At 69.1% G+C, this 57,671-nt stretch carries 53 protein-coding genes (2 of these 53 only partly in view); 43 read left to right on the top strand and 10 right to left on the bottom strand.

Annotated features, from left to right (window positions below):
- The 16 genes from BDK89_RS19550 to BDK89_RS19475 form a co-directional block, all read left to right on the top strand.
- A protein-coding gene (locus BDK89_RS19550; RefSeq protein WP_133870555.1) for a VOC family protein crosses the window boundary here: on the top strand, window positions 1-376 show its 3' portion. Its footprint begins 440 nt before the window's first position; only the last 376 of its 816 coding nucleotides appear in the window; the start codon falls outside the window, past its left edge; the stop codon is at window positions 374-376.
- 149 nt (window positions 377-525) lie between these two features.
- Complete coding sequence (locus BDK89_RS19545) at window positions 526-2,172, top strand: ABC transporter substrate-binding protein (protein ID WP_133870554.1); 1,647 nt, start codon at window positions 526-528, stop codon at window positions 2,170-2,172.
- Window positions 2,173-2,221: 49 nt separating this feature from the next.
- Window positions 2,222-3,238: an ABC transporter permease gene (locus BDK89_RS19540; RefSeq protein ID WP_133870553.1), complete on the top strand. Its 1,017-nt coding sequence runs from the start codon at window positions 2,222-2,224 to the stop codon at window positions 3,236-3,238.
- A 53-nt stretch (window positions 3,239-3,291) separates the two neighbouring features.
- On the top strand, window positions 3,292-4,131 hold the full coding sequence (locus BDK89_RS19535) for an ABC transporter permease (protein ID WP_166657706.1): 840 nt from the start codon (window positions 3,292-3,294) through the stop codon (window positions 4,129-4,131).
- Window positions 4,128-5,099, top strand: coding sequence for an ABC transporter ATP-binding protein (locus BDK89_RS21900; RefSeq protein WP_166657705.1), 972 nt, complete (start codon window positions 4,128-4,130; stop codon window positions 5,097-5,099). Before BDK89_RS19535 ends, BDK89_RS21900 begins: the two co-directional genes overlap by 4 nt.
- Window positions 5,092-6,111: an ABC transporter ATP-binding protein gene (locus BDK89_RS19525; protein WP_166657704.1), complete on the top strand. Its 1,020-nt coding sequence runs from the start codon at window positions 5,092-5,094 to the stop codon at window positions 6,109-6,111. The genes BDK89_RS21900 and BDK89_RS19525 overlap by 8 nt, the downstream gene beginning before the upstream one ends.
- Window positions 6,108-7,184, top strand: a complete 1,077-nt coding sequence (locus tag BDK89_RS19520; RefSeq protein ID WP_133870550.1) for a class I SAM-dependent methyltransferase — start codon at window positions 6,108-6,110, stop codon at window positions 7,182-7,184. The genes BDK89_RS19525 and BDK89_RS19520 overlap by 4 nt, the downstream gene beginning before the upstream one ends.
- Window position 7,185: 1 nt before the next feature.
- On the top strand, window positions 7,186-7,503 hold the full coding sequence (locus BDK89_RS19515) for a hypothetical protein (protein WP_133870549.1): 318 nt from the start codon (window positions 7,186-7,188) through the stop codon (window positions 7,501-7,503).
- Window positions 7,500-8,330 carry a cupin domain-containing protein gene (locus BDK89_RS22245; protein WP_133870548.1) on the top strand — a complete coding sequence of 277 codons (831 nt, stop codon included), beginning with the start codon at window positions 7,500-7,502 and terminating at the stop codon, window positions 8,328-8,330. Before BDK89_RS19515 ends, BDK89_RS22245 begins: the two co-directional genes overlap by 4 nt.
- Before the next feature lie 5 nt (window positions 8,331-8,335).
- Complete coding sequence (locus BDK89_RS19505) at window positions 8,336-9,562, top strand: CaiB/BaiF CoA transferase family protein (RefSeq protein ID WP_208294135.1); 1,227 nt, start codon at window positions 8,336-8,338, stop codon at window positions 9,560-9,562.
- Window positions 9,555-10,448, top strand: coding sequence for an HpcH/HpaI aldolase/citrate lyase family protein (locus BDK89_RS19500; RefSeq protein WP_166657703.1), 894 nt, complete (start codon window positions 9,555-9,557; stop codon window positions 10,446-10,448). Before BDK89_RS19505 ends, BDK89_RS19500 begins: the two co-directional genes overlap by 8 nt.
- Window positions 10,445-11,287: a cyclase family protein gene (locus BDK89_RS19495; RefSeq protein WP_133870545.1), complete on the top strand. Its 843-nt coding sequence runs from the start codon at window positions 10,445-10,447 to the stop codon at window positions 11,285-11,287. The genes BDK89_RS19500 and BDK89_RS19495 overlap by 4 nt, the downstream gene beginning before the upstream one ends.
- Window positions 11,284-12,702 carry an MmgE/PrpD family protein gene (locus tag BDK89_RS19490; protein WP_133870544.1) on the top strand — a complete coding sequence of 473 codons (1,419 nt, stop codon included), beginning with the start codon at window positions 11,284-11,286 and terminating at the stop codon, window positions 12,700-12,702. Before BDK89_RS19495 ends, BDK89_RS19490 begins: the two co-directional genes overlap by 4 nt.
- A gap of 156 nt (window positions 12,703-12,858) precedes the next feature.
- Window positions 12,859-13,524, top strand: coding sequence for an isochorismatase family protein (locus tag BDK89_RS19485; protein WP_133870543.1), 666 nt, complete (start codon window positions 12,859-12,861; stop codon window positions 13,522-13,524).
- An 18-nt stretch (window positions 13,525-13,542) separates the two neighbouring features.
- The gene (locus BDK89_RS19480) at window positions 13,543-14,487 is read left to right on the top strand and encodes a polysaccharide deacetylase family protein (protein ID WP_133870542.1); all 945 of its coding nucleotides are present in this window, start codon (window positions 13,543-13,545) and stop codon (window positions 14,485-14,487) included.
- A complete protein-coding gene (locus BDK89_RS19475) occupies window positions 14,484-15,410 on the top strand; it encodes a polysaccharide deacetylase family protein (protein WP_133870541.1) in 927 nt (308 codons plus the stop codon). The genes BDK89_RS19480 and BDK89_RS19475 overlap by 4 nt, the downstream gene beginning before the upstream one ends.
- A 26-nt stretch (window positions 15,411-15,436) precedes the next feature.
- On the opposite strand, the gene BDK89_RS19470 is transcribed toward BDK89_RS19475, so the two are convergent.
- Complete coding sequence (locus tag BDK89_RS19470) at window positions 15,437-16,819, bottom strand: MFS transporter (RefSeq protein WP_133870540.1); 1,383 nt, start codon at window positions 16,817-16,819, stop codon at window positions 15,437-15,439.
- 128 nt (window positions 16,820-16,947) lie between these two features.
- Between BDK89_RS19470 and BDK89_RS19465 the strand changes: the two genes are divergently transcribed.
- The 3 genes from BDK89_RS19465 (at window position 16,948) to BDK89_RS19455 (ending at window position 21,110) form a co-directional block, all read left to right on the top strand.
- On the top strand, window positions 16,948-17,397 hold the full coding sequence (locus BDK89_RS19465; protein WP_133870539.1) for a hypothetical protein: 450 nt from the start codon (window positions 16,948-16,950) through the stop codon (window positions 17,395-17,397).
- A 220-nt stretch (window positions 17,398-17,617) separates the two neighbouring features.
- Entirely contained in the window at window positions 17,618-19,891 is a 2,274-nt protein-coding gene (locus BDK89_RS19460; RefSeq protein WP_133870538.1) for a DUF6351 family protein, read from the top strand.
- A gap of 157 nt (window positions 19,892-20,048) precedes the next feature.
- On the top strand, window positions 20,049-21,110 hold the full coding sequence (locus tag BDK89_RS19455; RefSeq protein WP_133870537.1) for a hypothetical protein: 1,062 nt from the start codon (window positions 20,049-20,051) through the stop codon (window positions 21,108-21,110).
- 70 nt (window positions 21,111-21,180) lie between these two features.
- On the opposite strand, the gene BDK89_RS19450 is transcribed toward BDK89_RS19455, so the two are convergent.
- Window positions 21,181-21,501 (bottom strand): DUF6204 family protein, encoded by a 321-nt coding sequence (locus BDK89_RS19450; protein ID WP_133870536.1) that lies wholly within the window; start codon window positions 21,499-21,501, stop codon window positions 21,181-21,183.
- Window positions 21,498-22,142 (bottom strand): trimeric intracellular cation channel family protein, encoded by a 645-nt coding sequence (locus BDK89_RS19445; RefSeq protein WP_133870535.1) that lies wholly within the window; start codon window positions 22,140-22,142, stop codon window positions 21,498-21,500. The genes BDK89_RS19450 and BDK89_RS19445 overlap by 4 nt, the downstream gene beginning before the upstream one ends.
- 146 nt (window positions 22,143-22,288) lie before the next feature.
- Between BDK89_RS19445 and BDK89_RS19440 the strand changes: the two genes are divergently transcribed.
- From BDK89_RS19440 to BDK89_RS19410, 7 genes are all read left to right on the top strand, one after another.
- Entirely contained in the window at window positions 22,289-26,128 is a 3,840-nt protein-coding gene (locus BDK89_RS19440; RefSeq protein WP_133870534.1) for an IPT/TIG domain-containing protein, read from the top strand.
- A gap of 53 nt (window positions 26,129-26,181) precedes the next feature.
- Entirely contained in the window at window positions 26,182-26,577 is a 396-nt protein-coding gene (locus BDK89_RS19435) for a DUF2256 and DUF3253 domain-containing protein (protein ID WP_133870533.1), read from the top strand.
- A gap of 60 nt (window positions 26,578-26,637) precedes the next feature.
- Window positions 26,638-27,684, top strand: coding sequence for a DUF7064 domain-containing protein (locus BDK89_RS19430; RefSeq protein WP_133870532.1), 1,047 nt, complete (start codon window positions 26,638-26,640; stop codon window positions 27,682-27,684).
- A 151-nt stretch (window positions 27,685-27,835) separates the two neighbouring features.
- On the top strand, window positions 27,836-28,114 hold the full coding sequence (locus BDK89_RS19425) for a hypothetical protein (RefSeq protein ID WP_133870531.1): 279 nt from the start codon (window positions 27,836-27,838) through the stop codon (window positions 28,112-28,114).
- A 113-nt stretch (window positions 28,115-28,227) separates the two neighbouring features.
- Window positions 28,228-28,812 carry a hypothetical protein gene (locus BDK89_RS19420; RefSeq protein ID WP_133870530.1) on the top strand — a complete coding sequence of 195 codons (585 nt, stop codon included), beginning with the start codon at window positions 28,228-28,230 and terminating at the stop codon, window positions 28,810-28,812.
- A 13-nt stretch (window positions 28,813-28,825) separates the two neighbouring features.
- Window positions 28,826-29,491 (top strand): hypothetical protein, encoded by a 666-nt coding sequence (locus tag BDK89_RS19415; RefSeq protein WP_133870529.1) that lies wholly within the window; start codon window positions 28,826-28,828, stop codon window positions 29,489-29,491.
- 52 nt (window positions 29,492-29,543) lie between these two features.
- Window positions 29,544-33,863: an FtsK/SpoIIIE domain-containing protein gene (locus tag BDK89_RS19410; RefSeq protein WP_133870528.1), complete on the top strand. Its 4,320-nt coding sequence runs from the start codon at window positions 29,544-29,546 to the stop codon at window positions 33,861-33,863.
- Here the strand turns inward: BDK89_RS19410 and thpR are convergent.
- Window positions 33,821-34,321: an RNA 2',3'-cyclic phosphodiesterase gene (gene thpR / locus BDK89_RS19405; protein ID WP_166657702.1), complete on the bottom strand. Its 501-nt coding sequence runs from the start codon at window positions 34,319-34,321 to the stop codon at window positions 33,821-33,823. The two genes, BDK89_RS19410 and thpR, sit on opposite strands and share 43 nt — an antisense overlap.
- A 54-nt stretch (window positions 34,322-34,375) precedes the next feature.
- Between thpR and BDK89_RS19400 the strand changes: the two genes are divergently transcribed.
- A complete protein-coding gene (locus tag BDK89_RS19400; protein ID WP_166657701.1) occupies window positions 34,376-35,284 on the top strand; it encodes a TIGR03564 family F420-dependent LLM class oxidoreductase in 909 nt (302 codons plus the stop codon).
- 31 nt (window positions 35,285-35,315) lie between these two features.
- Here the strand turns inward: BDK89_RS19400 and BDK89_RS19395 are convergent, their stop codons facing one another.
- Entirely contained in the window at window positions 35,316-36,080 is a 765-nt protein-coding gene (locus tag BDK89_RS19395) for an SDR family NAD(P)-dependent oxidoreductase (RefSeq protein WP_133870526.1), read from the bottom strand.
- Window positions 36,077-37,003 carry a VOC family protein gene (locus BDK89_RS19390; RefSeq protein ID WP_133870525.1) on the bottom strand — a complete coding sequence of 309 codons (927 nt, stop codon included), beginning with the start codon at window positions 37,001-37,003 and terminating at the stop codon, window positions 36,077-36,079. Before BDK89_RS19390 ends, BDK89_RS19395 begins: the two co-directional genes overlap by 4 nt.
- Before the next feature lie 165 nt (window positions 37,004-37,168).
- Here BDK89_RS19390 and BDK89_RS19385 point away from each other — a divergent pair, with 165 nt between their 5' ends.
- Window positions 37,169-37,930, top strand: coding sequence for an SDR family NAD(P)-dependent oxidoreductase (locus tag BDK89_RS19385; protein WP_133870524.1), 762 nt, complete (start codon window positions 37,169-37,171; stop codon window positions 37,928-37,930).
- Between the two features lie 31 nt (window positions 37,931-37,961).
- Here the strand turns inward: BDK89_RS19385 and BDK89_RS19380 are convergent, their stop codons facing one another.
- Together BDK89_RS19380 and BDK89_RS19375 are read right to left on the bottom strand one after the other, a co-directional pair.
- Entirely contained in the window at window positions 37,962-38,402 is a 441-nt protein-coding gene (locus BDK89_RS19380) for an ester cyclase (protein ID WP_133870523.1), read from the bottom strand.
- A gap of 120 nt (window positions 38,403-38,522) precedes the next feature.
- Window positions 38,523-42,077, bottom strand: coding sequence for a beta strand repeat-containing protein (locus BDK89_RS19375; protein ID WP_133870522.1), 3,555 nt, complete (start codon window positions 42,075-42,077; stop codon window positions 38,523-38,525).
- A 215-nt stretch (window positions 42,078-42,292) separates the two neighbouring features.
- Here BDK89_RS19375 and BDK89_RS19370 point away from each other — a divergent pair, with 215 nt between their 5' ends.
- A complete protein-coding gene (locus tag BDK89_RS19370; RefSeq protein WP_133870521.1) occupies window positions 42,293-42,775 on the top strand; it encodes a cation:proton antiporter regulatory subunit in 483 nt (160 codons plus the stop codon).
- The gene (locus tag BDK89_RS19365) at window positions 42,772-43,971 is read left to right on the top strand and encodes a cation:proton antiporter (RefSeq protein WP_133870520.1); all 1,200 of its coding nucleotides are present in this window, start codon (window positions 42,772-42,774) and stop codon (window positions 43,969-43,971) included. Before BDK89_RS19370 ends, BDK89_RS19365 begins: the two co-directional genes overlap by 4 nt.
- Before the next feature lie 42 nt (window positions 43,972-44,013).
- Here the strand turns inward: BDK89_RS19365 and BDK89_RS19360 are convergent, their stop codons facing one another.
- Window positions 44,014-44,475: a riboflavin kinase gene (locus BDK89_RS19360; protein ID WP_133870519.1), complete on the bottom strand. Its 462-nt coding sequence runs from the start codon at window positions 44,473-44,475 to the stop codon at window positions 44,014-44,016.
- A gap of 162 nt (window positions 44,476-44,637) precedes the next feature.
- On the opposite strand from BDK89_RS19360, the gene BDK89_RS19355 reads away from it, so the two are divergent.
- Window positions 44,638-45,960, top strand: coding sequence for an ABC transporter substrate-binding protein (locus BDK89_RS19355; RefSeq protein ID WP_166657700.1), 1,323 nt, complete (start codon window positions 44,638-44,640; stop codon window positions 45,958-45,960).
- 263 nt (window positions 45,961-46,223) lie between these two features.
- Here the strand turns inward: BDK89_RS19355 and BDK89_RS19350 are convergent, their stop codons facing one another.
- A complete protein-coding gene (locus BDK89_RS19350; protein WP_166657699.1) occupies window positions 46,224-46,664 on the bottom strand; it encodes a nuclear transport factor 2 family protein in 441 nt (146 codons plus the stop codon).
- 136 nt (window positions 46,665-46,800) lie between these two features.
- On the opposite strand from BDK89_RS19350, the gene BDK89_RS19345 reads away from it, so the two are divergent.
- The 12 genes in view from BDK89_RS19345 to BDK89_RS19290 are tightly spaced (at most 28 nt apart) and all read left to right on the top strand, a layout consistent with a single transcriptional unit that may run on beyond the window.
- On the top strand, window positions 46,801-47,688 hold the full coding sequence (locus BDK89_RS19345) for a branched-chain amino acid ABC transporter permease (RefSeq protein WP_133870516.1): 888 nt from the start codon (window positions 46,801-46,803) through the stop codon (window positions 47,686-47,688).
- A 2-nt stretch (window positions 47,689-47,690) separates the two neighbouring features.
- On the top strand, window positions 47,691-48,620 hold the full coding sequence (locus BDK89_RS19340) for a branched-chain amino acid ABC transporter permease (RefSeq protein ID WP_133870515.1): 930 nt from the start codon (window positions 47,691-47,693) through the stop codon (window positions 48,618-48,620).
- A complete protein-coding gene (locus BDK89_RS19335; protein WP_133870514.1) occupies window positions 48,617-49,498 on the top strand; it encodes an ABC transporter ATP-binding protein in 882 nt (293 codons plus the stop codon). Before BDK89_RS19340 ends, BDK89_RS19335 begins: the two co-directional genes overlap by 4 nt.
- Entirely contained in the window at window positions 49,443-50,144 is a 702-nt protein-coding gene (locus BDK89_RS19330; protein WP_133870513.1) for an ABC transporter ATP-binding protein, read from the top strand. Before BDK89_RS19335 ends, BDK89_RS19330 begins: the two co-directional genes overlap by 56 nt.
- A gap of 7 nt (window positions 50,145-50,151) precedes the next feature.
- Complete coding sequence (locus BDK89_RS19325) at window positions 50,152-51,027, top strand: LLM class F420-dependent oxidoreductase (protein ID WP_243839263.1); 876 nt, start codon at window positions 50,152-50,154, stop codon at window positions 51,025-51,027.
- Between the two features lie 24 nt (window positions 51,028-51,051).
- Window positions 51,052-52,578, top strand: coding sequence for an AMP-binding protein (locus BDK89_RS19320; RefSeq protein ID WP_133870511.1), 1,527 nt, complete (start codon window positions 51,052-51,054; stop codon window positions 52,576-52,578).
- Entirely contained in the window at window positions 52,575-53,042 is a 468-nt protein-coding gene (locus BDK89_RS19315) for a nuclear transport factor 2 family protein (protein WP_133870510.1), read from the top strand. The genes BDK89_RS19320 and BDK89_RS19315 overlap by 4 nt, the downstream gene beginning before the upstream one ends.
- Window positions 53,039-54,583 carry a long-chain-fatty-acid--CoA ligase gene (locus tag BDK89_RS19310; RefSeq protein WP_166657698.1) on the top strand — a complete coding sequence of 515 codons (1,545 nt, stop codon included), beginning with the start codon at window positions 53,039-53,041 and terminating at the stop codon, window positions 54,581-54,583. The genes BDK89_RS19315 and BDK89_RS19310 overlap by 4 nt, the downstream gene beginning before the upstream one ends.
- 28 nt (window positions 54,584-54,611) lie before the next feature.
- Window positions 54,612-55,667: a zinc-dependent alcohol dehydrogenase gene (locus tag BDK89_RS19305; protein ID WP_133870508.1), complete on the top strand. Its 1,056-nt coding sequence runs from the start codon at window positions 54,612-54,614 to the stop codon at window positions 55,665-55,667.
- Entirely contained in the window at window positions 55,664-56,500 is an 837-nt protein-coding gene (locus BDK89_RS19300; RefSeq protein WP_133870507.1) for an SDR family NAD(P)-dependent oxidoreductase, read from the top strand. Before BDK89_RS19305 ends, BDK89_RS19300 begins: the two co-directional genes overlap by 4 nt.
- A complete protein-coding gene (locus BDK89_RS19295; protein ID WP_133870506.1) occupies window positions 56,500-57,450 on the top strand; it encodes a thiamine pyrophosphate-dependent dehydrogenase E1 component subunit alpha in 951 nt (316 codons plus the stop codon). Before BDK89_RS19300 ends, BDK89_RS19295 begins: the two co-directional genes overlap by 1 nt.
- Window positions 57,447-57,671, top strand: the 5' portion of a protein-coding gene (locus BDK89_RS19290) for an alpha-ketoacid dehydrogenase subunit beta (RefSeq protein WP_133870505.1). Its footprint extends 750 nt past the window's final position; only the first 225 of its 975 coding nucleotides appear in the window; it begins with the start codon at window positions 57,447-57,449; its stop codon lies off the right edge, out of view. Before BDK89_RS19295 ends, BDK89_RS19290 begins: the two co-directional genes overlap by 4 nt.

The raw sequence follows: 57,671 nt of genomic DNA, 5'->3' as shown, positions 1-57,671 counted from the left end.
GTTCGACCTGCCGTCGGCGGTCGCCGAGCTGGGGCCGGTCTTCATCATGGTGATCACCTGCGCCGACCTCGAGGAGTCGAGGGCTCGGTTCGAGGAGGCGACGTCCGGAAGGCGGGTCACCGATCATCGTTTGCCGATCGGTGTGATCAACACGGTCCACGGGCTCCCCGCCGACACCGTCCACCGGATCAGCACGGTGCAGCTCGCCGGGCAGTCTGCGATCGAGTTCGATCAGCACGCCGTCGCGACGGATCCCGACGGCGATCAGCGGCTCCGGCAGGGAGTGATCTCGGTGGCCGTCATCGCCGAGGGACCCCAGCGCAGCGCACCGATCGAGGTCGCGCCGGGCGCATTCGTCGAGTTCTTCGCCGGCTGAGTGACGCCTCGCCGACCTACCGGCCGCCCACCCGTTCGACAACCCCGTCGCTTGACGTCCTCGGAGTGCTTCAGTAGTGTTCCCCTCCAAGAAACCTACGTTCCGTACAGCGGAACAGAACGGGGAGGAAGCCCATGAGAAGGACGACGATGAGGAGCGCCTCACGGCTCGCCTCGGTGCTCGGAGTCGCATCGCTGGTGCTCGTTGCCGCTGCCTGTGGTGGCGACGACGACGACGCCGACACGAGTGACACCACCGCCGAGGAAGAGACGGTCGACGAGGAGCCGGCGGACGACGGCGACGAGGCGACCGACGACGGCGAAGAGGCGACGACCGAGGACACGACCGCCGACGACAGTGCTTCGTCGGACGCCGTCATCCGACTCGCCACGAACCAGTTGCCGGCCTCGAAGGGCAACCCGTTCAACTCGGTCGGCTCGCCCGGCATCTACACCCTCGCCGCGATCTACGACCCCGTCACCTTCGTGAGCACCGACGGCGAGATCAAGCCGTGGCTCGCCACCTCGTGGGAGAACACGTCGGAGACCACGTGGAACTTCGTGCTGCGCGACGACGTCCAGTTCTCGAACGGTGAGACGCTCGACGCCGAAGGCCTCGCCAGCGTCATCAACTTCATCGTGACCGACGAAGCCGCCGCAGGCTCCGCCGTTGCGCGCGACCTCGCGAACATCGCCTCGGCGACCGCGGTCGACACCTACACGGTCGAAGTCACGACGGCCACGCCCGATCCGATCCTGCCCGCCAAGATGACCGAGATCTACGTCCCGGCTCCTGGCGTCCTCGCCGACGCGGGCCTCGAAGAGATCACCGAGAACCCGGTCGGCTCCGGCCCGTTCATGGTGACCTCGTGGGATGCCGGAACGATCGAGCTCGCCGCCTTCACCGACTCGTGGCGTGCGCCGCTCGTCGGCGGTCTCGAGATCCAGGAGCTCGCCGAACCCGCCGCTCGGGTCCAGGCACTCCAGGCCGGTCAGGTCGACCTCGCCACCGGCATCTCGCCCGACCTCGTCGACACCCTCGGCGACGCTGCGTCCGCCGACGTCGTCACCGCCAATCAGGTGATGTCGCTCGCGTTCAACACCGAGATGGCCGACTCGCCCGTCGCCGACCCGATGGTCCGCCAGGCCCTCAACTACGCCATCGATCGCCAGGCGATCGTCGACGCGCTCCTGCTCGGTCAGGGCAGCGCCGCCGGCCAGGGCCCGACCCCGAACGCCACCGGCTACAACCCCGACATCGACGCATTCGGCTACGACCCCGAGCTCGCCCAGCAGATGCTGGCCGACGCCGGCTACCCGGACGGCCTGAGCTTCACGGCCGACGTGGTCGTCGGTTCGTTCCCGGCCGACGCCGAGATCTACCAGCTCGCCCAGCAGAACCTGGCCGACATCGGTGTCGACGTCGAACTGAACCAGATCACCTTCCCCGACTGGCTCGAGCGGTACCTCGGTGGCACCTTCGACGCCGGCATGTTCGGCCTGTCGTGGAACGCCCTGCCGACGATGGACTCGGGCCGTGTCATGACGAACTTCTCGTGCTTGAAGTCGAACCCGTTCTTCTGCGACCAGGAGCAGGCCGACGCACTCGAAGCCGCCCTGCCGACGATCGATCCGGCCGAGCGCACCGCCGCCCTGCAAGATGTCACTGCGATGATGCACGACAACCCGCCGGCGCTGTACCTCGTTCAGCAGATCGACGTGAACGGTGTGTCCAGCGAGATCGGCAACTTCGTCAACGACAACCGCTTCTTCAACTACGACGAGATGACCAAGTAAGGACCACTCGTCCCGTGTCCCTGTCCGCCCTCCCCACCGGGTCACACCTGTGACCGATGTGACCCTCGGTGCTGTCGACGCCGGGCCCGATTCGAACGGGCCCGGCGCCGACCGGCCGAACGCACTCCCGTCGCGCTACGCGACCGTCGGCCGAACCGTTGCCGGCAAGTTCGCGCAGCTCGTGGTCTTGCTGTTCGCCGTGTCGACCCTGATGTTCTTCCTGTTGCGCATCACCGGCGACCCGGCGCTGACCCTCGCCGGTGAGAACGCAACGCCCGAGCAGATCGCTGCGATCCGTGCGCAGTACGGTCTCGACGACTCGCTCCTCGTCCAGTACTTCCGCTTCCTCGGCCAGGTCGCCCAGCTCGACTTCGGCGAGTCGATCAACACGGGCGAGAACGCGCTCGACCTGGTGCTCGATCGGGTGCCGAAGACCCTTCAGCTGGCGGTCATGGCCGTGATCGTCAACACGCTCGTCGCCGTGCCGCTCGGCGCCTGGATCGGTTCGCGGCCGAACGGCCGGGCCCAAGCCGTCATCGGCAACGTCGTCTTCATCGGACAGGGCATCCCGGGCTACGTCGTCGCCCTCGTCCTGATCCAGCTCTTCTCCGTCCGATGGCAACTGCTGCCCAGCTTCGGCAGCGAAGGATGGAAGACCTACATCCTCCCGACGCTCTCACTCGCCGCCTTCCTCGTACCTCGCCTGACCCGGGTGCTGTCCGGCAACGTCTCCGAGGCGATGGAACAAGACTTCGTCCGAACGGCGCGGGCGTTCGGCGCCCGCCATCGCACGGTCGTGCGACGGCACGCACTTCCCAACGCGCTCCTGGGCGCATCGGCCCTGATCGGTACCCAGTTCGCCTACCTGCTCTCGGGCGCGCTGATCACCGAGGTCATCTTCGCCTGGCCCGGCCTGGGCCAACTCATGATCCAGTCGGTCGAACAACTCGACTTCCCGGTCGTCCAGGCGTCGGTCTTCGTCGTCGCCGTCCTGGTGTTCCTCACGAACACCTTCACCGACGTGATGCTCGGCGTGATCGACCCCCGTCTCCGGAGGAAGCGATGACCGTGTCCGACGGTGCAGCAGCACCGGAACTGAGCTCGTGGACCGGTCGGCTGATGAGCCGTCGTCGCTCGTCGAACCGCCCCGCACGCCTGACGTTCGGTGTCGTCCTCGCCACCGCGATGGTGCTGACTACCGTCGCCGCTCTTACGATCTTCGATGTCACCCCGGTGCCGACCGACCCGGCCGAACGCCTGCAACCCGTCGGGACGCCCGGCGCGATGCTCGGCACCGACCAGCTGGGTCGGAACCTGTTCGACTGGACGATCGCCGGCTTCGCCTGGTCGGGCACCGTCGCCGCCACCTCCGCGACGATCGTTACCTTCATCGGCCTGTGCATCGGCGTGATCGCCGGTTCGGCCCGCGGCGTCGTGCAGGCCTTCGCAGCCCGCGCCATCGACACGATGCTGTCGCTGCCCAACCTCGTCGTCGCCGTGGCGATCATGGCAGCCGTCGGTCGGGGCTTCTGGCAGTTGTCGGTCACCCTGGGCCTGGTCTCGTGGCCGGTCCTGGCGCGTGTCGTCTACGCGGAGACTCGCGGTCTGATGTCGCGCGACTACGTGAACGCGGCCCGCCTGCTCGGGGTGTCGCGTGTCCGCATCCTGTTCACCCACGTCATCCCCGGACTGCGCAACACGTTGATGGTGATGTGGGCGTTCATGTTCGCCGACTTGCTCGTCGCCGAGAGCGCACTGTCGTTCCTCGGCATCGGTGCGCCCCTCGGTGAACCGTCGCTCGGCAACATCCTCGCCGACGGTCGCCAGTACCTGCTCGTCGCACCGCGGATGGTGCTCGTGCCGGCCACGGCGATCGTGCTCGCCGTGACCGCCGCCAACATGATCGGTGACGGCATGGCCGAACGCAGTCGCCGCCAGACGACGAGGGTCGAACGATGACCACCGATGATCGCCCCTTGCTGTCCGTCGACGACCTGACCGTCGTGCACGGTGCCGACCGGCCCGAACCGGTCGAACTGGTCCGCGGGGTGTCGCTGACCGCACGCCGTGGCGAGGCGATCGGCATCGTCGGCGAGTCCGGCTCCGGCAAGTCGCTGACCGTGCTCAGCCTCATCGGCCTGCTCGCTCCGGCACTCCAGGCGAGGGGTTCGGCGAAACTCGACGGTCTCGAACTCATCGGGTGCCCCGAGAAACAGTTCTCCGACCTGCGCGGCGAGCGGGTCTCGATGGTGTTCCAGGACCCGATGACCGGCCTCAACCCGGTCCGCAAGATCGGGTCGTTGCTGGGCGAAGCCGTCCGACGCCATCAACGGGTCAACCGGCGCGAAGCGCGACAGCAGGCGATCGACATGCTGGCGCGCGTCGGCATCCCGAGCCCGGGCGAGCGAGTCGACGCCTACCCGCACGAGCTGTCGGGCGGACAACGGCAGCGCGTCATGATCGCGCTGGCGTTGCTGAACGACCCCGACCTGATCCTGGCCGACGAACCGACGACGGCGCTCGACACCACGATCCAGGCTCAGATCATGTCGCTCCTGCGCGAACAGACCCACGACGCGGCACTGATCTTGATCACCCACGACCTCGGCGTCGCCGCCGAACTGTGCGACCGGATCTCGGTGATGTACGCCGGCAAGATCGTCGAGGAGGGCCCGACACGAGAGGTGCTCGACGGAGCCCGTCACCCGTACACGGTGGCGCTCCTCGCCGCTGCGCCGAACTTCGATCGCAGCCGGACCCTGGCGGCGATTCCGGGCACACCACCGTCCCCGTTCGCACGACCCGCCGGGTGCGCGTTCGCGCCGCGTTGCCCGAATGCCATGGACCGTTGCCTCACCGACGAGCCGCCGCTCGTCGACTCGGCCGACGGCGGCACACGACTCGCCTGCTGGAACCCTCATGAGTGACCCGACCACTCCCGCTCCCACGTCCGACCCGGTACTGGCCGCCGACGATCTCACGGTCACGTTCCCGGTCGGGCGACGCCAGTTGACTGCGGTCGACAGCGTGTCGCTCTCGGTCAGTCGCGGCGAGACGCTGGCGCTGGTCGGAGAATCCGGCTCCGGCAAGACGACGACGGCGCTCGCCATGATCAGGGCGATCCCGGTCGACTCCGGCACCGTCGTGTTCGACGGTGCCGACATCACGAACCACACCGAGCGACAGCTGAAGGCGGTTCGTCGCCGGCTGCAGATCGTCCTCCAAGACCCGTACGCCAGTCTCGATCCCCGAATGACGGTCGGCAAGATCGTCGCCGAACCCCTCAAGGCGCACCGTCTCGGGACCCGGCAGGAGATCGCCGACACCGTGGCTGCGACCCTCGAACAGGTCGGGCTCCCCGCCGATGCTGCGTCTCGGTACCCCGGCCAGTTCTCCGGTGGCCAGCGTCAACGGATCTCGATCGCCCGGGCGCTCGTGTTGCGCCCCAGTGTGATCGTCGCCGACGAACCCGTCTCGGCGCTCGACGTGTCGATCCAGGCGCAGATCATCGGGTTGCTCGCCGATCTCCAGGCTGCCGAGAACCTCGCCTACCTGGTGATCGCGCACGACCTCGCACTCGTGCACCACATCGCCGATCGCGTCGCCGTCATGTATCTCGGGCGCATCGTCGAGGAGGGACCGGTCGACGCGGTCGTCGGCGATCCACAGCACCCGTACACCGCTGCGCTGTTGTCGGCGACGCCGACGACGTCGGCCGACCGTCGCGAGCGGATCGTGTTGGGCGGTGAGCCGCCGTCGCCGATCTCGAAGCCGACGGGCTGCGCATTCCACCCCCGATGCCCTGCCGCCGTCGAGCGATGCCGCGTCGAGAACCCGGCACTCACGAACACCGACGCCGGGTCGCACCGGGTCGCGTGCTTCTTCCCCGGCTCGGTCGCATCGGGCCTCACGATCGGCACGTCAGGAGGCCGACCATGACCCGCACCACGTCGCTGTCGGATTCGGCGCGAGTTCGAGCCGACGCACGCGTCGGCTTCGCCCTCGCCCTGCGGCGATCATGGGCGACTCGCCTCTACCCGTTGCTGCGGGAGCAGGCGGAGGCCGACGGACCCGCGACACCCGAGCAGGTGCACGACGCGCCGGTCCACCGCTGGTTCGCGTGGACCGAACGCAACTCGCAGAAGCAGCTGTGGCGGGCGGTCCAACGACGGGTCCGACTCGACGAGGCCGACGGCGTCGACACCACGTCCGCCGCCGACCTGCTCGGTTCGGCACGGCTCGACCCCGACCTCGATCTTCCCGACTGGTACACGGCGGTCGACATCCACCTGCAGCCGGGCGGAGTCTGGTCGACCGACGAGGCGGCTGCGGTCTACGAACTCGGTGCCAAACTCGTGATGCTCGGCGACAACGACGACTACGGCTTCCACCGGCTGTTCGGGACGACCACCCTCGACGGACTGTCGCCCGAGCGCATCGTCGACGTGGGATGCGGCTTCGGGAAGAGCACCTGGGCGCTCAAGCAGCAGTTCCCCGACGCCGAGGTGATCGGCGTCGATCTCGCTGCGCCACTGGTGACCGCAGCCCAGCGCCTGACGTCGGAACGGGGTCTCGAGGTCGAGTACCGCCAAGCCGACGCCCGGTCCACCGGGTTGCCCGACGCATGCGCCGACATCGTCACCTCGACGATGCTGCTCCACGAGATGCCACCGTCGGCGATCGGCGAGCTGATGCACGAGGCGGCCCGCATCCTGAAGCCGGGCGGCGTGCTCAGGATGCTCGACTTCCATCCGACCGGCGACACCGTGCGCGACACGGTCATGGCCGGCCACGGCGAACGGAACAACGAGCCGTACATGCCGATGCTGTTCGAGACCGACGTGCCGGCGTTGTGCGCCGCCGCCGGACTCACCGACGCCCGGTGGGACGCATTCGACGAACGCGCCGCCGGACGGCTCGACGGGCTCGAGTGGCCCGATCGGGCCGAGTGGCACTTCCCGTGGGCCGTCCTGAGCGCCACGCGACCCGACGAAGCGACCGACGGTGGCTGACATGACCGACACATCCGACCAGACCCCGCTGCCCGCTCGGCCGGAGTTCCGCTACCTCGGGGCCGACGACGTCGATCGGCTCGCCGGGCTCGTGTTCGAGCTCGCCGCGCAACTCCACGAACAGCGTGTTCGCGTGCTCCATCTCGAGCGACGGCTCGCCGAGCGCGATGGCCTCGACCACCCCGACGACCTCGACGCCGTTGCAGCATCCGAACTCCAGGAATCGCTCGACGGCCTGTTCGCCGTGATCGGCGAGACCGACGACGCACGACGCCCGCTGCATCGCGAACGGGCGACGACGAAAGGACCCCACCAATGAGACCGTTCATCGAGTTCCTGCAGTCACAGGCACTGCCCTGGTCCGACGGGTTGTACGGAGGTGGGCGCGGAACGGTGAAGTCGAAGATCCTCAGCATCGACGAAGCGTCCGGTGCGTCGAGCGTGCTCATCGAGTATCCCGCCGGCTGGACGGTCGACGAACCTCACCACCTCGACGTCGACGAAGAACTGTTCGTCCTCGGTGGCGACCTGACCATCGGCGCGACCACCTACACCGAGAAGTGCTACGCCCACCTCCCGGCACATCACGCGCGCACCTCCGCATCGAGCAAGCACGGTGCCGTGGTGATGACGTTCTTCTCGGGCGAACCCGGTGTTCGCAGCGGCACGCCCGCGTCCGACGCCTGTGACACCACCCGTCTGGTCGAGTTCGTCGACGGCTTCGCCGACGAATGGGGTGCGAACTTCCACCCGAAGTTCCCGCCCGGCGCCGGCCGCAAGTTCCTGCGGCGCGACCCGCACGACGGCGAGGAGACCTGGCTGCTGGGCACGATGCCGCTGCGCTCGGGCCGTCGGCCCGAACGCCACCCGGTCGTGGAGGAGATGTACCTCCTGTCCGGCGAACTCGTCAGCCCGCTCGGCACGATGCAGCCGGGCGCCTACTTCTGGCGTCCGCCCGAGGAATGGCACGGCCCGTTCGGCTCGAAGACCGGCAACCTGTTCCTGTTCCGTACCAAGGGCGGGCCGCTCTCGACGGAGTACACCGAGCACGAGGTCGACTTCACCTGGTCGCCCGAGCACAAGCCGATCCTCCCGCCGGAGCTCCAGCCCTACGGCCAGCCCGCCCCCGGGTGTGGTTGCTGGTGACGACGGTGACCACTCCTTCGACCAACGGTGAGCCTGGCGCGTCCGGTCCGCTGACCGGCGTGCGGGTGCTCGACATCTCGACCGTCTACGCGGGGCCGCTCGGTGCCCAGCTGCTGGGCGATCTCGGCGCCGACGTCGTCAAGATCGAACACCCCGACCGCGGCGATCCGCTGCGCACCCACGGACCGTCGAAGGACGGCATCGGGCTCTGGTGGAAGATGGTCGGACGCAACAAGCGTTGCGTCGGCCTGAAGCTTTCCGACCCCGACGGCGCGGGCGTGTTCCTCGACATGGTCCGCGGCGCCGACGTCGTCATCGAGAACTTCCGCCCGGGCACGCTCGAGCGGTGGGGACTCGGCTACGACCGGCTCCGCGAGATCAACCCGAAGATCGTCCTGGTGCGGGTCACCGGGTTCGGACAGGAGGGCCCGTACGCGACCCGTCCGGCGTTCGGCACCCTCGCCGAGGCGATGAGCGGATTCGCCGCCATGACCGGTGAGCCGGACGGCCCGCCGACGCTGCCCCCGTTCGGCCTCGCCGACGGCATCGCCGGCATCACCGCTGCGTACGCGACCGTCGCAGCGCTGTACCACCGCGACACGACGTCGTCGGACGGCCAGGTCGTCGACCTCGCGATCCTCGAACCGCTCGTGACCGTGCTCGGCCCTCAGCCGAGTGCGTACCAACAGCTCGGTGAGATCCCGGCCCGCCGGGGGAACCGCTCGGAGAACAACGCGCCCCGCAACACGTACCGCACCGCCGACGGTAAGTGGGTCGCCGTGTCGGCCAGTGCGACACCGGTCGCCGAGCGGGTCATGCGACTCGTGGGACGTGCCGACCTGGCCGAACAGGACTGGTTCTCCAGCGGATCCGGGCGTGTCGAGCACGCCGACGAGATCGACAGCGCCGTCAGCACCTGGGTCGCCGAGCGGTCCCACGCCGACGTCGTCGCTTCGTTCGAGGAAGCAGAAGCCGCGATCGCGACCGTCTACGAGATCGACGACCTGATGGCCGATCCGCAGGTCCGCGCTCGCCAGATGATCACCGAGGTCGACGACGACGAGCTCGGACGGGTGGCGATGCAGAACGTCATCTGTCGCTTCAGCGACACGCCCGGTTCGATTCGCCACACGGGCCGCGCCGTCGGCGCGGACACCGATGACGTCCTGGCATCGCTCGGCGTCGACGCCGAACGCATCGTCGAACTGCGGGAGCGTGGTGTCGTTGGCTGACCGCCGTCTGCACCGGTCGTACCTGTACGCGAGCGCCGAACGTCCCGAGCACTGCCGGAAGGCGTGGGCGTCGACCGCCGACGCCGTGATCTTCGACCTCGAGGACGCCGTGGCGCCTGCCAACAAGCAGGTCGCCCGGGCGTCGCTCGTCGGGCTCCTCGACGAGCTGAGGTCGCGTCCGGTCGGGTCACTGCACGTCCGGGTCAACCGTGGCCCCGACGGTCACTACGACCACGACGACGTCGTCGCAGCGGTCGCGGACGGCGTCGACGGTCTCCGGCTGCCCAAAGCCGAGTCGGCCGACGCGCTCCGCGAAGTGGTCGGATGGATCGACGCCGCCGCGGCCGACGCCGGGGTCGACCCTGCAGCGATCGGTCTGTATCCCACCATCGAGTCGGTGGCCGGCCTGACCGCGATCGACACCATCGCCGGCGCCGACCGGGTCGCCCGGATCGCGTTCGGATCCACCGACTTCCTCGCCGACATGGCGCTGCTCGCCCCCGACGACGAACAGCTCGCGACCGTGGCTGCCCGGTCGGCGATCGTGATCGCGTCTCGCTCGGCCGAGATCGGCCCGCCGATTGACAGCGTCCACACGGCGATCGACGACGTCGCCGGACTCGAGGCCGGAGCGCGCTGGGCTCGCTCACTCGGCTTCTTCGGCAAGTCGATCGTCCACCCCCGTCAGATCGAAGCCGTCCACCGGGTGTTCACCCCGACCGAGGCAGAGATCGAAGCCGCGCGCCGAACCGTCGAGGCGCATCAACTCAACGACGCCGCCGGACGCGGCGCCTCGGCCGAGGCCGGGGCGTTCGTCGACGCCGCCGTCGCGGCACGAGCGCGCAACCTCGTGGCGCTCGCCCAACACTTCGAGGAGTCATCATGACCAACACGTCCACCACGACGACCACGACATCCGGACCATTGCTCGACGCGGTCCGGCGCGGCGTTCGCACGGTCGATCTCGGCCGCCCGATGTTCCTCGGGATGCCGCAGTCACCCAACCACGCCACCTACCGAATGGCGCTCACCCGTCGCCACGGGGACATGGTCCGAGCCGACGGCGGTTCGGCGGCTGCCGAGATGCTCGTCACCGGCTGCCACGTCGGAACGCACATCGATGCACTGTCGCACGTGTCCCACTGCGGGATGCTGCACGGCGAGGTCGACGCGGCCGAGGCCCAGATGGGAGGCGCGTTCTCCGAGCACGGCGCCGAGACCATCGAGCCGATGGTGCGTCCGGGCGTGCTGCTCGACGTGCCCGCGGCGCTCGGCGTCGACCGACTCGACGACGGCTACGAGATCACGACCGACGACCTCGACGCCACCGTCGCCGCGCAAGGCAGCTCGATCGACGCCGGTGACGTCGTCCTCATCCGGTCCGGCTGGGGTCAGCGTTGGGACGAAGGCGACGCCTACGTCGGCCGCGACTCGGGAGTTCCCGGCGTGAGCGAAGCGGGCGCGCACTGGCTCGCCGACAAGCAGTGCCACGCCGTCGGCGCGGACACGATCGCGTTCGAGTGCCTCAAGCCGGGCGCAGGTCATGCGCTCCTCCCGGCGCACCGTGTGCTGTTGGTCGAGAACGGGATCTACATCATCGAGACCCTCGACCTCGAAGGGCTCGCGGCGACGGGTGTGCACGAGTTCGTGTTCGTCCTGTCCCCGCTGAAGATCGTCGGTGGCACCGGCTCGCCCGTGCGCCCGGTGGCGGTGCTGGAACCATGACCGACGTCTCCCAGACCACCGGCTACATCGAACGCCTGGCCGACACCGCTGCAGCCCTGACGTTCACCGACCTGCCCGACGCCGTCGTCGCGAGCGTCGGACAGCGAACCCTCGACCTGATGGGCCTCTGTCTCGCTGCAGCCGAGTTGCCGACCAGCGACGCGGCACTCCGATTCGCCACCGCCGACGGAGGACTCCCGCAGGCCCACGTGGTCGGTCACGACGTCATGGTCCCGGCGCGTGCCGCCGCCTTCGCCAACGGTGTCCTCGCCCATTCGCTCGACTACGACGACACCCATCTCCCGTCGGTCCTCCACCCGTCGGCGCCGGTGCTGCCCGCCGTGTGGGCTGCAGCGGAACGCGATCACCGCAGCGGTGAGGACTTGATCCTCGCATCGGCGATCGGGCTCGAACTCTGCTGTCGGCTCGGCATGGCCGGCTACGACCGCGACGCCGGGAACTCGCTGTTCTTCGAGCGTGGACAACACGCCACGTCGATCTGCGGTGCGATCGCTGCGGCAGGCGCCGTCGCTGCGCTGCGGGGTGCCGACCCGGCCACGATCGCCGACGCATGTGGCATCGCCGCGAGTATGGCCGCCGGCATCATCGAGGCGAACCGAACCGGTGGGACGGTCAAGCGCATCCATTGCGGTTGGGCCGCGAACTGCGGTGTCTCCGCCGCCGATCTCGCCGTCGCCGGCATCACCGGCCCACCGACGGTGCTCGAGGGACGGTTCGGTTTCTTCCAGGCCCACGTCGGCGAGTTCCTCGACGCCGATGCCCTGCTCGACGGGTTCGGGGAACGCTGGGACGTCCCCGACATCTTCTTCAAGCCGTATCCGGCCAACCACTTCACCCACGCGGTGATCGACGCCGGGATCGCAGCGAGAGAGCAAGGCGTCACCGCCGACGACATCGAACGGGTCACCATCGGTGTCGCAGGCCCGACGGTGCGAACGGTCGGAGAACCGATCGAGGTCAAGCGTGCGCCCGAGACCGGCTACCAAGCCCAGTTCAGCGCACCCTTCGTCTTCGCGGCGGCGCTCGCCGGGGGTGGCGGCCTCGGTCTCGCACTCGACGACTTCTCGGACGAACGGGCCAACGACCCCGACTGCCGCGCGCTGATGCAACGCATCGACGTCGTGGCCGACGCCGCGTGCGACGAGATCTTCCCCGACCAGTTCCCGGCGGTGGTCACCATCGACACCCGATCTCGTGGCACCGTCGTGATCGAGCGGCTGCAGAACCGGGGCGGCCCGGGCGCGCCGCTGACCAGCGCGGAGCTCGCCCGGAAGTTCTCCGACAACGCCGGGCGCCGGCTGCCGGCCGATCGGATCGGCGGCATCGTCGAGTTGGTCGAGGGCCTCGCCCGACTCGACGACGTCAGCACGGTCTTCGAAGCGACGCGGCCGTGATGCCGCCGGATCGACGATCGGCGTTGCCCACCGGCTGGTTCACTGGAACCGACGGGTGGCACCGCCGGACGATCGGTCCCGACACTCGATCCTGACACCCGAACCGACAACGGTGCCGACGACGGTCGGCCACCACCACCGACAACTGGAGGCGACATGGAAAGTACGACCAAGACAGCCAAGGAGATCTATCTCGAGGTCCAGGCGAATCCCGCCCGGAAGCGGTTTGGCTTCGGCGAGAAGGCCATCCTCGTCAACGTCGATCCGCAGAAGGCGTACACCCGCACCGACCTGTTCGCCACGGCCTACGAGACCGACCCTCGCCAGCTCGAGTACATCAACGATCTCGCCACGCGATTCCGGGCCCTCGGCTGGCCGGTCGTCTGGACGCATGTCGCGTACATGGACTCGGGCGAGGACGCAGGCATCTGGGGCACGCGGACCGACACGCCGGACAGTCTCCAGAACATCAAGTTCGACTCCGAGCGCAGCGAGTTCGACGACCGACTCGAGATCGACGCCGTGCGCGACGTCGTCTATCTGAAGAAGATGCCCTCGGCGTTCTTCGAGACCCAGCTGCAATCGCTGTGCGTCTGGCATCGCGTCGACACCGTGATCGTGACCGGGGGTTCGACCTCGGGTTGCATTCGTGCGACCGCGGTCGACTCCCTGTCGCGTGGCTACCGCACGATCGTTCCCGAGCAGTGCGTGGCCGACAAGCACGAGAGCTACCACTACGCCAACCTGACCGACCTCTCGTTGAAGTACGCCGACGTGCTCGACGTCCAGGAGGTCTTCGGCTGGCTCGACTCGCAGGCCTGACCGGAAGGACTCGACACGATGCAAGAAGATCCAGGCTTCTACGACTACTGGCCGTATCGCGACCGCCCGAAGATCGAGTGGCCCAACGGCGCACGCGTGGCGTTCTGGGTGGCGCCGAACATCGAGTTCTACGAGCTCGACCCGCCGAACAACCCCTTTCGCACACCATGGCCGCAGGCCTCTCCGGCCGTGCTCGGCTACAGCACACGCGACTACGGCAACCGCGTCGGCCACATGCGGCAGATGGAGCTCCTCGACAAGTACGGCATTCGTGGCTCCATCTCGCTGAGCACCGCCCTGTGCGACCATCACCCCGAGATCATCGAGCTCTGCAAGGAACGCGACTGGGAGTTCTTCAGCCACGGCATCTACAACACGCGCTACACGTACGGCATGACCGAACAGCAAGAGCGCGACATGATCCGCGACTCGATGGAGACGATCCATCGCCACACGGGCCAGACGTGTGCCGGCTACCTGGCTCCGGCGCTCTCGCACTCGGAACGAACCCTCGACCTGTTCGCCGAGGTCGGCACCGAGTTGTTCGGCGACGACGGCGGCTTCTACACCTGCGACCTGTTCCACGACGACCAGCCGACCCCGATCCGCCTCCGGAGCGACAAGCGTTTCGTGTCGATCCCGTACTCGCTCGAGATGAACGACACCATCGCCTACGTGGTGAACAAGATCGAACCACGCCGCTACGGCCAGCAGATCAAGGAGAACTTCGACCGCCTCTATCAGGAGGGTGCCACGAGCGGCACGATCATGTGCGTTCCGACGCACAACTACCAGGTCAGCTTCCCGCACCGCATGAGCGCGTTCGAGGACGCGCTCGAGTACATCACCGGCCACGACGATGTGTGGGTCACGACCGGACGCGAGATCGCCGAGTACTTCCTCGAGCACTACTACGACAGCACGCTGGCGGACATCGCCGACAAGACGGAGGCGAGCTCATGACGAACCTGGACGACAGCTACCTGCAGTATCCCGAGCGCAGCTACGGGATGGATCACGGCCGGTACGACTGGTCGATGCTCGTCGACCGGCAACCCGTCGCCTGGCCCGACGGCAAGCGTGTCGCGCTGTGGGTCAACGTCGGGTTGCAGTACTTCCCGCTGAACCAGGAGGGGAAGCCGTTCAAGGTGCCCGGTGGCATGACGATGCCCTACCCCGATCTGCGCCACTACTCGCTGCGTGATTACGGCAATCGTGTCGGGATCTTCCGGTTCCTCGACGCGTTCGACCGCTTCGGCGTCACTCCGACGTTCGCCGTGAACACCCGACTCGCCGAACGAGTTCCGTACCTCATGGACGTGTTGAAAGAACGCGGCGACGAGATCCTCTGCCACGGCTATCACATGGACGCCCTGCACTACGGCGGCCAAGATGCGGCCGAGGAGGCGGCACTGATCGAACGGGCGCTCGACGGTCTCCGAGCACTCTCCGGACAGGACGTCACCGGTTGGATCTCGCCGGCTCGGAGCGAGTCGGCGAACACCCCGGATCTCCTCGCCGCGAACGGCGTCGAGTACTTCTGCGACTGGGTGAACGACGACATGCCGTACGGATTCCGCACGGAGCACGGTGAGTTGACGGCGATGCCGCTCTCGCTCGAGCTGGAGGATCGCTTCGTCATCGTCAACAACGGTCATGCGGAGGACAGCTGGGTCGACCAGGTCTGCGACGCCTGCGACTTCCTGTTGGCCGAAGCCGACGAGCAGGGTGGTCGCATCCTCTCGCTCAACATCCATCCCTGGTTGCTCGGTCAGCCCCACCGAATCGGCAAGCTCGAGCGGGTGCTCGAGTACGTCACCGCCCAGGACGGCGTGTGGTCGGCGAGCGCCTCGGAGATCCTCACCCGCTGGCGAGACCAGCAGTAGGCGACCCGCAGTCGGCCCGGTCGACGTCAGCGGCGGCGGTCCATGACCAGGGCGCCGGTGACGCCGATCGCGGCGGCGAGCGCACCGACGGCGAAGGTGCGGGCGAAGTCGGCCGGTTCGCGCCCGTCGCCGAGCACGGTGAACATGACCTGGATGCCGGTGAGCATGCCGATGTTCATCAACGTCGACCCCATGCCGTTGGCGATACCGAGGTCGGACGGCTCGACGGCGTTGGCGACCGCCGTCTGGTACGACGGCGACGACAGTCCCATTGCCAGCCCCGACAACACGAGACCCAGGATCACCAGCCACAGGTCGACCCACAGCGCGGCGAACACCCACGTCAGCATCGACGCAACCATCAACGCCGTGCCGACGATCAGCATCGGGCGCTCACCGACGCGGCTCGCCAGCTTGCCGCCCGCCGGTGACGTGATCGAGAACGCGGCCGGACGGAACAACAGGATGAGGGCCACGGCTGCGACGGAGTAGCCGAACGCCTCGTCGAGCATGATCGGCGAGATCAGGAAGCTGCCCATGTAGGCGAACTGGCTCAGCGGATGGTTGATCAGCGGGCCGGTGAAGTTGCGGCGACTGAAGTAGTCGAGGCGCAGCAACGGGAACTCGACTCGCTGCTCGATCATCACGAACGCCACGAGCGACACCGCACCGATCGCCAACAGCGCGAGCGGCATCGGGGTGAGCAGCCCGTCGGAACCGCCGAACTGCAACCAGAGGAGGAAGCCGAGTGTCGCGGTGGCGAGCGTCAATGCGCCGCGTACGTCGATCGGCACGGGAGTGCGGCTGTCGCGATCGTCGGGGATCACCTTGATCGCCAGTGCGAACCCCACGAGCGACATCGGGAACAGCACGCCGAACACCGACCGCCACCCGAACGCCTCGATCAACGGACCGCCGACCACGAGCCCGAGCACCGGCGCCCCGGTCATCGCCATCTGGAACCAGCCCATCGCCTCGCCGCGCAGTGCGACGGGATGCGCCTCCATGATGATCGCGATGCCGTTCGGCATCGTCGCGGAGATGCCGAGCCCGACCACCATCCGAGCGGCCACGAAGAGGATCGCCGTCGGTGCCACGGCGCACGCGAGCGTGCCGACGGCCAGCACGACGGTGCCGGCGAGGAACACCCGGCGGTGGCCGTACCCGTCGCCGAGCCGACCCATCACCGGCGTGCTCACACTCATCACGAGGAACAGCCCCGTCACCGCCCACGACAACAGTGACTCGGACGAGTCGAGGTCGTCGGCCATCGTCGGCAACGACGCCGACACGATCGTCATCGAGGCGGTGAAGACGACCACGCACGACAGCACCGTGAGGAGCACTCGCCGATCGAGTCGTTCGTTGCTTCGGTCGGCGACGGTGGGGGAGCCGTCGGTCTGGGCCACGGATCGACCCTACGGCCCTCGACGCCCCGTGACCCCACCGAACCGCCCTCGTTTCCGTCGTCTTGCAACCGTGCGACAGTTCGGCCGACCCGGATGCGAGCGGTGCGGGCGTCTGCCAAGATGAGGCCATGGGGGTCATCGTGATCGTCGCCAACGAGACGTTGGCGGGCGCCGACCTGCGGGCGGTGCTCGAGAACCGCATCGCCGCCGGCGCCCGTGACTTCCACGTGGTCGTCCCCGTCAAGCTCAGCCTGCCGCCCACCGTCAGCGCCGGTATGGCCGGAGCCGACGTGGTGATGATCGGCGATCACGAGCTCCCCGACGAACGGGCCATGGCAACCGAGCGACTCCAGGCCGGTCTCGAGTGGCTGCGCGAACAGGGCTGCAACGCCGACGGTGAGATCACGTTGAGCGACGCGGTCCGCACCCTGTCGGAACTCCCCGAGCGCGTCGACTTCGACGAGGTGATCGTCTCGACCCTCCCGGGCCGGATCTCACGCTGGCTCCGCCAGGACCTGCCGACACGCATCTGCCGCGCCGTCTCGGTGCCGGTCACCGTCATCACCCCCGCCGACTGAGTGCTCACCGGCGGCGGTGCCGGTGCCTGGCGAGACGTCACCAGCGCACCGATCGTGACGCACCCGACCGAGATCGTCGTCGCTCCGACTCGCTCTCCCCGTTGCCGGGTTGGCACCATCGAGGGGCAGGCGGGATTCACGGATCCACCGGGGTGGGGGAATGCCCCGGCGGGAAAGGAGCTGATCCATGATGGGGGGACGCCGTTCTTTGCGCGCGTCAGTGGCAGTGGTCGCGGCGGCGGCTACTGCGTTCGTACTCGCTGCGGTGCCGGCCGATGCCGCGCCACCCGGTGACACGTCACCGCCGACCAAGGACTTCGTGGTGGAGGTGTTGTCGAGTCCGCCCGATCAGGTGTCGGGCGACGATGCCCGCGTCTCGATCCGGGTCCCGGACGTGGTGAAGATGAAGCAGGTGCAGGTCACACTCGACGGCGAGGTGATCACCGACCTGTTCACGCCCGACCCCGACGACGGTCGACGACTCGAGGGCGTGATCACCGGGCTCGAACTCGGCGACAACGAGTTGGTGGTCTCCCGCAACCGGCCCGGCAACGGGCGGATGTCGACGACGGTGACGTTGACGAATCATCCGATCACCGGCCCGATCTTCTCCGGCCCGCAGCAGCAGCCGTTCCAGTGTTCGACGACCGGCCACCGTGGCAACGCCGAACTCGGACCGATCCTCGACGACGACTGCTCGATGGAAACCGTCGTGTCGTTCAAGTACCGCACCACCGGTGGTTCGTGGGCCGACTACGACCCTGACACGGCGCGGCCCGACGACATGGCGACCACCACGACGATGGACGGCGACACCGTCGACTACATCGTGCGCTGGGAACGTGGCACCATCAACCGGTTCATCTATTCGATCGCCGTGCTGTCACCCGACGCGCAGGAACTCGACACGCCCGATCTGTCGGCGTGGAACGAGCGATTGATCTACTACTTCCAGGGCGGCGTCGGCATCGGCCACTACCAGGGCAACCCGAGCGGCAGCCGAATGCTCTACGAGCACGGGCTGTCCCTGGGCTACGCCATCGCGTACTCGACCGGCACCAAGACCGGTGAGCACTACAACCTGCAGGTCGGCGGCGAGACCGCCGTCATGGTCAAGGACCGCTTCGTGTCCGCCTACGACGATCCCGACTACACGGTCGGCGTCGGCGGCTCCGGCGGCGGCATCCAGCAGTACGTCTACGCGCAGAATCACCCGGGCCTCATCGACGCCGGTGTGCCGCAGTACTCGTACCCCGACATGATCACCCAGACGATCCACATCGGCGACTGCGAACTGCTGGAGCGTTGGATGGATCTCAACGTGCTGCAGGGCAACGCCAGATGGACCGACTGGGCTCTTCGTTCGGCGATCGAAGGACTCAACGCCACCGACGCGGTCGACAACCAGGCGGCGGCCTTGCAGCCGTACCTGCCACGCGGCGCGACCGAATGCATGAACGCGTGGCGCGGACTGTCGCCACTCACGCTCAACCCGAACTTCGGGACTGCACCCGGCATCTCCGGACCCGACCAGGTCAGCACGGAGTGGACGCACTACGGCGACGCGATCAACGTCTACGGCACCGCCGAGGACGGTTTCGCCGCCCGGACGTGGGACAACGTCGGCGTGCAGTACGGACTCCAGGCCCTGCTCGACGGGACGATCACGACCGACGAGTTCGTCGCACTCAACGCCACGGCGGGCGGCTGGAAGAACGAACCCGACATGGTGCAGGAAGGCTGCCCGTTCATCCCCGAGCTGTGCACGTCACCCGACAACGTCGACGTCTGGAGCGTCCGCAACCAGACATTCGACCTGTCGAACCCCACTGCGGTCGCTCCGCGCACGGAGGCCGACCCCGACGCCATCGAAGCGGCGTACCAGTCGGGGCTCGTCAACCACGGTGACATCGAGATCCCGATGATCGACTGGCGCAACTACCTGGAGCGCGAGCTCGACATGCACAACAGCCACCAGTCGTTCGCTGCCCGCCAGCGCCTCCTCGACTGGGACGGTGACGCGTCGAACCAGATCATCTGGTTCACCGACGTGGCCGACGTCGGTGGCGACCGCTTCGATCAGACGCCGCTGGCGTTCGAGGTGATCGACGAGTGGATGCGCAACATCGAGGCGAACCCGAACGCCGGCGTCGCCGGCAACAAGCCGTCGCGTGCGGTCGACTCGTGCTTCGACACGAACGGCGAGCTGATCTACGCCGGTGCCGACGCGTGGTCGGGCATTCTCGACGACGGAGCGGCGGGCGTCTGCACCCAGCAGTTCCCGACGTACACCACGTCACGCATCGTCGCCGGCGGCCCGATCACCGGTGACGTCTTCAAGTGCGTACTGCAGCCGTTCGCCCAGGCGATCGCCGACGGCGTGTACGGCGACGTCACCTTCACCGACGAACAGCTCGCGGTGTTGTCGGCGACGTTCCCGGACGGAGTCTGCGACTACGCCCAGGGCGACGCACGCCGACCGGCCGACCTCTGACACAACCGACGATCCACTCCTGATCGGTGGTGTCGCGCCCGACAGCGCGGCACCGCCGATGGAGTTCTGCGACACCGCAGCAGCGACGCCGTCGTCCCGACGGATCGGGAGTCCGACGTTCACGCCTGATTCACGGGTGCTCCTTAGCGTCGCCCGGATGAGAATCGGATCATCTTCAGACCACCCGAATCGGGCTCGTTGGGCGGCCATCGGAGCTGCCGTCGCCATCGCGCTCGGTGCGGGCAGCGTCGGTATCGCACAGGCGACGATCGGCTCCGGCGAGCGAGCCGTTTTCGTTCCCGTCGAGGCGTGTCGTCTCGTCGACACCCGCCCGGCTCAAGGTGTGCCGGGCCGCAACAGCAGGCTCGGTGACAACGAGTCCTTCACGCTCGACGTCGGGGGTGCCGTCGGGAACTGCGGAGCGTTCTCGAACGCGACCGGCCTGTCGCTCAACGTGACGCCCGTCGGACCGTCCGACCCGACGTACCTGTCCTTCGTCCCCGGCGTGCTCGACCCACCGACCAACGGCAGTCGCTATGACGATTCGTCCAACCTCAACCCGTCACCGGACCAACCCCCGACGCCGAATGCGGTCGAGGTCGACATCGATGACGATCAACGGTTCAGTGTCTACAACGCCTACGGGTCCCTCGATGTCGTGATCGACGTCGTCGGCTACTACGAGGACCATCACCACGACGATCGCTACTTCACGAAGGCGGAAGTGGCCGATCTCATCGCCGAAGCCGGTGATGAAGGCGAGCCGGCTCCGGATCTCCCGGAGGCGATGCAGTCAACGGCAAGCAACGTCGCCCATACGTCCGAGTCGCCGGTCACGATCACGTCGCTCAGTCTCGACCTCGCTCAACACTGCACCACCGGCTCCGACCGGTACCTGGTGCGGGTCGATGTGTCCGGCTACGTCCACTACGTCTCGAGTGGCACCGACGCGATCGACGCGGAGTTCGAGTTGGTGATCGGCGGCGAGACGATCGACGAGGCTCACCTGGACGTGCAGTTGCAGACCGACACGGCGGCCGACGAATCCGGTCTCGTCCCGGAGATCCCGTTCAGTCGTTCGTACTTGGCCTCCGTCGAGTCCGGGACAATCGACTTCGAGTGGACCGGCGAGGTCGAGTACGACTCGGCCGGAAGTTTCAGCTCTCGTGACGTCACGATGATCGTGCAACCGTTGTCGCACGACTGCGGGGGCAGCTGACGCCGCCCGACGGGCACGGTGAGTCGGTGACCCCGGCTGCGCCGTGCCCGGCGGTGATCGCGTCGGCAGGTCAGGGCCACATGGCGGAGAGGTCGGCGGCCTTGGCCGACAGGCCCTGGTAGCCGAACCCCATCGTCGTGAGGAACGCCTCGGCTTCGAGCAGCCCCTCGGTGACGGCGTCCGACTCGGCGTCGGGGCCGTCGGCACGGATCTCGTAGCGCAGATTGAAGAACAGGATCCGATCGTCGTAGGTGAACGTCCCCTCCGGCGTGAACGCCGACACGAAGATGTCGTGCTCGGCCTGGGCGCCGGTCAGATAGCGGCGCGCCCGGTCGGTCAGCTCGTGGAATCGTCCACGAACCGTCACCCGAAAGACCCGCTGCTCGCTCATGGGCGCGAGCGTAGGTCGTCGACCTCGATCGCGCGGCGTGGGATCGGCGCATGCCATCCGAAGTGGAGCGCGCCCATCCGCAACCCGAATGCGATCACCGCGGCGCCGATCTGGACCGGGGTGTCGGGCAGTGCGAGTTCGTCGCCGATCACGACGACCAGAGCGCCGACGGTCGCCGGGATCGCGTACAGCTTGCTGTCGGCGGAGAAGATCTGGGGCACCTCACCGGCCAGGACGTCGCGCAGCAGGCCACCCCCGATCGCGGAGATCGCGCCGACGAGCACCGCCGCCGGAATGCTCACCGGGGCATCGACGGCGCGGGACGCGCCGACGGCGGCGAACAAGCCGAGACCGGCCGCGTCGAACACGAGCACCGGCTGGCTGAGACGTTCGACCCAACCGGGCAGCACGGCGACCACGACCGCCGCCACGATCGGCACGACCAGCCACTCCCATTCGCGCAACGCGACCGGCGGGATCTCGCCGATCAACACGTCGCGGGTGATGCCGCCGGCGAGGCCGGTCACGGTGCCGAGCGCGACGAGGCCGACCATGTCGAAGCGGTGCTTGACCGCAACGACGCACCCCGACACGGCGAACACGAAGATGCCGAGCAGGTCGAGGACGTCGGTCACGTTCACGCTGTCACGCTAGAGCCCGCGACGCGACCGCCCGTCGATGGGTGGAAGCGGTCCCGGTGTGGTGCGTTCGCGTCAAAGCTTCGGTATCGGTCTGTTATCGCTCAGTAATCAGTCAAGATCGACGTCGGTTCCCCGATCGGGTTGACATGGTCACCCGCCGACTCCTCGCCGTTGCGTCCACCGTCGGTCTGTGTGCGATCGCTGCGTTCGCCCCGCCGGTCCAGGCGCTGCCGGGCGACACCTCGCACGCCGACACGGTCTTCCTCGACGGCTCCCTGCTCGGACTCGACGCCACGCTGGTCGCCTCGATCGGCGTCGAGGAGGCCGACAGCGACGGCACGGCCACGGAGACGAACTCGGGCAACCTCGACCTCGGCGTGCTCGGACTCCGCGTGCTCGACATCGGCGGCGGTGTCCAGGTGCCCCTCGCACTGACCGAGGCGGGCGTCGTCGGACAGTACGCCAGCGCCCTGTCCGACGGTTCGTCGGTCGCCGCCAGCGGTCTCGTCGCGTCCGACGGAGCGATCGGTACCGGGATCACGCCGGCGCCGGGTGTCGCCCCCGGGCCGCTGCGACTGTCACTCGGCGACCTGGTCGCCGACCTCGGCCTGTCGCCCGCGCTCCTCGCCGAGATCGCCGAACTCGATCTCACCGTCGACGGCGTCGCCGCCAGGGCGTCGCAGGCGGCACCCGGAACGGCGACCGGCGACTATGCGATCGCCGACGTCGGGCTCGAGATCACGAGCCCCACCGTCGCCGCCGTCGGCTCGACCGTGACCACGACCGTCGCCACCGCCGAGACAGGCATCGCCGGTCTCGACGGCGTGCTCGAGACGACCCTCGGCGGCCTGCTCGGCGGGCTCGGGTTGATCGACGTCGACGTCACGGTCGGTGCGAGCGGGCTCACCGCGGCGGTCGCCCCGTTCCTCGCCGCCCCGGCGTCCGATCCGACCTACCCGGGTGTCACCGTCGACCTGAACAGCGGCCTGGTCACCGTCGATCTCGACGAGATCACCGCGCTGGAAGGACAGCCGGCCGACACCGATGTGCTGACCTCGGCACAGATCGCCACGATCGTCGCCAACATCACCGGTCTGACGTCCAGCGTCCTCGCCGATCTCGACACAGCGATCGAAGGTGCGCTCGACGCCATCACCGTGACCGGCGGCGTCCAGCTGCTGGGCCTCGACATCGTCACCATCGACACCACGCTCGGCGACCTGGCCGACGGGACGACCACCGGCATCAGCGTGGTCGGGGCAGCGCTGCCGTTCGAACTGGCCATCCTCTCGGGACTGCTGGCCGACGTGACCGGCGTCGTCGGCGCCTTGTCGGGCCTGGGTGGCGGGCTCGCGACCACGATCGCCTCCGACCTGGGACCCGCACTCGACCCGGTCCTGTCCGCAGCCCTGGCGCTCACCGTCAACAGCCAGTCGACGACGGCGGGGGCCTTCACCGAGACCGCCCTCCGCGTCACCCTCCTCCCCGGTACCGGTGCGCTCACCCTCGACATCGGCAACGCAACCGTCGGCCCGAACTCGCTGGCCCCCGCAGCGTCGGCGTCGACGATCACCCCCGACACCGGTCCCGACTCGGGCGGCACCGCCGTCACGATCACCGGGTCCGGCTTCACGAACGCCACGGCCGCCACCTTCGACGGGACGCCCGGCACCTCGTTCACGATCGTGGACGACTCGACGATCACGACCGTGACCCCGGCGCATGCCCCCGGCGCCGTCGACGTCGTCGTCGAGTCGCCCCGAGGAGACAGCGCACCCCTGACGTTCACCTACGTCCCCGACGACGCGATCGCCGTGTCGCTCGACCCGACCGAGGGTCCCGACACCGGAGGCACGACCGTGACGATCACGGGCTCGAACTTCACGCCCGCGACCGCGGCGACGTTCGACGGCACCCCGGGCACCTCGTTCACGATCGTCGATGACTCGACGATCACCGTCGTCTCCCCGCCCCACACCCCGGGTGCCGTCGACGTCGTCGTCGAATCCCCGCTCGGCGACGCCGACCCGCTGACGTTCACCTACCTCGAGACGCCGGTCGCCACGTCGCTCGACCCGACCGAGGGTCCCGACACCGGAGGCACGACCGTGACGATCTCCGGATCCGGGTTCGTGAACGCGACGGGTGTGACGTTCGACGGCATCCCGGGCACGTCGTTCACGGTGGTGGACGACGACGAGATCACGGTCGTGTCGCCGGCGCATGCGCCGGGTGCCGTCGACGTCGTCGTGCAGTCACCGCTCGGTGACGCCGATCCCCTCACCTTCACGTACCTGGAGTCGCCGGTCGCGCTGTCGCTCGACCCGAACTCCGGGCCCGACGACGGTGGGACGACCGTGACGATCTCCGGGACCGGGTTCGTGAACGCGACGGGTGTGACGTTCGACGGCATCCCGGGCACGTCGTTCACGGTGGTGGACGACGACGAGATCACGGTCGTGTCTCCGGCGCATGCGCCGGGTGCCGTCGACGTCGTCGTGCAGTCACCGCTCGGTGACGCCGATCCCCTCACCTTCACGTACCTCGACGACGCTGCCGACGCCGTCTCGATCACGCCCGGCTCCGGGCCCGAGAGCGGCGGTACGGCCGTCACGATCACCGGCTCCAACTTCACCGGGGCGACCGGCGTCACGTTCGACGGCATCGCCGGTACCTCGTTCGCCGTCGTCGACGACTCGACCATCACGGCCTCGACCCCGCCGCACGCACCCGGTTCGGTCGCGGTGATCGTGCAGCAGTCGGGCGGCGACTCGAACGCGCTCGCCTTCGACTACCTGCCCGACCCGGCCTCCGCCACGTCGCTCACCCCGACCAGCGGTCCGGAAGACGGCGGCACCACCGTCACGATCACGGGCTCCGGCTTCGACGACGCCACGTCGGCCACGTTCGACGGCGTCGCCGGCACGGCGTTCACGGTGGTCGACGACACGACGATCAGCGTCGCGACCCCTCCCCATGCCCCCGGTCCGGTCGACGTCGTGGTGACCTCGCCGTACGGCGACTCGGCGCCGCTCACCTTCACCTACGTCCCCGGCCCCGCCGACGCGACGTCGATCGACCCCGCCACCGGGCCCGAGGTCGGAGGTACCGCGGTGACGATCAGCGGCGACAACTTCACGGATGCGACCGCCGCCACCTTCGACGGGATGCCCGGCACGTCGTTCACGGTCGTGAGCGACGACGAGATCACGGTCGTCTCCCCGCCCCACGCGCCCGGCCCCGTCGACGTCGTCGTGCGGTCGGCGTTCGGCGACGCAGCGCCGCTGACGTTCACCTACACCTCCGTCGCCGCGAGCGCGGCCTCGCTCACTCCGGCCAGCGGCCCCGACACCGGCGGGACCACCGTGACCATCACCGGGACGAATCTCACCCATGCGACCGGCGTCACCTTCGACGGAACGGCCGGGACGTCGTTCACCGTGGTCGACGACACGACCGTCCGGGTCGTCACCCCGGCCGGCACCCGCGGCCCGGTCGACGTGATCGTCGTCTCGCCGTACGGCGACGGTGGCCCGCTCGCCTTCACCTACATCGGCGCCACGCGAGTCGCGACGATCGATCCGCCGCAGGGCCCGACGTCGGGCGGCACGACCGTGACGATCACCGGCGTCTGTTTCACCGGAGCGATCGACGTGACCTTCGACGGTGTGTCCGCGACGAGCTTCACCGTCGTCGACGACACGACGATCACCGCGGTCACCCCTGCCCACGCGGCCGCTTCCGTCGACGTCGTCGTCATCGGCTCGGCGGTCTGCTCCGGCGAGCCGCTGGCCGCGACGTATCTGTACGTCGACCCTGCGCCCGAGACGACCACGACGACGACGACGACGATCCCGGAGCCCGCGCCCGACGTGGAACTCCCGGCCACCGGATCGGGAACGACGAGCGCGCTGCTCGCCGGTGGTCTCCTGGTCGGTCTCGGCCTGACGCTGACCGTGTGGACCCGACGTCGCACGACGATCTGACCCGGTTCGATCCGGCCGGGTTCGACCAGTGCCCGACCGGGAACACTGGCGTCATGCCTGCCGCTCCCGCCGCCAAGTCGTGCGTCGTGTGCGGTCGCACGATCACGTGGCGGAAGAAGTGGGAGCGCGACTGGGACGCGGTGAAGTACTGCTCGTCGATGTGCCGTCGTCGCGGCCGGCGACCCGACGACGAGGCACTGGAGGTGGCGATCCTCGAGCTCCTCGAGGAGCGGGCGCGGACGGCCACCATCTGTCCGTCCGAGGCAGCCCGCCTCGTCGCCGGCCGCAACGGGGCGATCGGCGAGGAGTGGCGTGACCTGATGGAACCTGCCCGTGCCGCCGCCCGCCGTCTGGTCGTCGGCGGTTCCGTCGAGATCGTGCAACGGTCGCAGGTCGTCGACCCGTCGACTGCCAAGGGCCCGATCCGGATCCGTCGCCGACGCCGCTGAGCACGGCCCTCCACGTCGTCCGGCTCGTCGGGCCTCCGGCATGTGCAACAGACTCGGCCCATGACGGAGCGCACGGTCATCACGGTCCTCGAACCGCACGACGAGTACCCGCACGAACCCGACGCGGCCGAGAACTACAACGAGTCGATGTACCTCAACGCGTTCGATCTCGAGCGCGAGGTGGGCGGATGGTTCCGACTCGGCAACCGGGTCAACGAGGGCTACGCCGAGATGACGGTGTGCGTCTATCTGCCCGGTGGACGTGTCGGGTTCATGTACCAGCGACCCACGATCGACACGAACGACGCCATGGACGCCGGCGGTCTCCGTATCGAGGTCGTCACCCCGTTCGAGGAGCTGCGCATCACCTACGACGGCAACCTGTGCGTGCTCGACGACCCGCTCCAGATGGCCGACCCGCGCCAGGCGTTCCGTGACAACCCGCACGTGCCCTGCACCGTCGATCTGACCGTTCGCGGCATGTCGCCCATGTACGGCGGCAAGCCGCAGTACGACGACGGGACCGAACTCGAGACCGACCCCGAGAAGAGCTTTGCCAAGGCCCACTACGAGCAGCACACGACCGTGACCGGCACGATCGTCGTCGGCGACGAGGCCGTCACCATCGACGGCTACGGGTTGCGTGACAAGTCATGGGGCCCTCGCTACTGGCAGGCGATCTCGTGGTACCGCTGGCTGCCGATCATGCTCGGCCCCGACCTGGCGATGATGCTGTCGGTCATCGACGGCGGCCCCGACCGTCCGCCCCGTCAGGGCGGCATGGTCTACAGCGGCGGCCGCTACCGCAAGCTCACCGAGGTCGACATCGACAGCGACTTCGACGAGCACGGCAACCAGACCGCCATGCGCTGCCGCGCCGTGACCGAGGACGGGGAGACGTACGAGGTCACCGGTGAGGTCATCTCGCTCATCCCGTTGCGCAACCGGCGGGCGAACCCCGATGGCGAGTTCATGACGACGCGCATCACCGAGGCGATGACCCGATACCAGTGCGGAGACCTGACCGGCGTCGGCATGTCGGAGTACCTCGACCAGGTCGTCGACGGCCGACCGGTCGGCCCCGACGTCCCACGCGAGGACACCTGACTTGAGTGAGCCTTGATCCGGGGTCGACCGGATCAAGGAGTTCCGGTGGCTCACTGGGGCTCGACGAAGGAGTCGAGCACATCGTGAGGAACCCGCCAGTGACAACGCACGCCCGACACACCGCGGCACCGACCCGATCGGGGTGGGCCACGTGAGGTCATCGCATCTCCCGGTCCGCACGCACGACGACGTCGGTGCCGTCGTGAACGAGTCGATCGTCTTCTCCGAGAGTGTCGGCCTCGGCACGGGACGGACCTCGCAGGTGACCTCGTTGGTGACGGCGATCGCCGAGGACATCGTCGCTCGGCGATCACGCGGCTGGATCACGGTGCAAGAAGTCCGCGACCGCGGAGTGCCGGGCGTGCTCGTCGAAGGAACCTCCGACGGGGCCTCCCCCAAGCGCGAGCTCGTGCTCGCCGACGCCCCCTGACGGCCCGGCGGGGGACTCCTCCCCATTCCGTGCAACGGCGACGATCCGTACCGTCGCTCGTGTCAAGCACGACCGGCTTCCGACGAGCGGGGCCGCAGAGAAGGAGCACCCCAATGACCCTCATCCGAGTCAATCCCGCAAGCGTCCGCAGCTACGGAGCCGCCGCCCAAGGTGAGTTCGACGCCATCACCGCCGAGCTCGGCCGGCTCGCCGACGACGTCGTCTCGGTCCACTACTTCGGCCCGAACGCCGTCCAGTTCAAGACCGAGTGCGGCCGGCTCGCCGAGGAGTTCGGCCGGGCGCTGCACCGCAGCATGGGAGCGATGGCCGACGCCGTCCGCGTCTCGACGTCGAACATCGCCGCCAGCCTCGGCGGCGCACCGATCGACATCACGCTCGCCGACAAGGCGATCAGCGCTCCGGCCCCCGCAGTCGTCGACTACGTCGACGTCGATACCGCCGCCCTCGAGGCGCTCATGCCCGTCGTCGACGCACACTTCGCCTCGATCCGCGAGTCGATGCAGCGCAACCTCGCAGCCCTCCAGCGCACCGACTGGGAAGGCAACGCGAAGCAGAACGCCGTCGGCGCCGTGCAGGCCCTGACCGGCAGCGCGTCGTCGACCTGTGACGAGGCACGCACCCAGCTGACCACCTTCATCCGCAACCAGATCGACAGCGCCGTCCTCGCCGACGTCTGATCCGGCCCGCCGCATGTCCACCGATGACCCAACCCGTCGGTCCGACGTGCGAGCCGGCGTGCCGACCGGTGCCGTCCCGTCCCACGCGGCACCGGTCGAGCACGACCTCCCACCCGGCCGCCCGTCGTTGGCCCGCCGCCACCGACCCGACTTCACGACGGCCGGAGTGTTCGGGAGCGGCTTCCGAACCCTCATCGACCTGGCGCTCGTTCCGGTCGACGGTCACATCGTGCTCGAGTTCGCCGACGCCCGAACCCTGCGGTTCGTGCCCACCTCGACCGGCTGGCTGTGCACCGCCGGACCGCTCCACACCCTCACCGTCGACGACCGGACCTGGCACCTCGGTCTCGACGCCGCCCACGGCGCGGCGACGGCCCGGTTCGACGAACTCGGGCGGCTCACCGCCTGGACGTCGAGTGCCGCCTCGATCCGGCTGCGGCGAGATGCCGCGGGCCGGGCGATCTCGATCGACGACGGGGGCCACCGGCTCCACCTCGACTGGGCCGACGGCTCGATCGCGCAGGCAGCGACCGACCGGGGCCAGACCGTCACCTACCGCTACGAGATCGACCGGGACGGCCTGCGCCGACTCGTTCGCGTCCACCGGCCCGACGGCGTCGTCTCGTACACGTGGGTCGACGGGCGCGCCCGACGCCGACACCTGGCAGCGGTCGGGTGACGGGGAGTCGTCCCCATGTCCACGGCGACCCGACGTCCGTACGGTCGATCACGTGCACGAGATCGCCCTCCGCCTCCGCCTCGGTGACGAGACCCGCGACGTGGTCGCCGCGGTCGACGACGATCACGTCGGCGCCGACCTCAGCCTGGCGATCGCCGCGTCCACCGGGCTCGGTCCGGCCACCCGGTTCACGATCCGGCGTACCGGCCGGTCGATCGATCTCGACCGCCCGGTCGGCGAACTCGACCTGCTGACCGGCGACGAACTCGTCGTCGGAGGCACCGCTGCACCCGATTCGACCCCGCGACGGGCGCTCGCACTCGATGTTGTGGCGGGACCGGCGTCGGGCGAGTCGTTCGTCCTGCGGACCGGGGCCAACACGATCGGTCGGAGTTCGGCCGCCGACTGCACGATCGGTGATCCCACCGTGTCGCGCGTGCATGCGACCCTGTCGGTCGATCGGACCGGTTCGATCGAACTGGCCGTCGCCCCCGACGCATCGAACGGCGCAGCGGTCGACGGCGATCCGGTCGCCCCGGGTGACAGCCGCCGGCTCTGTGTCGGCCAGACGGTCGTCTTGGGAGGAACCCGAGCCGTCGTCCGACGGTTCGAGCGGCAGCCGTGTGATGGGCGCGACCGTCTCGGGCAACTCGCCTTCCACCGCACGCCCTACCGACCACCGACCGTCCGGCCCGTCGCCGTCGACCCGATCGGTCCGATCCCAACGCGCCCCGAACCTCGCCGCCTCCAGTTCATCGCCGTGCTGGCACCGCTCGTCGCCGGTGTCGCCATGTACCTGATCACCGGACAGGCGACCTTCCTCCTGTTCACCCTCATCTCGCCGGTCGTGATGATCGGGACGGCGATCGACGACCGACGATCGGGTCGCCGCAACGTCGTCGACGACCTGGCGACGTTCCGGTCGATGCTGAGCGAGCGTCGCCGACAACTCGACGAACTCGCCGCCGACGAAGCCCGGCGACGTCACGTGGCCTCGCCCGACGTCGCCGATCTCGCCCGTCGCGCCGCTCTCCGCACGGTCGACCTGTGGGAACGAGGACGCGACGCGCCCGACGTCCTGCACGTGCGGCTCGGCCTCGGCGACGACCGAGCCGCGTTCGAGGTGGCGCTCGAGTCCGGCGGCGACGCCGACCTGCGGGTCGAGGCCGAGCATGCCGTCCGAGGCGCCGAACGATTGTCGGCGGTGCCGGTCTGTCACCCGCTCACCGAACGGCATCTGGCGGTGCACGGCGATCCGGTCCTCGTCGACGGAGCGGCGTCGTCGGTCGTCCTGCACACGGCCGCCCTCCACAGCCCCGACGACGTCGCCATCGCACTCGCTGCCTCTCCGGTGCGCAACCTCGGGTGGACGAAGTGGCTCCCACATCTGCGCGCCGTGACGTCGCCCCTGGCGGGCCCGCATCTGGCCGACGACACCGACGGTGCCGACGACCTCGTCGCCCGCCTCATCGACGTGGTCGAGCAACGGCTCGACCACCCGATACACGGCACCATGACCACCCGGCCTCGAATGGTCGTCGTGCTCGACGCGACGCTGCGACCCGACCCGACGGCGGTCGCCCGTCTGCTCGACCAGGCGCTCGACGTCGGGATCAGCATCGTGTGGTTGGCCGACCGTGCCGCCGACGTGCCGCGACAGGCGGGCGGCATTCTCGCCGTGTCGCAGGCCGACGGGGCGCGTCTCGTCGGCCGCCTCTGGTCGACCGACCCCGACGTCGCCGATCGCGATCTCGAACTCGACCACGTCCGTCCGGTCGTCGCCGAACGGGCAGCACGTGCGCTGGCACCCGTGCGCGACGCGTCGACGGCGTCGCTCGCCACGGCGATCCCGCGCACCGTGCCGCTGTTCGACGTGATCGGAGCGCCGACGCCCGACTCGGTCGCCACGGCGTGGTCGGTGTCGGCAACGACCCCTGCCCTGCCGTTCTCGATCGGCGTCGGTGCGGACGGCCCGGTCGAACTCGACCTGGTCGCCGACGGCCCCCACACCCTGATCGGCGGCACGTCGGGATCCGGCAAGAGCGAGCTGCTCCAGTCGATGGTCGCCGCCCTCGCGGCGCGGCACTCACCGGAGCGGCTCAACTTCTTGTTCGTCGACTACAAGGGCGGGGCGTCGTCACAGGTGTTCGAGCGGTTGCCGCACACGGTCGGCTACGTCACGAACCTGTCGGCCGGCCTTGCGCTGCGGGCGCTCGTGTCGTTGCGCGCCGAACTCGAACGACGCATGGCGCTGCTCGAAGGGCGAGCGAAGGATCTCGCCGAGCTGCTCGAACGCGATCCGGCGCTGACGCCCCCGTCGCTCGTCATCGTCGTCGACGAGTTCGCCACCCTCGTCAAGGAGGTGCCCGACTTCGTCGCCGGCATCGTCGACATCGCCCAGCGCGGCCGCAGCCTCGGCATCCACCTGGTGCTCGCCACACAACGGCCGACCGGAGCGGTCGACGAGAACATCCTCGCGAACACGAACTTGCGCATCTCGCTCCGCATGCTCGATCGATCCGAGTCGTCGGCGATCCTCGACAGCCCGGACGCCGCCGACATCCCGGCACCGCTGCGCGGGCGAGGGCTCGTTCGGCGTGGCCCGCGCACCCTCGTCGAGTTCCAGAGTGCCTTCGCCGGGGCGCCGTCGATCGGCGCCGTCGAACGACCACCGGTCGCCGTCGCCCCGTTCGACCGTCCGGATGCGACCGCTGCCATCGCGACGGCATCGGCGGGCGACGGGCGCACCCAACTCGAGGTCGTGCTCGACGCGATCGCCGAGGCGAACACGCGACTCGGTCTCGAGCCGCCTCGGCGACCGTGGCGCGAGAACCTGCCCGCTGCTGTCGACGCCGGCGACCTCGAGCACGACCGGCACGACGAGCCGGGTCGGCGGATCGCGATCGGCCTGTTCGACGCGCCGGAACGCCAGGAGCAGGGCGTGGCGATCGTCGACCTCGAACGCACCGGCGGACTCACGGTGTACGGATCGGGCGGCGCCGGCAAGACGACGGCGCTGCGCACCATCGCCGCCGACGCCGAGCGTGCCGGTGCACGGACGATGGTGCTCGACTTCGCGTCGCGCGGGCTGGTCTCGCTGCGCGCGCTGCCGTCGGTGATCGGGGTCGCGACCGGTGACGACCTCGAAGCGGTGACCCGACAGCTGATGGTGCTCGACGAGGAACTCCACCGACGACGCTCGATCCTGGCAGCGTCCGGGGCCGAGCACCTGACGGCACACCATCGGGCCGGGGGCGAACGGCTCGAACGCATCGTCGTGCTGATCGACGGGTTCGGCGCGCTGGCAGACGTCCTGCTCGACCCGCTCGCGGCGGGATCGGGCGGGGACGGTTGGTCCGACCTGGTGCAGCGCATCGTCGTCGACGGGCGACAGGTCGGCATGCACGTCGTCGTCACGGCCGACCGGCGGGCGGCGATCCCGACGCGACTCCAGTCCGCGATCGGAGCGAGGCTCGTGCTGCACCACGCAGACCCGCAGTCGTACGCCGACCTCGGCGTGCCGGCCGACCGTGCTGCCGGCATCGCCGACAATGCCGGCCGAGGGTTGCTCGACGGTGTCACCGTGCAGGTCGCGGTCGAAGGAGACGACCCGACGGCTCGCGGCCAGGCTGCTGCCATCGGGCTCCTCGCCGCGGACCGGACGGACGCCGGCACCGAGCGGTTGCGAAGCGAGCCGTTGCCCGAGCGCGCGTCCGGACCGGGGTTCGCCGTCGCCGACGTCACTGGCCGGCGGGTCGGGATCGACATCGAGTGGTCGCACGCCGTGATCGTCGGACCGGGCCGGTCGGGGCGGTCGACGGCGCTGGCGGCGGCGTTCGACGCGATCGCCGCCGGCGAGTGCTACGTCGTCGGGCCGGCATCGAGCCCACTGGCCGATCGGGGGTTGCCGCCGAGTCGGAGCCGATTCGGTCGTGCGCCGGCTGTCGCCGAACTGCTCGACCGCGTCGCCAACCGTCTCGTGGGGTTGCTCCCCGACGACCGGGTCGTGCTGTTCGTCGACGATCTCGACGCGTTCGACGACCCGGTGCTCGAGCCGATCTGGGCGCGGCTGCTCGAACACGATGCCGTGCGCGTCGTCGCGACGATGGACACCCGGTCGATGTCGGGCTACACGACGAGCAGCGCCGTCAACGAACTTCGGCGGGCGCGCCGGATGCTCGTGCTGCAGCCCGACGACCCGACCGACTTCCTCCAACTCACCGGCACGAAGCTTCGCCTCCGGCCCGGTCTGCGACTCGTGCCCGGCCGTGGGGTGCTCCTCGTCGACCGCCTCCCGACGACGGTCCAGGTGGTCGATGCGTTCGCCGATCAGACGGCCCGAACGGTCGAGAACCTCGCGACCGCCTCGTAGCGCGAACCGGTGTCCGACAGCGTGCTCTCGACGAGCACGATCTCGTCGACGGGAAAGCGCCCGCCGACCGGCTCGCCCGGCAGCCGAGACGTCGCACCCCGGCGGAGGCGGGCGACGGTGAGGTGCCCTCGGAACGAGTGACGAGGCGGATCGCCGAGGTCGGCCGTGGCGCGCGTGACCGACGCAGCGAGGTGGTCGACGCCGGCCACGGGTGCGACGACCTGCCGTGGCCCGAGGTGCTCGAGATGCGGCCCCATCTCGGCCTCGGCGAACGGCGTGGCCGTGGCCCGAAGTCGCTCGATCACGGTGGCCGTGTCGGCGTCGCCGAGGAAGCGCAGTGTCACGTGCCAGTTCTCGGGCGGCACCATCCGAACGCCCGACGAGTCGTCGACCGGGATCGTCGCCAGCACGTCGGCGATCTCGGGCGTCGGGAAGGCGGCCACGAACAGTCTCGGCACGACCCCATTCTCGCGATCCTTCCGCGGCCGGTCGCAACACGTACGGTGACGAGCGTGAAGATCGGCATCAACGGCTCCGACCAACTCGCCCAACCCGACCTCGGCACGATCACCGCGGCAGCGGTCGACGCCGAAGCGGCCGGCTTCGACAGCTACTGGCTCGCCCAGACGGCGCTGGTCGACGCCCAGGCCACGCTCGGGCTGGTCGGCACGAAGACCGAGTCGCTGACGCTCGGCACCGCGGTGGTGCCGACGTGGCCGCGACACCCGCACGCCATGGCGGCGTCGGCGCTCACGGCGCAGGCGGCGTCCGACGGCCGGTTCGTGCTCGGCATCGGTCTGTCGCATCGACCCGTCGTCGAGAACTACTACAAGATGGAGTGGCGCAAGCCGGTCCGCCACATGCTCGACTACCTCGACATCCTGCTCCCGCTGCTCGAGACGGGTTCGTCGAACCACGAGGGCGAGTTCTTCAGCTTCGTGGGCGAGGGCACCCGCCCGACCACGACCCCGCCGAAGGTGATGCTCGCCGCGCTCGGCGACCAGATGCTGCGGGTCGCGGGCAAGCGCACCGACGGCACGATCCTGTGGTGCGTCGGCCCGAAGACGATCGAGCAGCAGATCAAGCCGGCGATCGACGCCGCCGCCGACGAGGCCGGCCGGCCGACGCCCAGCATCGTGTGCAGCCTGCCGGTCTGGGTCACCGACGACCCGCAGTCGGCGCGCGACTTTGTCGGCCAGATCCTGTCGATCTACGCCGAGCTGCCGTCGTACCGGGCGATGCTCGACATCGAGGGCGTGCACGGACTGGCCGAACTGTCGCTGATCGGTAGCCACGAGGAGGTCGTCGACGGTATCGAGAAGATCCGCGCTGCCGGCGCCACCGACTTCACCGCCGTCGTGATGGGCGGCAACCCCGACGAACACGCCGCCACCCGAGCCGCCCTCCTCGCCGCCCGCTGACCCGCGGAAGCAGTCCGACTTCTTCCGCGGGTCACTTGGCGGTGGTGCCGCCGTCGACGGGCAGGATTGCGCCGGTGATGTAGGAGGCGGCGGAGCCGGCGAGGAAGACGACGACGTCGGCCATCTCGCCGGGTTCGGCGAACCGGCCCATCGGAGTGTCGCCGGTGAAGGCCCGCTCGAAGTCGGCGTCCGACATGTCGCCGCCGATCCGGTCGCGCAGGTCCCACATCATCCGGGTACCGGTCGGCGACGGACAGATCGCATTGACCCGGATCGTCCCAGCGAACTCGATCGCGGCCGACCTCGTGAGGCCGATGACGGCGTGCTTGCTCGCTGCGTAGCCGGCGATGCGCGCACCGCCGCCCAGCCCGGCGATCGAGGAGTTGTTGACGATCGCGCCGCCGCCCGACCGCAACATCAGCGGTGCGGCGTGCTTGATGCCCAGGAAGACGCCGCGCACGTTGATCGCCATGATGCGGTCGAACTCGTCGTCGGGGTACTCGGCGATCGGCGCCGCCGGGCCTTCGATGCCGGCGTTGTTGAACAACGCATCGAGACGTCCGAACCGGACGGTGCACCGCTCGATCACGCGCGCCCAGTCGTCCGACGAGGCGACGTCGGCCTCCACGTACTCGATCGCCGTGATGCGGGCGGCGTCGGCCAGGTCGTCGAACGGGGCTCCGGGGAGGTCGGTGGCGACGATGTCGTAGCCCGCATCTGCGAAGCGCTCGACCGTGGCGCGGCCGATGCCGCGCGCGGCGCCGGTGACGACGACGACGGGTCGGGGGCCGTTCACGAGCGAGCCGCCGCGAGCAGGGCGTCCATCTTGGCCGGACGTCGGAGATCGGGCCGGGTCCGCAGCGAACACGGGTCGTCGAGGTCGTCGAACTCGACGAACTCGACCCAGTTGCCGTCGAGGTCGGTCATGCGGGCGATCCGGAGTCCGTCGACTTCGATCGTCTCGTCGGCGAGCGCGAAGCCGTTGGCGAGCGCCCGCTCGACCGTGTCGTCGATCGACGTCGTCTCGAACGCGAGGTGCCCGGCACCGACCGCTTCGTAGTCGCGGACCGGTTCACCGACCGGCGCCGGGGCGTCGTACTGCCACATCTCCACCGAGCCGTTCGGCACCCTGACGAACGTGACACGCACGTCGACGCCGGCGAGGCCCGTTCCCCGGTCGAACTCGGAGTGCCCGGCGAGACGGATCGGTGGCGTCGGCTCGGCGTCGAGCACCGTCGCGTACGAAGCGGCGAGGCGGTCGATGTCGGGGCTGACGATCGCTCCGTGCGACAACCACGGGTCGAGATCGGCGGGTGCGTGCGGTGCGCCTTCGATTTCGATGATGTCGTGCTCGGCGTCTCGCACGTAGAGGTAGGTGAATCCGGTGCCGAGTTCGATCGGTCCGTCGTGGCGGGTGATCTCGCGATCGGCGAGGCGCGTGTCGATCGGAGTGGTGTTGCCGGTCTGGATGGAGGAGTGGGCGACACCGGCCACGTTGACGCTGCGGAGGGTCGGTTCGCCGGTGGTGGCGCCGACGAGCTCGAGCCAGCCGTTGGGTCCGTGCAGCAACGCGGTGGCGCCGACGTTCCTGCCGGCGCAGAGCGGCGAGTCGCCGGCTGCCGTGTGCGTGACCGGCCAGCCGGTGATCGCCGCGTGGTCGTCGGCGACGGTCGCCACGTCGGCGACCGCACGGCCCACGTGGTGCAGCCCGATCAGCATGTCGTGCTCGTCATCGTCGTCATGTCGTTCCTCGTCGTGTCGTGGTTCGTCAGCTCATGGTTCGTCGGCTCGTCGGCCGTTGACACGGCCGCTTGTTGACAGTAAATCTAATAAGAGATCGACCGCGCCGCAAGGGTCGCGGCGCACGGATCGGAGGCAGCAGACATGGACCTGGGATTGAGCGGAGCGCGCATCGTCGTCACCGGTGGGAGCCGCGGGATCGGACGGGCGACCGTCGAACTGCTCGTGGCCGAAGGGGCACGGGTTGCGACGTGCGCACGCGGGCGTGAGTCGCTCGACGATCTCGCCGCTGCGGTCGACGTCGGTGACCGGCTCCGAACCGACCAGGTCGACGTGACGGCCGACGGCGCCGTCGAGGAGTGGATCTCCGACGTCGCCGACGCGTGGGGTGGTATCGACGGGTTCGTCAGCAACGTGTCGGCGCGCGTGTACCGGACCGACATCGGGCGCTGGCCCGAGACGTTCGACATCGACCTCTATCAGCACGTGCGCGCCATCGATGCGGTCGTGCCGCACCTGCGCGAGTCGAACGGGTCACTCGTCGTGATCTCGTCGATCGCCGCCGTCCTGTCCGAACTGCCCGACCTGGACCGTGCCTACGGCCCGATGAAGGCGGCCCTGACGCAGTACGCGTCGCAGCTCGCCCAACTGGAGGGACGCAACGGCGTGCGCGTGAACGTCGTCTCACCCGGACCTATCCACGTCGACGACGGATTCTGGGGGCAGGTGCGCGACGGGATGCCCGAGGTCTACGACGGCGTGGCGGCGCGATCGGTCTTCGGTCGGCTCGGCCGCCCGGAGGAGGTCGCCGCCGGGGTCGTGTTCCTGCTCGCCCCGGTCAACGCCTACACCACCGCCGCCAACCTCCACATCGACGGCGGCCTCGTCCGAGCCGCCCGCTACTGACCTCGGACGGCGCCCGACCGCCCGATGTGGGTCAGGTGGGGAGGAGGTCGGTGCGGCCGATCTGGGTGAGGAGGCTGAGGACGTCGAGGTAGACGCGTTCGTTGGTGATCTTGTCGCCGTCGAAGGAGAACACGGCGATCGTCGGGACCCGGAACGCCTGCCCGGTCGGGGCGCCGCCGACGAACTCGCCGGTGTTGGTGCCGATCAGGTCGAACTCGGCGATCACCGTGTCGTCGTCGGCCACATGGAAGCGGGCGTTCTCGTGCCGCTGGTCGGGGAACGCCTGCCGCTGCGCCCGGTGGTAGGCGAGCACCTCGTCGTCGCCCTCGTGCACCTGGTCGAGCGGCACGATCTCGTATCGCGGCGTGCCGGCGAACGTGGCCAGGCACGCGTCCCAGTCGTGGTCGACCTCCGACCGGAAGTGCACGTCGAGGGTGGCGAGCCGACGCTCCCGCAGTTCGTCGCTGATCATGCGGCGACGGTAACCGCCCACGCACCCGTCGGTCCGACCGGCCGGGACGCGCCGATCCCCCGGACCGGAGTCCGGGGGATCGACGATCGTCGAGTCGGCTCCCGCCGAGCCGACTCGAGTTCAGCAGGCGACGTCGTTGCGTCGGCGCCGTGCCTGCATCAGCAGTGCAGCGCCCAGCACGACCGACGCAAACGCCATTGCGACGATGCTTCCGGTCGTGTCCGAGCCGGTGCTGGGCAGCGTGCCGGTCGGCGTTTCCGGTGTGGCCGTGACGGCGGCCGACTCACCGGCGGCGTTCTGGGCCACGACGGTGAACACCGTGCCGAGTGACAGCCCCTCGAACGTGCACGAGGTGGTCTGCGCGTCGGTTTCGCAGGTCTGGCCGCCACCGCTCACGACGTAGCCGGTGACCGGCGATCCGTTGACGTCGAGCGGCGCTGCCCACGACACGGTCACGCCACCGGCGATCTGGCGCACGGTCGGGGTCATCGGCGCCGAGGGGGCGCCCGCGGGCACGACGGCTTCGGTCGGTGCCGACGCCGCACTGGACCCGACGGCGTTCACGGCGACGACCTCGAACGTGTACGACGTCCCGTTGACCAGTCCGTCGATGATGCACGGCGACGAGTCGCACTCGGTGCCCTCGGCCGCCTCGATGAAGCTCGACGAGATGTCGGCCAATGGGCACAGTGCGTTCCCGCACGACGCCGTGACGACGTAGCCCGTGATCGGGCTGCCGCCGTTCGTGGCCGGCGCATCGAAGCTGATCGTGGCCTGTCGGTCGCCAGCGACGGCGACCGCGTTCATCGGCGCATCGGCGACGGTGGCCGGCGTGACGGCAGAGCTGGGCTGCGACGCCGGGCCGGTACCGACGCCGTTGGTGGCGGCGACGGTGAAGGTGTAGGCGGTGCCGTTGGTCAACCCGTCGATGACGCACGGCGACGCCGAGCAGGCGATCGTGCGCCCACCGGGCTGGACGGTCACGTTGTAGCCGGAGACGGCGGCGCCGTTGGGCGCCGGAGCGGTGAACGACACGGTGGCCTGTGCGTTGCCCCGCACCGCCGACACGCCGGTGGGTGCGCCCGGCACGGTGGCGGGAACGACGGTGTTCGACGGGGTCGATGCCGGGCCGGTGCCGACGCCGTTGGTGGCGGTGACGGTGAAGGTGTAGGTGGTGCCGTTGGTGAGGCCGGTGACGTCGCACGGCGACGCGGCGCAGGGGGTCTGGGCACCGCCGGGCTGGGCGGTCACCGTGTAACCGGTGACGGCATCACCGTTCGAGTTCGGTTCGGTGAAGGCGATCGTCGCCGAACCGTTCCCACGGCTCGCCGTCACGTCGAACGGTGCCCCAGGAACGCCGGCCGGAACGACGTCCGAGCTCGGCGTCGATGCCGGGCCGGTGCCGACGCCATTGGTGGCGGTGACGGTGAAGGTGTAGGTGGTGCCGTTGGTGAGGCCGGTGACGTCGCAGGGTGATGCGGCGCAGGGGGTCTCGGTGCCGCCGGGCTGGGCGGTCACCGTGTAACCGGTGATGGCATCGCCGTTCGCCGCCGGGGCGACGAAGGTCACGGTCGAGCCGGCATCGGTGCGCACAGCCTCGACGGCGGTCGGGGCATCGGGCACCGTCGCCGGTGTGGCCGAGACCGGCGCCGACGGAGAGCCGGCCCCCATGTCGTTCACGGCGACGACCGTCACCGAGTACGAGGTGCCGTTGGTGAGGCCGGTGACGTCGCACGGCGACGCGGCACACGGCACGGTTCTGTCGCCGGGCTGAACGGAGATCGAGTAGCCGGTGATCGCACCGCCGCCGTCGGAGACGGGCGCGTCGAACGACACCGACACCTGCTGATCGCCACGGGTGACGACGACCGACTCCGGTGCCCCCGGCGTCGTGTGCGGGGTGATGGCGTTCGACGGGTTCGATGCCGGGCCGGTGCCGACGACATTGATGGCGGCGACGGTGAAGGTGTACGTGGTGCCGTTGGTGAGGCCGGTGACGTCGCAGGGCGATGCGGCGCACGCGGTCTGGGCGCCGCCGGGCTGAGCGGTCACCGTGTAGCCGGTGATCGCCCTGCCGCCGGTGGAGGCGGGGGCGGTGAACGACACGGTCGCCTCGGTGTCGCCCTCGGTCGCGCTGACGCCGGTCGGAGCGCCGGGCGTGGTCGCGGGCGTCACGGCGTTCGACGGGGTCGATGCCGGGCCGGTGCCGACGGCGTTGGTGGCGGTGACGGTGAAGGTGTAGGTGGTGCCGTTGGTGAGGCCGCTGACGGTGCACGGCGAGGCCGCACACGAGGCGTTCGCGCCGCCGGGCGATGCGGTGACGGTGTAGCCGGTGATCGCGGCGCCGCCGTCGTCGGCAGGGGCGACGAATGCGACCGACGCCGATGCGTTGCCGCCGTTCGCGACGACCGAGGTCGGGGCATCGGCGAGACCGATCGGTGTGGCGCTGATGGTGTTGCTCGCAGCACCCGAGCCGGCCGAGTTGACCGCGCGGATGCGCACGTCGTAGTCGACGCCGTTGCTCAGGTTCCCGATCGTCGCCGAGACGGTCGTGACGAGGTTGCCGTCGACGGTGTCGCTCGACGACGTCGTGGCGATCGACGTCCAGCTGCCCCCGTCGATCGAGACCTCGTAGCCGGTGATCTCGGCACCGCCGTTGGCGGGCGGGTTCCAACTGAGTGAGATCGATTCGTCACCGGCGCTCCCGCTGACGACCGGCGCTGCCGGAGCAGACGCGGCCGCGGCGACCGTGATCGCGGTCGAGGCGGTCACGATGCCGGCGAAGCCGGTGCCGAGTGAGGAGTCGCTGTTCTGCTGGCCGCCGTACTCCACGATGTAGCCGGCGATGCCGTTCGCCGAGTTCGGCAGGTCGTTCCAGTTGCCGACGCTGCCGCCCCAGTTGGTGACGGCCGAGTTCTCGGTGAGGCCGGAGTTGTTCGGCTCGCCCGACGCCCAGCTGCTGAAGTAGTTCGCCTGGTCGACGAAGGTGCAGGCACCGTCGAGGTTCGAGCACACGGCGCCGACGGTGCCGGCGGCGGGGCCGCTCGGAACACGCCAGACGCGTGCGTAGGCCGTCCCGTTGTAGACGTTGCCCGGCGCAGACTGATGGGCGCGCAGGCCGAACCAGACGTTGTCCGCGTTCTGGATCTTGCTGGCCAGGAAGCTGTTGATCTCGGCGCTGACGACCGCGGCGAGGTAGCCCGACTGACCGCGATAGGTGCGGCCGAGAGCCGCCACCTGGGCGCTGCTCCACGTGATGTTCGGCGCCGCGACGTACTCGTAGAAGTGCTGGTTCGACGGCAGGTAGTTGTACGCCGCCTCGTCCGGCATTGCGGTCAACGAGACGTTCGCCGTTGCGTCGCCGGCGGGCACGGTCAGGCGGGCCGAGGCGAGACCGGCGTTGATGTCGCTCTGGCTGCCGCTGAAGGTGATCGACGCCGTACCGCTCCAGTTGTTCCCGTAGCCGAGCGTGAGGCCGCCGGTCGAGGTGATCTGGAGCGTGCCGCGGTCGGTGGAGAGGGTGGCCCGCACGGTGCCGGTGGCGCCGGCGATCGACAGGCCGCTCAACGTCGTGGTCGACGACGGCGCCACTCGGGCGGTCGTGGTCGGGGTCGCCGTCAGGCCGTTCGCTTCGGCGATGGGCGTCGAGATGAGCGTGACGGTGGAGAGGAACATGGCAAGGGCGGCCAGGACAGGAACCGACCACCGTTGCCAGAACGGTGTGATAGTGGGTTGATGCACGGGGCAGGTATCGGGCGGCTGAGCTGGGGACTTGAGCTCGTTCTGACAGAAATCTTCACGAACCCTGACATTGGGTGACGTGGGTCACCCGGTGCCGTGCCGGTCCGGTGACGACCGTCGGCTGCGGTGCGATCGGGCAGACTGGTGGCATGGCGATCGTTTCCGAGACCAAGTTGCCCGGCGTCGGCGTCCGCCAGGAGTTCTCCACCGCCCAGGGCAACATCATCGGCGTCCTCAACCATCACGACGGACGTCGCGACATCATGGTGTACGACTCCGTCGACCCCGACAAGTGCACCTCGATCCTGCACCTCGACCCCGACGACACCCGCACCCTGGCGTCGCTCCTGGGTGCGAGCCAGATCACCGAGAGCATGGGCGCCGTTCAGCAGGAGGTCGAGGGCCTCGCGTTCGAGTGGATGACGCTGCCCGCCGACTCGGTGGCCGTCGGTGCCACGATCGGCGACGGCATGTACCGCACCAAGACCGGTTGCTCGGTCGTCGCCGTGCTCCGCAACGGTACGTCGATTCCGGCGCCCGGTCCGGAGTTCGGCCTCGAGAGCGGTGACACGCTCGTCGCCGTCGGTACCGCCGAGGGCCTCGACCGCATGCGGGAGCTGGTCATCCCGTGATCGCCGCCGGCTCGGCGGAGGCGGCGCTCGCCTTCATCGAGATCGGCGCGGTGGTACTCGCGCTCGCGATCCTCTCCCGGTTCGCGTCGAGGCTCGGCATCTCCGCCGTGCCGCTCTACCTGCTCGCCGGTCTGGCGGTGGGCGAGGGCGGCATCGCGCAGCTCGACGTCACCGAGGACTTCATCTCGCTCGCCGCCGAGATCGGCGTGCTCCTGCTGCTGCTGGCGCTCGGTCTCGAGTACGACCAGGACGAGCTCCGTCACGGCTTGAAGACCGGCACCAGACCCGGGCTGGTCGACATGGTCGCCAACGCGATCCCGGGCGTCGCCGTCGGCCTGCTCCTCGGCTGGAGCCTGCTCGCATCGATCCTGCTCGGCGGTGTCACGTGGATCTCGTCGTCGGGCATCGTGTCGAAGGTGCTGTTCGACCTCGACCGGCTCGGCAACCGCGAGACGCCGTCGGTGTTGAACGTGCTCGTCATCGAAGACCTCGCGATGGCGGTCTACCTGCCGATCGTCGCCGCCCTGGTCGTCGGGGGTTCGGCGCAGGAGACGACCGTGAGTGTGGTCGTCGCCGTCACGGCGGTGATCGTCATCCTCGTGCTCGCGCTGCGCTTCGGCGACAAGCTGTCGGGGATGCTCGCCGGCGGCACCGACGAGTCGCTGCTCCTCGCCGTGTTCGGTCTCACGCTGCTGGTCGCCGGACTGGCACAGCGGATCGAGGTGTCCGGTGCGATCGGTGCGTTCCTCGTCGGTCTGGCCTTGTCGGGATCGGTCGGAGAGCGTTCGATGGAGCTGATCAGCCCGCTGCGCGACCTGTTCGCAGCGACCTTCTTCCTGTTCTTCTCGTTCCAGATCGACCCGTCCGACCTCATCCCGATGATCCCCGCGGCGATCGGGCTCGGCATCGTCTCGATCGGCGGCAAGCTCGTCACCGGCTGGTACGCCGCCGGTCGTGCCGGCGTCGCAGCCCGAGGCCGTGTCCGTGCCGGCACCGTGCTGATCGCACGCGGCGAGTTCTCGATCGTCATCGCCGCGCTCGGCTCGTCGCTCGTCGACGGTCCCGACCTCGAAGCCCTCGCCGCTGCGTACGTGCTGTTCCTCGCGATCGTCGGTCCGATCGCCGCTCGCTACGCCGACAGCATCCCGATCCCGGCCCGATTCATGGCGAAGCGACCCGTTCCGGCGACGACGTAGAACCCGTCGTCGTCACGGATGCCCGAGTGTCGATCGAGGACGTCAGACGGCGACGGCGGTCGCGACGCCGACGGGCGTGCGCATCGGACGGAGCGCACGGAGGTCGTCCGGACACGTCGTGGCCAGTTCTCGACAGTGTTCGACGTCGTGGGCGAGCTGCGCGACGAGGTCATCGATCGAGTCGAAACGAACCTGTTCCCGAAGGTGGTGCCACAGGACGACGGTGATCTCGGTGCCGTACAGATCGCCCTCGAAGTCGAGCAGATGGGCCTCCAGCAGGCGATAGCCGACCGTGCCGTAGAACGTCGGACGATTGCCGATCGAGACCGCAGCCAGGTGGCGATCACCGGCGACGTCGACCCAGCCGGCCCAGACGCCGTCGAGCAGGTCGTCGGTCTCGAGGGGCAGGTTGGCGGTCGGAAAGCCGATGGTCCGGCCGCGCTGATCGCCGTGTTCGACGACGCCGCGGGTCGCGATGACGGTGGGTCGTTCGGGTGCGTCCATGCGCCCACCGTAGAGAAGTTCCGTTAACAAAGCAAGCGCTTGGTTGTGAACGGAAGATGGCGAGTTCGTCTCAATCCGTTCTTGCGTCGAGCGCGTCCATCGACTAAACAAGCAGTTGCTTGGTTGCCGGAGGGGCGACCGACACTGCAGAGGGGGAAGACCTTGCAACGACATTCACGTTCCACGTTCGGGCGCCGCTTGGTCGGCATGGTCGCAGTCGGAGCGCTCGTCCTGGGCGCCTGCGGCGGTGACGATGACGACGACGCCGATTCGGACACCACCGAGGCGCCGGCCGACGAGCCGAGTGACGAACCCGCCGAGGAGCCCGCCGAAGAACCGTCGGAGGAGCCCGCCGAGGAACCCGCCGACGACGCGACCGAGACGACCGAGGGGTCGGAGACGACCGAGCCGATGGAGTCGTCGCTGCCCGCCGGCGAGTACAAGGTCGGCTTCCAGTCGCTCACGAGCGGCCCGGCCGCATTCGCCGGTGTACCGCTCGCGCAGGGTGCCCGCCTCGCCGTCAAGGAGATCAACGACAACGCACTCCTCGGTGAGGGCGTCACCATCGAACTCCTCGAAGAAGACGCCGGCGGCGATCCCGCATCGGCGATCGGCCACATCGAGAGCTTCTTGAACGACGACGTCTCGGCTGCCCTGTGCTGCGCCCTGTCGAGCGTCGCCGGTTCGGTCAAGCCGATCCTCGCCGACAACCAGACCGCCGGCATCGTGACCTCGGCGATCCTGCCCGGCCTCAACGAGCCGCCGTACATGTACCGCCCGGTGCTGCTGCTCGGCGACCCTGCCTACGGCGAGATGGTCGCCGGTCTCAACGCCGACGGTTCGCTCGCCAGCGCCACGATCGTCGTCACCGCCGACAACGACGGCATGGTGAACGAGGGTGTCGTCTGGGAAGCGGCCTTCGCCGACAACGGCGTCGAGGTGCTCGGCACGATCGACACCGCCACCGGTGACACCGACTTCAGCGGCCCCGCCACCCAGATCATCGACCAGAACCCCGACGTCGTCGCGCTGTCACAGCTCGGCCAGGAGGCGACCTTGATGGCCAAGGCACTGCGTGACCGCGGCTACGAGGGCCAGCTCGTCACCACGTACGGCATCAGCAACGAGGCCAACTACGAGATCGGCGGCGAGACGCTCGAGGGCATCATCTTCCCCGTCGCGTTCACCCCGCAGATGACCGACCCGGCCGCCGTTGCGTTCACCGAGCTCTACGAAGCCGAGTACGGCGAAGTGCCCGACGTGTTCGCCGCCCAGGGCTACACCGCCATCAAGATGGTGGCCGAGGGCCTCGCGATCGCCGGTGACGGCGACAGCGACGCCGTCGCCCAGGCCATGGCGACCATCACCGAGATGAGCTCGCCCTACGGCGACATCGTGTTCGAGAACGGCCAGGCGTCGCTCGCCGGCGAGACCACCTTCATGCAGTGGAACGCCGACGGCACGCAGTCGATCTGGACACCCTGACCCCCCAACGGAACCAGCGCCAACCCCATGTGGCCTGACGGCGGGCCGGGAGCAATCCCGGCCCGCCGTTCCGCGTCCCGGGTGCGGTGGTGGCGGGGTGTCACCGGGTCGGGTGTCGGAGGGAACGGCGACGGAGTCGACGTTTCCGGAGATCACCCGACTCCGGTGACGCGGGTGCGCGTCCGGGTCCTGTGATCTCCCGAAACGGCTCGGCTGAGCCTCGCCGTTCCGTCCGACACCCGACCCGGACCGCCGGTCAGTCGTCAGCGGCGGGGGAGGGGGTGGAAGGGGACGGGGGCGGTCGAGCCGTGGACTTCGAGGCGGCGCTCGGCGATCAACCAGTCGCCGTCGACCTGCTCGAGGCGATCGAGATAGCGACCGTGGATGACCAGTTGTTCGCCGGCCGGTTCGACGAGGGCGTGCCATGCCGTCACGTACGACGTCGCCCGTGCGGCGTCGTCGCCGAGATCGACCACGAGGTTGGTCAGCCGGTGGCTCGTCGCCGTCGCCGTGGTGCGCAGCCCGCCGAACAGTCGGGCGATCGCCTCGCGACCGGTCGCCGACGTGCGGGGCCCGTAGTCGACGACCGCGTCGACGGTGAACCGACCGACAACGGCCTCGATATCGCCACGATCCACTGCGTCGCAGTACGTGACGACGGTTCGCTCGATCGCCCGTCGTTGCTGGGCTTCGTCGTGTTCCATCCGGCGACCTCCAGGACGTCGATTCGACCGCTGTTTCGGACCGGTTCGGCTTGACATCAGGGTCCTTCGGCCCATACTCTACCAATCGCTTGGTTGGTCGCGGATCAGACCGCAACCGCCACCTGAGGGGGATGGCATGACGCTCTTCTTACAACAGCTGCTCAACGGGCTCGCACTCGGATCGACGTATGCGATCTTCGCCTTCGGCTTCGGCCTCATCTTCGCGACCCTGGGCATCTTGAACGTCGCCCACGGCATGTTCGCCTCGTGGGGTGCCCTGATCGCGCTCTGGTGTGTCGAGAAGTACGACCTCCCCTTCGCGTTGGCCGTCGTCGGCGGCGTCGTCGGTGCCGGCGTCATCGGCATCGCCGTCGATCGCCTCGCGTTCAACCCGCTCCGCAAACGCGACGTCGGCCTGCTCGGCACGATCATCACCAGCATCGGCGTCGCGATCGTCCTCGGAACGCTCGTCGATCGCTTCACCGATCACCGGTCGAAGCGCTTCCCCGTCGGCACCTTCTCCGAAGAACTGATCACCATCGGCGACCTCGGCCTCCAGTTCATCCAGATCGTCAACATCGTCGTGGCGCTCCTCCTCGCGTTCGGCTTGCACGTCCTGATGCGTCACACCCAGACCGGCGCATCGATCCGTGCCGTCGGCTGGGACCCGAAGTCGGCCACCATCTCGGGCGTCAACGCCGGCCGGATCATCCTGCTGACGGCCTTCCTCGCCGCCGCGCTCGCCGGACTCGCCGGCGTCCTGTCCGGCGCCGCCACCAGCAACATCTCTCGAGCGATGGGCGACGGCCTCCTCTTCAAGGGCTTCGCCGCCGTCGTCGTCGGCGGCTTCGGCGATGTCCGCGGCACGTTGGCCGGTGGCCTCCTGATCGGCGTCGCCGAGGTGTTGGGAGCCCAGTACATCTCGTCGAGCTTCCGTGAGGCGATCACGTTCGGCCTCCTGCTGGCGGTGCTGTTGATCAGACCCCGCGGCCTCTTCTCGGAACTCGAGCTCAAGCGAGCGTGACGATGCTGGCCATCGCAGACTTCCTCGTCGAGTACCGATCGACGTTCACGTTCGGCCTGATCTACGGGCTGTTCGCACTCGCCACGTATGCCTCGCTGTGGACCGGCGTCCTCAGCGTCGCGCCAGTCACCTTCGGAGCGTTCGGCGGATTCGTCTACGCCGCCCTGCAGCGTGATCACGATGTCAGCCTGTGGGTCGGCATCGCCGCCGGTGTGGCGGTCGGTTCCGTCGCGGCGCTCCTGTTCTCGTTCGTGATCCTGCGGCTGTCGAGCCACTACATGGCGATGGCGACGATCGCGATGGTCCTCATCACGCGAGTGTTCATCCTGAACCTGCCCGATGCGACGGGCGGCGCGAACGGAACCCCGCTCACCCGCCAGTCGACCCTGTGGATGATCACCCTGATCGTCGCGGTCTGCCTGTTCGTGTTCTGGCGACTCGACCAGTCGCGTTTCGGTCTCGCCGCCACCACCGTGCACGAAGACCCGGCTGCGGCGTCGACCCTCGGCGTCAACACGCGGCACATCCAACGGATCGGCTTCGTGCTCAGCGGCGCCGTCGGCGGGTTGGCCGGCGTGCTGATGGCCGACCAGCTCCAGTTCATCGGTCCGAACACCTTCTACGTCGATCTGGCGTTCACCATGCTCGCTGCCGTCGTGCTCGGTGGTGCGTTCCACTGGTTCGGCGCGATCGTCGGCGCCATGGTCTTCCGCTTCCTGCCGGAGATCCTGTCCGACTACATCGACGACGGGCACGAGATCGCGAACGGCATCCTGCTCGTCGTCATCATGATCTACATGCCCCGCGGCATCGTCGATCCACGCCGACGCAAGAAGCGTGAGCGGCCGATCTGGAAGCGCAAGAGCGACGTCGCCGAGCCGCCCGCGGCAGACCCGGCACCGACGACCGTCACCGAGGCGGTGGGATCGTGAACGCCGACAACGCCCACGCCGCGACCGGTCACGCGCAGGCCACCCACACGGTCGACGCCGACTCGGCCGCCCTCGACGTCCGCGGCCTGTCGAAGACGTTCGGTGGCCTCCGCGCCGTCGACGATCTCTCGTTCCGGGTCCCGCCACAGTCGATCTTCGGTCTCCTCGGACCCAACGGCGCCGGCAAGACCACGGTCCTCAACCTGATCTCCGGGCTGATCAAACCCGACCACGGGAGCATCACCGTGTTCGGCGACGAGATCGCACGTGAACCGGCGCACCGTGTGGCCCGCGCCGGCGTCGCCCGCACCTACCAGAACGTGCGCTTGTTCCCGGCCCTCACCGTCCTCGAGACCGTGATGACCGGCTTCTACCAACATCGCCAAGCGCAGCTGTGGCACTCGGTGTTGTGTCTGCCGTCGGAGCGTCGCGAACGTCGCGAGGTCGCCGAGCGGGCTCGCGAGCTGCTCGACCGCGTCGGCGTCACCGCGCCGCCCGAGCGTCTCGCCGAAGCGCTGCCCTACGGGGAGCAGCGACGGGTCGAGATCGCGCGAGCACTGGCCACCCAACCCAAGGTGCTGATGCTCGACGAGCCCACCGCCGGCATGAACGACGTCGAATCCGAGTCGCTCGGCCAGCTGATGTTCTCGCTGCGTGAGGAGGGCATCTCGCTCGTCCTCATCGAGCACAACGTGAAGCTCGTCCTGAAGTTCTGCTCCGACGCCGCCGTCATCAACTTCGGTGAGCTGATCGCCGAAGGCGACCCGCGTGCGTGTGTCGAAGATCCCGATGTCCAAGCCGCCTATTTCGGAAAGCAATCCGATGCTGAACGTCTCAACACTGTGCTCCGGGTACGGGGCGATCACGGCACTGACTGACCTGAACCTGGTCGTCCCGGCACGCGGCTTCGTCGCGCTGATCGGTTCGAACGGGGCAGGCAAGTCGACCGCGCTCAACACCATCTCCGGTCTCCATCCGGCCCGTTCGGGCAGCGTCACGCTCGACGGCGAGGAGATCCTGGGCAAGAAGGCCCACCAGGTCGTCAAACGCGGCATGGCCATCGTGCCCGAGGGGCGCATGGTCGTCGCGCCCCTGACCGTCGAGGAGAATCTCCGACTGGCCAAGGCCGTCGGCCGCAACCACGACACGTTCGACGAGCGGCTGGCTCAGGTGTACGACCTGTTCCCACGGCTCGCCGAGCGCCGCAAGCAGCACGCCGGCCTCATGAGTGGCGGCGAGCAGCAGATGCTGGCACTGGGCCGTGCCCTGATGACCGATCCGAAGGTGCTGCTCCTCGACGAACCGTCGATGGGGCTCGCCCCGGCGATCGTCGACGTGGTGTTCGCCGCGATCGAACGAATCCGCGAGCTCGACCTGGCGATCCTGCTGGTCGAACAGAACGCAACGTTGGCGTTGGCGATGGCCGACTACGCCTACGTGCTCGAACGTGGCCGGTTGGTGATCGAGGGCAAGCCCTCCGATCTCGCCGACTCGCCCGAAGTCATGGACGCATACCTGGGGTGATGTGGTGATGGACGTAGGAATGGTGCAGGTCTTCGACGGAACCGAGGGCCGAGGACTCGATCACGTGCGGGAGTACGCGACGACGGTGGAGGCACTCGGCTTCACCTCGCTGTGGGTGCCCGACCACGTGATCTTCTTCGACCAGTACGACTCGGCGTATCCGCACAGCGACGACGGCAACATCGATTTCAAGACCGACCAGGGTCTGCTCGAACCGCTGATGACCCTGATGGCCGCCGCGCTGGTCACCGAGAAGATCCGACTCGGTACGTCGGTCGACATCCTCACCGAGCGGCACCCGATCATCCGCGGTCGCGAGCTCGCCACGCTCGACGTCGCCAGCAACGGCCGCGTCGAGTACGGCGTCGGCAGCGGCTGGTCACGCGAGGAGTACGCGGCGATGGGGATCACGTTCGAGCGACGCGGCGCCCGACTCAACGAGTACATGGACGCCCTCAAGGCACTGTGGGGCGAGCATCGCCCGTCGTTCGACGGCGAGTTCGTCTCGTTCGAGCCGCTCATCTTCATGCCCAAGCCGGTGCGCGGCACCATCCCGATCGTGGTCGGCGGCAACAGCCCTGCGGCGCTGCGGCGGGTGGCGACGCGCGGCGACGGATGGCACGGCTGGCGCCTCGAACCCGACGAGCTGAAGCGGACGCTCGACGACCTGCACGTCCAACTCGACGAACACGGCCGCTCGCGAGACGACGTCAAGCTCAACGTCGGCATCCCGTTCAAGGGATCGCTCGACGAACTCGCCGAGTACGCGGAGATCTGCCGCGGGCTCGGCATCGACGAACTGATCATCGCCGCCGGTGTGTCACGCACCCGGTTCCGCGAACAACTGACCGAACTGGCCGACGCCGCCGGCGTCGCCGCCTGACCCACGACATCTCGAGGAGCAACCGTGATCGGACTCTGGAATCTCGCCCGCGCCAACCCGTCGCACGTCGCAGCGATCGAAACCGACACCGGGCGCAGCGTCACCCGTGGCGAACTCGCCGCGCGCACCCACCAGGTCGTGAACGCGCTCCGCGAGCGCGGCATGAAGGAGGGCTCGGTCATCGGCATCGTGCTCGAGAACGAGATCCCGTTCCTCGAGGTCTTCTTCGCCGGGCTCCAGGCCGGTTGGTACGTGGTGCCGTTGAACTACCACTTCACCAGCGACGAGATCGGCTACATCCTCGCCGACAGCGACGCCGAGGCCGTCGTGTGCTCGAAGCGGTACGCCGACACCGTGGCCGTCGCCGCCGAACGGGCGGGTATCCCGAACTCGATGCGCCTGTGCGTCGACGGGCACGAGGGCTTCGAGGACTACGACGCCGTGGTGGGCGCCGCCAGTGACGCCGAGCCCGACGGTCGCACCGCCGGCTGGATGATGACCTACACCTCCGGCACCACGGGTTCGCCGAAGGGCATCAAGCGTCCGCTCAGTGGCATGGATCCCGACGACGTGGGCGAGGTGTGGAGCCTGCCGATGCGGATCTTCGGCATCGAGGGCGATCGCCACATCCACATGCTCCAGTCGCCCGTGTACCACACCGCCGTCCTCGTCTACGCCAATGCGTCGGCCCAGTTCGGTCACACGATCGTGATGATGCGTCGCTGGGATGCCGAAGACGCCCTCCGCCAGATCGAACGCCACCGGGTCACCACCAGCCACATGGTGCCGACCCACTTCCACCGGATGCTGCAGCTCCCCGACGACGTGAAGGCCGCGTACGACCTGTCGTCGATGGAGTACGCCGTGCACGGTGCCGCACCCTGCCCGATCGAGACCAAGCGGGCGATGATCGAATGGTGGGGGCCGAAGATCTACGAGTACTACGGCGCGTCGGAAGGCGGCGGCACCACCGTCAGCCCGACCGAGTGGCTCGAGCGCCCTGGCACCGTCGGTGCCGCCTGGCCGAACGCCGACATCCGCATCTTCGACGCCGACGGCAACGAGGTGCCCCGTGGTGAGACCGGCGAGGTCTGGATGCTCGCCGGCGCACTCGACTTCGAGTACCACAAGAACAGCGAGCGCACCTCGTCGTCGAAGCGCGACGGCTACTTCACCGTCGGCGACGTCGGCTACATGGACGAAGGTGGCTACCTCTTCCTCCAGGGTCGATCGAGCGACATCATCATCACCGGCGGCGTCAATATCCACCCGTCCGAGATCGAGGGCGTCCTGATCCAACACCCGGCCGTCGGCGACGTCGCCGTGTTCGGCATCCCCGACCCCGAGTGGGGCGAACAGATCAAGGCCGTCGTCGAACTCGCCGGCGAGGCGACCACCGACGAGCTGCTCGACCACTGCAAGGAACACCTGGCTGCGTACAAGGCCCCGCGTTCGATCGACATCGTCGACGAGCTGCCGCGTGACCCGAACGGCAAGCTGTACAAGCGCCTGCTGCGCGACCCCTACTGGGAGACGGCGAACCAGGGATGACGGTCACCGGTCCGGACGCCGACGCCATCCGGGCGGTGCTGCACGACTACGCACGCGGGGTCGACGACCGCGACTGGAAGCGGGTCGAACGCTGCTACCACGCCGACGCCGTCGACGACCACGGCGTGTACGTCGGCGACCCCGCCGGGCTCGTCGCGCACTTCGACGAGCACCTCGCCGGTGTCTACGACGGCACCTTGCACGTCATGACCGGTTCCGACCTCCGACGCGTCGACGACACGACCATCGACTCGTCGACCCTGTGTCTCGCGCTCCATTGGCCGCCCGCCGGGTCGGGCGGACGGCACCTCGTGATGGTGGCCGACTACGACGACCGCTTCGAGCGACGCGACGACGCGTGGCGCATCGCCCGCCGCACCGTTCGCGTCCACATGGCCGAGGAGTTCGACGCCGCCTCCGAGGTGTGGCCGCTGCTCGACCGATTCCGAAGGAGCGAACCGTGAACCGACCGGCCGTGCTCGCCGACATCGTCCGCAACGGTTCCTCGCAGTGGCCCGACCGACGGGCGATCGTGTCCGACGAGCGCACCGTCACGTACGCCGAACTCGACCGGCGTTCCAACCAGGTCGCCAACGCGCTCGCAGCACGCGGCATCGGCCACGGCGACCGTGTCGGCTTCCTCTCGATGAACCGCATCGAGTATTTCGAGACGATGCTCGGTGCGGCCAAGCTCGGCGCCGTCACGGTGCCGGTCAACTGGCGCCTCGCGCCCGGTGAGGTCGGCGCGGTCCTCGATGACGCCGACCCGAGCGTGCTCGTGGTCGAAGGCGACCTGCTCGCACTCGTCGCCGATGCCCCGGACCGGCTGGCCGACCGGATCGTCGTGGTCGGAGCACATCCCGACGGTGACGGCAGGCCCTCATTCGACACGCTGGTCGACGCCGCTGCGGACGACGACCCGCTCGTCGACGTCGTCGACACCGACGTCATGTGGCAGCTCTACACCTCGGGCACGACCGGCCAGCCGAAGGGCGTCATGCTGATGCATCTCAACCTGCTGCTGACCGCGGACGGGCTCGCGGACGCCTGGCACTTCGACCCGGGCTGCGTCGTGTACGTGCCCTACCCGTCGTTCCACGCGGTCGGCACGGCCTGGCCGATCCTCACGATGTCACGCGGCGGCACCGTGCTGCTTCGTCGCGCGTTCGACCCGGCCGACTTCCTCCACCACGTCGACACCGAGGGCGTCACGCTCACGATGATGGTCCCGGCGGTGCTCAACATGGTGCTCGACGAGGCCGACGGCTCCGACGCCGACCTGTCGAGCTTGCGCGACATCGTCTACGGCGCCGCGCCGATCTCGCAGGCCGTGCTCGCCCGTGCGATCGAATTGATGCCCGGCTGCGAGTTCCACCACGCCTACGGCCTCACCGAATCGACCGGAACCGTCACCACGATGCAGTGGCACGAGCACCGTGTCGGTGAGGAACGGATGAAGTCGTGCGGGCGTGCGTTGCCGTGGGTCGAGATGAAGCTCGTCGACCCGAACGACGGTCGCGAGGTCGAGGTGCGCGAGGTGGGCGAGGTCTGGATGCGCGGGACGACCGTGATGAAGGGCTACCACGGCAAGCCCGACGAGACCGCCGACGCGATCACCGACGGCTGGTTGCACACCGGCGACGCCGGCTACCTCGACGAGGACGGCTACCTGTACCTGACCGACCGGGTGAAGGACATGATCATCTCGGGTGGCGAGAACATCTATCCCGCCGAGGTCGAGAACGTGCTGTTCGAACACCCGGCCGTCCGCGAAGCGGCCGTCGTCGGCATCCCGCACGAGCGGTGGGGCGAGACCGTGCTCGCCGTCGTGGTCCCCCGACCCGGCGCCCCGGTCGAACCCGACGAGGTCATCGCGTTCTGCCGAGAACGGCTGGCCCACTACAAGTGTCCGACCCGGGTCGAGGTGCGCGACGAACCGCTGCCGCTCAACCCGACCGGCAAGGTGCTGCGACGCGAGCTGCGGACCATCTACGACGGGTCCTGACGGACCGCCGAACGAGACGAGGAGCGAGATGAGAGCAGCCGTGTTCCGGGGCCCTGGGGAGTTCCGGGTCGAGGAGATCCCCGACCCCGAACCGTCGACCGACGGCATCGTGATCGCCGTCGACGCCTGCGGCGTCTGCGGGTCCGATCTGAAGACCTGGCGGAGTGGCCGGTTCGTCCGGCCCGGCCAGGTGCTCGGCCACGAGTTCTCCGGTCGCATCGTGTCGACCGGACGTGACGCGGGCGACCTGTCGGTCGGGGAGTACGTGACGGCGCTGCCGTACACCCCGTGCGGGGAGTGCGACCGTTGTCGGGAAGGTCGAACGTCGCTGTGCGACACCGCGCTGCTGTGCAGCATCGCGAACGGCGAGCCGGGCGGATTCGCCGAGTACCTCCACATCCCGCACGCCCGTCGTGACCGCACCGTGTTCGCGTTGCCCGACGGCATGGCCGCCGGGAGCGGGGCGCTCGTCGAGCCATTGGCGGTCGGGGTCCACGCCGTCAACCTCGCCGAACCAGACCAGGACGACGTCGCCGTGGTCCTCGGTCTCGGCACCGTCGGGCTCGCCGTGGTGCACGCCCTCGCCGCGTCGGGCGTCCGCAGCATCATCGCCACCGACCTCTCCGAACGACGCCGAGCCGCGGCCGCCGTCGTCGGGGCCCACGTCGTCGACCCGACGACCGACGACCTCGTCGACGTCATCCGAGAGCACACCGGGCCGGGTGCGTACCGAGCGCCCGCCGCGTGCGACGTCGTGTTCGACTGCGCCGGTGCCCACGGCCTGATCGACTCGGTCATGCCGTGCATCCGAGCCGGAGGAGCGCTGGTGCTCGCCGCCCTCCACGATCGCCCACTGCCGGTCGACGCGACCTCGGTCGTGCGGCGCGGGGTGCGCATCCTCGGTACCTTCGGCTACGACGACGACTTCGCCACCGCGGCACGCATGGTCGCCGACGGCACCGTCACCGCCGACTCGTTGGTGAGCCATCGTTTCGATCTCGACCGGATCACCGAGGGATTCGAGGCCCAGGCCGACGCCGACCAGTCGGTGAAGGTCCTGATCGAGCCGGGAGCGGCGCTGTGAGCGGCGACCGTCCCGTCGTCGTCGTCACCGGGGCCTCCCGCTCCGGCGGCATCGGCCTCGCGATCGCGGAACGATTCGCACGCGGCGGCTTCGACGTCGTCGTGTCCGACATCGGACGCCCGCTCGAGTCGTTCCCCGACTATCAGGTGCCGCCACCGACCGATCTCGAACTGGCCGCCGAACGCGTCGCCGAGGCCGGCGGCGGCACCGTTGTCGCCCATGCCTGCGACGTCACGAAGTCGGCCGAAGTCGACGCGCTCGTGGCCCGCGCCGTCGACGAGTTCGGCCGCCTCGACGTGATGGTGAACAACGCCGGCATCAGCCTCGGCCTGCGCCCGGTGACCGAACTCTCCGACGACGAGTGGGCGCGCAACGTCGACGTGATGGCGACCGGCACGTTCTACGGCACGCGCGCCGCCGCCCGGCACATGGCCGAGCACGGCGGCGGTTCGATCATCAACATGGCGAGCCAGGCCGGCAAGACCGGCTGGCCGTTGTTGAGCGCCTACAGCGCGGCGAAGTTCGCGATCGTCGGCTTCACCCAGTCGGTCGCCCGCGAGCTCGGACCCGCCGGCATCCGCGTCAACGCGATCTGCCCCGGCACCGTCGACACACCCTTGCTCGACCTGCCCGGCGGCCCGATGGACGCCTTCACCAGCCGCAGCGGCATCACCCGCGAGGAAGCCCGCAGGAAGCAGCAAAAGCTCATCCCGCTGCGTCGGTTCGCGGCGCCCGACGACATCGCCGAGGCGGCGTGGTACCTCGCATCCGACGCCGCCTCGTTCGTCACCGGAGAGGCGTTGAACGTCACCGGTGGAGAGGAGGTCCACTGATGGACGACCAGACCCTGTTGCGGATGTACCGCGACATGATGCGCGCCAGTGCCGCCGAGCGCTGGATCCTGCGCCTCGTCGACAGCGGCGACGCGATCGTGCTCTATCACTCGGGGCGCGGCCAGGAAGGCGTGATGGCCGGCGCGACCGCAGCGCTCGAGCGTTCCGACTACCTCTTCTACAGCCACCGCGGCGTCGGCCAGCTGCTCGCCAAGGGCGTGTCGGCCGTCGAACTGTTCGGCGACGTGCTCGCCACCACCGCCGGCTCGACCGGCGGTCTCGGTGCCGGCATCGTGCACACCGTCGATCCCGATGTCGGCGTGCTCGGGCAGAGCGGCACGGTCGGCGGCACCTTCGTGCTCGCCGCAGGGGCTGCGATGTCGGCCAAGTACCGCGAGAGCGGTCAGGTCGTCATGTGCATGTTCGGTGACGGCACGGCCAACCGCGGCACGTTCCACGAGGCCGCCAACGCCGCAGGCGCGTGGAAGCTGCCGGTGATCTGGCTGTGCGAGAACAACGGCTACGCCGTCTCGGTGCCGCTGTCGGAGTCGACGGCGGTCACCGATCTCGCGACTCGAGCCGCGGGATACGGCATGCCCGGCGTGATCGTCGACGGCCAGGACGCCGTCGCGATGCACGACGCCGTTTCGGAGGCGGTCGACCGGGCACGCGCCGGACACGGGCCGACCTTCATCGAGGCCAAGACGACGCGCTTCCGTGGCCACTTCGAAGGCGACCCGCAGCAGTACCGCACCGACACCGACCGTGAACAGTGGCGCGACCCGATCGAGCTGCTCGCATCCCGCATCCTGGGCGACGGCATCGCCACGCAGGCCGATCTCGACCGCATCGCCGAGGAGGCCGACACGGAGATGGGCGCCGCGGCCGAACAGGCGAAGCAGGCCCCGCTGCCCACCCGCGAACGACTCTTCGAAGGAGTGCTGGCATGAGGGAGATCACGATGGCGCAGGCCATCAACGAGGCCCTCGACGAGGAGATGGCCCGAGACGAGAACGTCTTCCTGTTCGGCGAGGACGTCGCCGGATTCGGCGGCGTGTTCGGCGTGACCAAGGGACTCCACGACAAGTACGGCAAGAAGCGGGTGTTCGACTCACCCCTGTCGGAAACGCTGATCGCCGGCGCGGCCGTCGGCGCCGCCATGACCGGCACG

The sequence above is a fragment of the Ilumatobacter fluminis genome (assembly GCF_004364865.1).
Lineage (GTDB): Bacteria > Actinomycetota > Acidimicrobiia > Acidimicrobiales > Ilumatobacteraceae > Ilumatobacter > Ilumatobacter fluminis.
This window is presented reverse-complemented; position numbering and strand designations above follow the sequence as displayed.

Coding starts and splice junctions, on each gene's coding strand:
- BDK89_RS19545 (WP_133870554.1), top strand. CDS start 526: ATGAGGAGCGCCTCACGGCTCGCCTCGGTGCTCGGAGTCGCATCGCTG.
- BDK89_RS19535 (WP_166657706.1), top strand. CDS start 3,292: ATGAGCCGTCGTCGCTCGTCGAACCGCCCCGCACGCCTGACGTTCGGT.
- BDK89_RS21900 (WP_166657705.1), top strand. CDS start 4,128: ATGACCACCGATGATCGCCCCTTGCTGTCCGTCGACGACCTGACCGTC.
- BDK89_RS19525 (WP_166657704.1), top strand. CDS start 5,092: ATGAGTGACCCGACCACTCCCGCTCCCACGTCCGACCCGGTACTGGCC.
- BDK89_RS19520 (WP_133870550.1), top strand. CDS start 6,108: ATGACCCGCACCACGTCGCTGTCGGATTCGGCGCGAGTTCGAGCCGAC.
- BDK89_RS19515 (WP_133870549.1), top strand. CDS start 7,186: ATGACCGACACATCCGACCAGACCCCGCTGCCCGCTCGGCCGGAGTTC.
- BDK89_RS22245 (WP_133870548.1), top strand. CDS start 7,500: ATGAGACCGTTCATCGAGTTCCTGCAGTCACAGGCACTGCCCTGGTCC.
- BDK89_RS19495 (WP_133870545.1), top strand. CDS start 10,445: ATGACCAACACGTCCACCACGACGACCACGACATCCGGACCATTGCTC.
- BDK89_RS19490 (WP_133870544.1), top strand. CDS start 11,284: ATGACCGACGTCTCCCAGACCACCGGCTACATCGAACGCCTGGCCGAC.
- BDK89_RS19485 (WP_133870543.1), top strand. CDS start 12,859: ATGGAAAGTACGACCAAGACAGCCAAGGAGATCTATCTCGAGGTCCAG.
- BDK89_RS19480 (WP_133870542.1), top strand. CDS start 13,543: ATGCAAGAAGATCCAGGCTTCTACGACTACTGGCCGTATCGCGACCGC.
- BDK89_RS19475 (WP_133870541.1), top strand. CDS start 14,484: ATGACGAACCTGGACGACAGCTACCTGCAGTATCCCGAGCGCAGCTAC.
- BDK89_RS19465 (WP_133870539.1), top strand. CDS start 16,948: ATGGGGGTCATCGTGATCGTCGCCAACGAGACGTTGGCGGGCGCCGAC.
- BDK89_RS19455 (WP_133870537.1), top strand. CDS start 20,049: ATGAGAATCGGATCATCTTCAGACCACCCGAATCGGGCTCGTTGGGCG.
- BDK89_RS19450 (WP_133870536.1), bottom strand. CDS start 21,501: ATGAGCGAGCAGCGGGTCTTTCGGGTGACGGTTCGTGGACGATTCCAC.
- BDK89_RS19440 (WP_133870534.1), top strand. CDS start 22,289: ATGGTCACCCGCCGACTCCTCGCCGTTGCGTCCACCGTCGGTCTGTGT.
- BDK89_RS19435 (WP_133870533.1), top strand. CDS start 26,182: ATGCCTGCCGCTCCCGCCGCCAAGTCGTGCGTCGTGTGCGGTCGCACG.
- BDK89_RS19430 (WP_133870532.1), top strand. CDS start 26,638: ATGACGGAGCGCACGGTCATCACGGTCCTCGAACCGCACGACGAGTAC.
- BDK89_RS19420 (WP_133870530.1), top strand. CDS start 28,228: ATGACCCTCATCCGAGTCAATCCCGCAAGCGTCCGCAGCTACGGAGCC.
- BDK89_RS19415 (WP_133870529.1), top strand. CDS start 28,826: ATGTCCACCGATGACCCAACCCGTCGGTCCGACGTGCGAGCCGGCGTG.
- BDK89_RS19390 (WP_133870525.1), bottom strand. CDS start 37,003: ATGCTGATCGGGCTGCACCACGTGGGCCGTGCGGTCGCCGACGTGGCG.
- BDK89_RS19385 (WP_133870524.1), top strand. CDS start 37,169: ATGGACCTGGGATTGAGCGGAGCGCGCATCGTCGTCACCGGTGGGAGC.
- BDK89_RS19380 (WP_133870523.1), bottom strand. CDS start 38,402: ATGATCAGCGACGAACTGCGGGAGCGTCGGCTCGCCACCCTCGACGTG.
- BDK89_RS19375 (WP_133870522.1), bottom strand. CDS start 42,077: ATGTTCCTCTCCACCGTCACGCTCATCTCGACGCCCATCGCCGAAGCG.
- BDK89_RS19370 (WP_133870521.1), top strand. CDS start 42,293: ATGGCGATCGTTTCCGAGACCAAGTTGCCCGGCGTCGGCGTCCGCCAG.
- BDK89_RS19360 (WP_133870519.1), bottom strand. CDS start 44,475: ATGGACGCACCCGAACGACCCACCGTCATCGCGACCCGCGGCGTCGTC.
- BDK89_RS19350 (WP_166657699.1), bottom strand. CDS start 46,664: ATGGAACACGACGAAGCCCAGCAACGACGGGCGATCGAGCGAACCGTC.
- BDK89_RS19345 (WP_133870516.1), top strand. CDS start 46,801: ATGACGCTCTTCTTACAACAGCTGCTCAACGGGCTCGCACTCGGATCG.
- BDK89_RS19340 (WP_133870515.1), top strand. CDS start 47,691: ATGCTGGCCATCGCAGACTTCCTCGTCGAGTACCGATCGACGTTCACG.
- BDK89_RS19330 (WP_133870513.1), top strand. CDS start 49,443: ATGCTGAACGTCTCAACACTGTGCTCCGGGTACGGGGCGATCACGGCA.
- BDK89_RS19325 (WP_243839263.1), top strand. CDS start 50,152: ATGGACGTAGGAATGGTGCAGGTCTTCGACGGAACCGAGGGCCGAGGA.
- BDK89_RS19315 (WP_133870510.1), top strand. CDS start 52,575: ATGACGGTCACCGGTCCGGACGCCGACGCCATCCGGGCGGTGCTGCAC.
- BDK89_RS19305 (WP_133870508.1), top strand. CDS start 54,612: ATGAGAGCAGCCGTGTTCCGGGGCCCTGGGGAGTTCCGGGTCGAGGAG.
- BDK89_RS19295 (WP_133870506.1), top strand. CDS start 56,500: ATGGACGACCAGACCCTGTTGCGGATGTACCGCGACATGATGCGCGCC.